General features: G+C 61.2%; 57 protein-coding genes and 1 tRNA gene (1 of these 58 running past the window's edge). 32 read left to right on the forward strand and 26 right to left on the reverse strand.

The features are described 5' to 3' along the window. From LG281_RS14790 to LG281_RS14815, 6 genes are all read left to right on the forward strand, one after another. Positions 1 to 577, forward strand: the 3' portion of a protein-coding gene (locus LG281_RS14790; RefSeq protein ID WP_404401994.1) for a substrate-binding domain-containing protein. It extends 413 nt beyond the left edge of the window; the window shows 577 of its 990 coding nt (coding positions 414-990); its start codon lies off the left edge, out of view; the stop codon is at positions 575 to 577. 198 nt (positions 578 to 775) lie between these two features. After that, positions 776 to 1,723 carry a sugar-binding protein gene (locus LG281_RS14795; protein WP_404401996.1) on the forward strand — a complete coding sequence of 316 codons (948 nt, stop codon included), beginning with the start codon at positions 776 to 778 and terminating at the stop codon, positions 1,721 to 1,723. Between the two features lie 91 nt (positions 1,724 to 1,814). Further along, positions 1,815 to 3,332, forward strand: a complete 1,518-nt coding sequence (locus LG281_RS14800) for a sugar ABC transporter ATP-binding protein (RefSeq protein WP_404401998.1) — start codon at positions 1,815 to 1,817, stop codon at positions 3,330 to 3,332. Positions 3,333 to 3,335: 3 nt separating this feature from the next. After that, complete coding sequence (locus LG281_RS14805; RefSeq protein ID WP_404402000.1) at positions 3,336 to 4,331, forward strand: ABC transporter permease; 996 nt, start codon at positions 3,336 to 3,338, stop codon at positions 4,329 to 4,331. Next, positions 4,331 to 5,071, forward strand: a complete 741-nt coding sequence (locus LG281_RS14810; protein ID WP_404402002.1) for an ATP-binding cassette domain-containing protein — start codon at positions 4,331 to 4,333, stop codon at positions 5,069 to 5,071. Before LG281_RS14805 ends, LG281_RS14810 begins: the two co-directional genes overlap by 1 nt. 19 nt (positions 5,072 to 5,090) lie before the next feature. Beyond that, the gene (locus LG281_RS14815; protein ID WP_404402004.1) at positions 5,091 to 6,092 is read left to right on the forward strand and encodes an ABC transporter permease; all 1,002 of its coding nucleotides are present in this window, start codon (positions 5,091 to 5,093) and stop codon (positions 6,090 to 6,092) included. A 27-nt stretch (positions 6,093 to 6,119) separates the two neighbouring features. Here the strand turns inward: LG281_RS14815 and LG281_RS14820 are convergent, their stop codons facing one another. From LG281_RS14820 to LG281_RS14830, 3 genes are all read right to left on the reverse strand, one after another. After that, the gene (locus tag LG281_RS14820; protein ID WP_404406766.1) at positions 6,120 to 6,467 is read right to left on the reverse strand and encodes a TRAP transporter small permease subunit; all 348 of its coding nucleotides are present in this window, start codon (positions 6,465 to 6,467) and stop codon (positions 6,120 to 6,122) included. Next, positions 6,373 to 6,648, reverse strand: a complete 276-nt coding sequence (locus tag LG281_RS14825; RefSeq protein WP_404402006.1) for a hypothetical protein — start codon at positions 6,646 to 6,648, stop codon at positions 6,373 to 6,375. The genes LG281_RS14820 and LG281_RS14825 overlap by 95 nt, the downstream gene beginning before the upstream one ends. Positions 6,649 to 6,753: 105 nt before the next feature. Continuing rightward, on the reverse strand, positions 6,754 to 6,996 hold the full coding sequence (locus LG281_RS14830; protein WP_404402008.1) for a hypothetical protein: 243 nt from the start codon (positions 6,994 to 6,996) through the stop codon (positions 6,754 to 6,756). 24 nt (positions 6,997 to 7,020) lie between these two features. Between LG281_RS14830 and LG281_RS14835 the strand changes: the two genes are divergently transcribed. Further along, positions 7,021 to 7,359 carry a substrate-binding domain-containing protein gene (locus LG281_RS14835; protein ID WP_404402010.1) on the forward strand — a complete coding sequence of 113 codons (339 nt, stop codon included), beginning with the start codon at positions 7,021 to 7,023 and terminating at the stop codon, positions 7,357 to 7,359. A gap of 16 nt (positions 7,360 to 7,375) precedes the next feature. Here the strand turns inward: LG281_RS14835 and LG281_RS14840 are convergent. The 6 genes from LG281_RS14840 to pcaD all read right to left on the reverse strand — a co-directional run bounded on the left by LG281_RS14840 (position 7,376) and on the right by pcaD (position 12,182). Next, positions 7,376 to 8,130 (reverse strand): IS5 family transposase gene (locus LG281_RS14840; protein WP_404400331.1). Its coding sequence is split into 2 segments (ribosomal slippage): positions 7,376 to 7,797 and positions 7,797 to 8,130, totalling 756 coding nucleotides; the frame shifts between segments, so codons are not numbered across the junction. Positions 8,131 to 8,437: 307 nt separating this feature from the next. Continuing rightward, complete coding sequence (locus LG281_RS14845; protein WP_404402012.1) at positions 8,438 to 9,517, reverse strand: 3-carboxy-cis,cis-muconate cycloisomerase; 1,080 nt, start codon at positions 9,515 to 9,517, stop codon at positions 8,438 to 8,440. Positions 9,518 to 9,609: 92 nt separating this feature from the next. Beyond that, positions 9,610 to 10,221, reverse strand: coding sequence for a protocatechuate 3,4-dioxygenase subunit alpha (gene pcaG / locus LG281_RS14850; protein WP_404402014.1), 612 nt, complete (start codon positions 10,219 to 10,221; stop codon positions 9,610 to 9,612). Continuing rightward, positions 10,221 to 10,973: a protocatechuate 3,4-dioxygenase subunit beta gene (gene pcaH / locus LG281_RS14855; RefSeq protein ID WP_404402016.1), complete on the reverse strand. Its 753-nt coding sequence runs from the start codon at positions 10,971 to 10,973 to the stop codon at positions 10,221 to 10,223. Before pcaH ends, pcaG begins: the two co-directional genes overlap by 1 nt. Further along, positions 10,970 to 11,371: a 4-carboxymuconolactone decarboxylase gene (gene pcaC / locus LG281_RS14860; protein WP_404402018.1), complete on the reverse strand. Its 402-nt coding sequence runs from the start codon at positions 11,369 to 11,371 to the stop codon at positions 10,970 to 10,972. Before pcaC ends, pcaH begins: the two co-directional genes overlap by 4 nt. A gap of 13 nt (positions 11,372 to 11,384) precedes the next feature. Then, positions 11,385 to 12,182 carry a 3-oxoadipate enol-lactonase gene (pcaD, locus tag LG281_RS14865; RefSeq protein ID WP_404402020.1) on the reverse strand — a complete coding sequence of 266 codons (798 nt, stop codon included), beginning with the start codon at positions 12,180 to 12,182 and terminating at the stop codon, positions 11,385 to 11,387. 112 nt (positions 12,183 to 12,294) lie between these two features. On the opposite strand from pcaD, the gene pcaQ reads away from it, so the two are divergent. After that, positions 12,295 to 13,209 carry a pca operon transcription factor PcaQ gene (gene pcaQ / locus LG281_RS14870; RefSeq protein ID WP_404402022.1) on the forward strand — a complete coding sequence of 305 codons (915 nt, stop codon included), beginning with the start codon at positions 12,295 to 12,297 and terminating at the stop codon, positions 13,207 to 13,209. On the opposite strand, the gene LG281_RS14875 is transcribed toward pcaQ, so the two are convergent. Then, entirely contained in the window at positions 13,206 to 14,099 is an 894-nt protein-coding gene (locus tag LG281_RS14875; protein ID WP_404402024.1) for a helix-turn-helix domain-containing protein, read from the reverse strand. The genes pcaQ and LG281_RS14875 overlap by 4 nt on opposite strands. A gap of 52 nt (positions 14,100 to 14,151) precedes the next feature. Here LG281_RS14875 and pobA point away from each other — a divergent pair, with 52 nt between their 5' ends. The 5 genes from pobA (at position 14,152) to LG281_RS14900 (ending at position 19,050) form a co-directional block, all read left to right on the forward strand. Next, positions 14,152 to 15,330, forward strand: coding sequence for a 4-hydroxybenzoate 3-monooxygenase (pobA, locus tag LG281_RS14880; protein WP_404402026.1), 1,179 nt, complete (start codon positions 14,152 to 14,154; stop codon positions 15,328 to 15,330). A gap of 127 nt (positions 15,331 to 15,457) precedes the next feature. Continuing rightward, complete coding sequence (locus tag LG281_RS14885) at positions 15,458 to 16,123, forward strand: NADPH-dependent F420 reductase (protein ID WP_404402028.1); 666 nt, start codon at positions 15,458 to 15,460, stop codon at positions 16,121 to 16,123. Continuing rightward, complete coding sequence (locus LG281_RS14890) at positions 16,120 to 16,818, forward strand: SDR family NAD(P)-dependent oxidoreductase (RefSeq protein ID WP_404402030.1); 699 nt, start codon at positions 16,120 to 16,122, stop codon at positions 16,816 to 16,818. Before LG281_RS14885 ends, LG281_RS14890 begins: the two co-directional genes overlap by 4 nt. A 65-nt stretch (positions 16,819 to 16,883) precedes the next feature. Then, positions 16,884 to 17,813: a 2-hydroxyacid dehydrogenase gene (locus tag LG281_RS14895; protein WP_404402032.1), complete on the forward strand. Its 930-nt coding sequence runs from the start codon at positions 16,884 to 16,886 to the stop codon at positions 17,811 to 17,813. Between the two features lie 232 nt (positions 17,814 to 18,045). Next, positions 18,046 to 19,050, forward strand: coding sequence for an AraC family transcriptional regulator (locus tag LG281_RS14900; protein ID WP_404402034.1), 1,005 nt, complete (start codon positions 18,046 to 18,048; stop codon positions 19,048 to 19,050). A gap of 56 nt (positions 19,051 to 19,106) precedes the next feature. On the opposite strand, the gene LG281_RS14905 is transcribed toward LG281_RS14900, so the two are convergent. From LG281_RS14905 to cydD, 4 genes are all read right to left on the reverse strand, one after another. Then, the gene (locus tag LG281_RS14905; RefSeq protein WP_404402036.1) at positions 19,107 to 20,048 is read right to left on the reverse strand and encodes a hypothetical protein; all 942 of its coding nucleotides are present in this window, start codon (positions 20,046 to 20,048) and stop codon (positions 19,107 to 19,109) included. Between the two features lie 180 nt (positions 20,049 to 20,228). Further along, entirely contained in the window at positions 20,229 to 21,578 is a 1,350-nt protein-coding gene (gene hemN, locus LG281_RS14910; protein WP_404402038.1) for an oxygen-independent coproporphyrinogen III oxidase, read from the reverse strand. A gap of 70 nt (positions 21,579 to 21,648) precedes the next feature. After that, the gene (cydC, locus tag LG281_RS14915) at positions 21,649 to 23,307 is read right to left on the reverse strand and encodes a thiol reductant ABC exporter subunit CydC (RefSeq protein WP_404402040.1); all 1,659 of its coding nucleotides are present in this window, start codon (positions 23,305 to 23,307) and stop codon (positions 21,649 to 21,651) included. After that, positions 23,304 to 25,064, reverse strand: a complete 1,761-nt coding sequence (gene cydD / locus LG281_RS14920) for a thiol reductant ABC exporter subunit CydD (protein WP_404402042.1) — start codon at positions 25,062 to 25,064, stop codon at positions 23,304 to 23,306. The genes cydC and cydD overlap by 4 nt, the downstream gene beginning before the upstream one ends. Positions 25,065 to 25,401: 337 nt before the next feature. Here cydD and LG281_RS14925 point away from each other — a divergent pair, with 337 nt between their 5' ends. The 3 genes from LG281_RS14925 to cydX are packed head-to-tail and all read left to right on the forward strand — an operon-like array spanning position 25,402 to position 28,263. After that, a complete protein-coding gene (locus tag LG281_RS14925; protein ID WP_404402044.1) occupies positions 25,402 to 26,985 on the forward strand; it encodes a cytochrome ubiquinol oxidase subunit I in 1,584 nt (527 codons plus the stop codon). 12 nt (positions 26,986 to 26,997) lie between these two features. Next, a complete protein-coding gene (gene cydB, locus LG281_RS14930) occupies positions 26,998 to 28,146 on the forward strand; it encodes a cytochrome d ubiquinol oxidase subunit II (protein ID WP_404402046.1) in 1,149 nt (382 codons plus the stop codon). A 12-nt stretch (positions 28,147 to 28,158) separates the two neighbouring features. After that, positions 28,159 to 28,263 (forward strand): cytochrome bd-I oxidase subunit CydX, encoded by a 105-nt coding sequence (cydX, locus tag LG281_RS14935; protein WP_404402048.1) that lies wholly within the window; start codon positions 28,159 to 28,161, stop codon positions 28,261 to 28,263. Positions 28,264 to 28,299: 36 nt separating this feature from the next. Here the strand turns inward: cydX and LG281_RS14940 are convergent, their stop codons facing one another. The 6 genes from LG281_RS14940 to LG281_RS14965 form a co-directional block, all read right to left on the reverse strand. Next, positions 28,300 to 28,950 carry a GntR family transcriptional regulator gene (locus tag LG281_RS14940; RefSeq protein ID WP_404406768.1) on the reverse strand — a complete coding sequence of 217 codons (651 nt, stop codon included), beginning with the start codon at positions 28,948 to 28,950 and terminating at the stop codon, positions 28,300 to 28,302. Between the two features lie 125 nt (positions 28,951 to 29,075). Continuing rightward, a complete protein-coding gene (locus LG281_RS14945) occupies positions 29,076 to 30,200 on the reverse strand; it encodes an ABC transporter permease (RefSeq protein WP_404402050.1) in 1,125 nt (374 codons plus the stop codon). A gap of 284 nt (positions 30,201 to 30,484) precedes the next feature. Further along, positions 30,485 to 31,402: an ABC transporter ATP-binding protein gene (locus LG281_RS14950; protein WP_404402052.1), complete on the reverse strand. Its 918-nt coding sequence runs from the start codon at positions 31,400 to 31,402 to the stop codon at positions 30,485 to 30,487. 3 nt (positions 31,403 to 31,405) lie between these two features. Continuing rightward, positions 31,406 to 32,476, reverse strand: a complete 1,071-nt coding sequence (locus tag LG281_RS14955; protein WP_404402054.1) for an HlyD family secretion protein — start codon at positions 32,474 to 32,476, stop codon at positions 31,406 to 31,408. Next, the gene (locus LG281_RS14960) at positions 32,473 to 33,111 is read right to left on the reverse strand and encodes a TetR/AcrR family transcriptional regulator (protein ID WP_404402056.1); all 639 of its coding nucleotides are present in this window, start codon (positions 33,109 to 33,111) and stop codon (positions 32,473 to 32,475) included. The genes LG281_RS14955 and LG281_RS14960 overlap by 4 nt, the downstream gene beginning before the upstream one ends. 603 nt (positions 33,112 to 33,714) lie before the next feature. Beyond that, complete coding sequence (locus tag LG281_RS14965; protein WP_404402058.1) at positions 33,715 to 34,749, reverse strand: aldo/keto reductase; 1,035 nt, start codon at positions 34,747 to 34,749, stop codon at positions 33,715 to 33,717. A 238-nt stretch (positions 34,750 to 34,987) separates the two neighbouring features. Here LG281_RS14965 and LG281_RS14970 point away from each other — a divergent pair. The 5 genes from LG281_RS14970 to LG281_RS14990 all read left to right on the forward strand — a co-directional run bounded on the left by LG281_RS14970 (position 34,988) and on the right by LG281_RS14990 (position 38,951). Beyond that, positions 34,988 to 35,064, forward strand: a tRNA-Met gene (locus LG281_RS14970). A gap of 437 nt (positions 35,065 to 35,501) precedes the next feature. Beyond that, positions 35,502 to 36,404 (forward strand): aldehyde dehydrogenase family protein, encoded by a 903-nt coding sequence (locus LG281_RS14975; RefSeq protein WP_404402060.1) that lies wholly within the window; start codon positions 35,502 to 35,504, stop codon positions 36,402 to 36,404. Between the two features lie 31 nt (positions 36,405 to 36,435). Continuing rightward, positions 36,436 to 37,713 carry a glycerate kinase gene (locus LG281_RS14980; protein WP_404406770.1) on the forward strand — a complete coding sequence of 426 codons (1,278 nt, stop codon included), beginning with the start codon at positions 36,436 to 36,438 and terminating at the stop codon, positions 37,711 to 37,713. 566 nt (positions 37,714 to 38,279) lie between these two features. Beyond that, a complete protein-coding gene (locus LG281_RS14985; protein WP_404402062.1) occupies positions 38,280 to 38,639 on the forward strand; it encodes an IclR family transcriptional regulator C-terminal domain-containing protein in 360 nt (119 codons plus the stop codon). A gap of 51 nt (positions 38,640 to 38,690) precedes the next feature. Continuing rightward, the gene (locus tag LG281_RS14990; RefSeq protein ID WP_404402064.1) at positions 38,691 to 38,951 is read left to right on the forward strand and encodes a hypothetical protein; all 261 of its coding nucleotides are present in this window, start codon (positions 38,691 to 38,693) and stop codon (positions 38,949 to 38,951) included. On the opposite strand, the gene LG281_RS14995 is transcribed toward LG281_RS14990, so the two are convergent. Further along, a complete protein-coding gene (locus LG281_RS14995) occupies positions 38,942 to 39,535 on the reverse strand; it encodes a TetR/AcrR family transcriptional regulator (RefSeq protein ID WP_404402066.1) in 594 nt (197 codons plus the stop codon). The two genes, LG281_RS14990 and LG281_RS14995, sit on opposite strands and share 10 nt — an antisense overlap. Positions 39,536 to 39,607: 72 nt before the next feature. On the opposite strand from LG281_RS14995, the gene LG281_RS15000 reads away from it, so the two are divergent. From LG281_RS15000 to LG281_RS15010, 3 genes are all read left to right on the forward strand, one after another. Further along, complete coding sequence (locus LG281_RS15000; protein ID WP_404402068.1) at positions 39,608 to 40,015, forward strand: nuclear transport factor 2 family protein; 408 nt, start codon at positions 39,608 to 39,610, stop codon at positions 40,013 to 40,015. Positions 40,016 to 40,250: 235 nt separating this feature from the next. Next, positions 40,251 to 40,550, forward strand: a complete 300-nt coding sequence (locus LG281_RS15005; RefSeq protein ID WP_404402070.1) for a hypothetical protein — start codon at positions 40,251 to 40,253, stop codon at positions 40,548 to 40,550. 18 nt (positions 40,551 to 40,568) lie between these two features. Then, positions 40,569 to 40,862, forward strand: a complete 294-nt coding sequence (locus LG281_RS15010) for a hypothetical protein (RefSeq protein ID WP_404402072.1) — start codon at positions 40,569 to 40,571, stop codon at positions 40,860 to 40,862. A 142-nt stretch (positions 40,863 to 41,004) separates the two neighbouring features. On the opposite strand, the gene LG281_RS15015 is transcribed toward LG281_RS15010, so the two are convergent. Then, positions 41,005 to 41,913 (reverse strand): FCD domain-containing protein, encoded by a 909-nt coding sequence (locus tag LG281_RS15015; protein WP_404402074.1) that lies wholly within the window; start codon positions 41,911 to 41,913, stop codon positions 41,005 to 41,007. A 231-nt stretch (positions 41,914 to 42,144) separates the two neighbouring features. Between LG281_RS15015 and LG281_RS15020 the strand changes: the two genes are divergently transcribed. From LG281_RS15020 to LG281_RS15050, 7 genes are all read left to right on the forward strand, one after another. Beyond that, positions 42,145 to 43,167: an ABC transporter permease gene (locus tag LG281_RS15020; RefSeq protein WP_404406772.1), complete on the forward strand. Its 1,023-nt coding sequence runs from the start codon at positions 42,145 to 42,147 to the stop codon at positions 43,165 to 43,167. 41 nt (positions 43,168 to 43,208) lie between these two features. Continuing rightward, a complete protein-coding gene (locus LG281_RS15025) occupies positions 43,209 to 44,156 on the forward strand; it encodes an ABC transporter substrate-binding protein (RefSeq protein ID WP_404402076.1) in 948 nt (315 codons plus the stop codon). Positions 44,157 to 44,224: 68 nt separating this feature from the next. After that, positions 44,225 to 45,010, forward strand: coding sequence for an ATP-binding cassette domain-containing protein (locus tag LG281_RS15030; RefSeq protein ID WP_404402078.1), 786 nt, complete (start codon positions 44,225 to 44,227; stop codon positions 45,008 to 45,010). A 25-nt stretch (positions 45,011 to 45,035) separates the two neighbouring features. Beyond that, entirely contained in the window at positions 45,036 to 46,043 is a 1,008-nt protein-coding gene (locus tag LG281_RS15035; protein ID WP_404402080.1) for a zinc-binding alcohol dehydrogenase family protein, read from the forward strand. After that, on the forward strand, positions 46,040 to 47,170 hold the full coding sequence (locus tag LG281_RS15040) for a mannitol dehydrogenase family protein (RefSeq protein WP_404402082.1): 1,131 nt from the start codon (positions 46,040 to 46,042) through the stop codon (positions 47,168 to 47,170). Before LG281_RS15035 ends, LG281_RS15040 begins: the two co-directional genes overlap by 4 nt. Before the next feature lie 147 nt (positions 47,171 to 47,317). Further along, complete coding sequence (locus tag LG281_RS15045) at positions 47,318 to 48,316, forward strand: aldo/keto reductase (protein ID WP_404402084.1); 999 nt, start codon at positions 47,318 to 47,320, stop codon at positions 48,314 to 48,316. 11 nt (positions 48,317 to 48,327) lie between these two features. Further along, positions 48,328 to 49,866, forward strand: a complete 1,539-nt coding sequence (locus tag LG281_RS15050; RefSeq protein WP_404402086.1) for a UxaA family hydrolase — start codon at positions 48,328 to 48,330, stop codon at positions 49,864 to 49,866. 130 nt (positions 49,867 to 49,996) lie between these two features. On the opposite strand, the gene LG281_RS15055 is transcribed toward LG281_RS15050, so the two are convergent. The 3 genes from LG281_RS15055 to LG281_RS15065 all read right to left on the reverse strand — a co-directional run bounded on the left by LG281_RS15055 (position 49,997) and on the right by LG281_RS15065 (position 52,676). Beyond that, the gene (locus tag LG281_RS15055) at positions 49,997 to 50,908 is read right to left on the reverse strand and encodes a sugar ABC transporter substrate-binding protein (protein WP_404402088.1); all 912 of its coding nucleotides are present in this window, start codon (positions 50,906 to 50,908) and stop codon (positions 49,997 to 49,999) included. A gap of 74 nt (positions 50,909 to 50,982) precedes the next feature. Continuing rightward, the gene (locus tag LG281_RS15060; RefSeq protein ID WP_404402090.1) at positions 50,983 to 51,744 is read right to left on the reverse strand and encodes an ATP-binding cassette domain-containing protein; all 762 of its coding nucleotides are present in this window, start codon (positions 51,742 to 51,744) and stop codon (positions 50,983 to 50,985) included. Beyond that, on the reverse strand, positions 51,744 to 52,676 hold the full coding sequence (locus LG281_RS15065; protein ID WP_404406773.1) for an ABC transporter permease: 933 nt from the start codon (positions 52,674 to 52,676) through the stop codon (positions 51,744 to 51,746). The genes LG281_RS15060 and LG281_RS15065 overlap by 1 nt, the downstream gene beginning before the upstream one ends. A gap of 250 nt (positions 52,677 to 52,926) precedes the next feature. Here LG281_RS15065 and LG281_RS15070 point away from each other — a divergent pair, with 250 nt between their 5' ends. Continuing rightward, positions 52,927 to 53,850 carry a GntR family transcriptional regulator gene (locus LG281_RS15070; RefSeq protein ID WP_404402092.1) on the forward strand — a complete coding sequence of 308 codons (924 nt, stop codon included), beginning with the start codon at positions 52,927 to 52,929 and terminating at the stop codon, positions 53,848 to 53,850. 243 nt (positions 53,851 to 54,093) lie between these two features. Here the strand turns inward: LG281_RS15070 and LG281_RS15075 are convergent, their stop codons facing one another. Further along, positions 54,094 to 54,891 carry an NAD-dependent epimerase/dehydratase family protein gene (locus LG281_RS15075; RefSeq protein ID WP_404406775.1) on the reverse strand — a complete coding sequence of 266 codons (798 nt, stop codon included), beginning with the start codon at positions 54,889 to 54,891 and terminating at the stop codon, positions 54,094 to 54,096. Between the last annotated feature and the right edge of the window lie 207 nt (positions 54,892 to 55,098).

Genomic DNA, 55,098 nt, shown 5'->3' on the forward strand with positions numbered 1-55,098 from the left:
CATGGGCGTCAAGATGGCCGAGGAGGCGATGAAGCTGAAGCCGGAAGGTGGCACGGTGTGTCTGCAACTCGGCAATGTGGCGGCGGACAACATCAATGCCCGCGCCCAGGGCTTCCGTGACACCATTGCCGGAGAGGATGGTGTCGACCGGCTGACCGGGCAGAACGGCTGGACGGAGATCGAGGGTTGCCCTGTCTTCACGAACGACCAGGCGGACCTCGCCAACCAGCAGATGGCGGATATCTTCACCGCAAATCCGGACCTCGATGCGTTCATTCTTGTCGGTGGCTGGGCGCAGTTCGCACCCCAGGCTTATACGCAGGTCACCGACCAGGTGATGGACAAGCTGGAGTCTCAGGAGTTGATTATCGTTGCCGGCGACACGCTGCCGCCGCAGACCCAGGCTTTCCGCGATGGGCGGAGCCATGTTCAGGTCGGGCAGCGGCCATTTGAGATGGGCCTACGCGCGCCCGACGTCATGATTCAGCTCATCAACGGGGAAGAGGTCGAAGATCCGCTCTATACCGGGTTAGACATTTGCAATCAGGAAGATCCGGGCTTCTGCGCGGACAACTGATCTCCCAGACATGCACAAGAAGGCGCCGGGGGCGGATTTCCGTCCCCGGCGTTTTTGTTTCCTGCCGTGACCTGCCCGATTTCGGAAATCCGCCGGAAGGGTTCTCGAAAGCGCTTGATCATATATCATCATTTATATTATCACTTATAAGTCGAAAGTATGATCGATAATTTTCATTGAACCTTTGGGAGGAGGCAAATGAAACTGGGAACGACACTGACCGCCGCATCGCTCATAGCGGTCTTTGCAGCGGGCGCCGTGGCGCAGGAGAAACCGCAGCTCGCTTTTGTGGTCAACGCGGCATCCGATTTCTGGAAGCTGGCCGAGGCTGGCGTCAACGCCGCGCAAGCCGAACTGCCTGACTATGAGTTGCAGTTCCGCTACCCGGCACAGGGTACGGCGGCGCTGCAGAACGCGTTGATGGACGATCTGGTTGCCGCGGGGACCGATGCGATCATGATCTCATCGGCGGACCCCAAGAATTCGATCGATGCGTTCAATCGCATCGCAAGCCAGGTGCCGTTGTTCACAACCGACAGCGATGCTCCTGCAAGTGATCGGATCGCCTATCTTGGGTCGTCCAACACCGCCGCCGGCATACAGGCGGGCGAGATCGCCGTCGCCGCGATGCCGGATGGCGGCAAGTGCATGGGTTTTGTCGGTTTCCTCGGTGCCGACAATGCCGTGGAGCGCATCGCCGGTTTCCGGCAGGCCGTGGAAGGCACCGGCATCGAACTGGTCGATGTGCGCGGGGACGATGTGGACTTTGCGAGGGCACGGTCCAATGTCGATGACGTTCTTGCCGCAATGCCGGACATCGACTGCATGGTCGGATTCTATTCGTACAATCCGCCCAAGATCTATGAAGCCCTGCAAGCCGCGGGCAAGTTGGGGGAGATCACCGTCATCGCCTTCGATGAAGATCCCATCACGCTCGGCGCGGTGCGTGAAGGCAGCTTTGCGGGTACGGTGGTTCAGGACCCCTATCAGTGGGGGTATCAGGGCATGCACCTGATGGCGGCGTATCTCGAGGGGGACATGTCGGGCGTGCCGGATGATGGCCTGATCATTGTGCCGACGAAAATTATCGACCAGTCCAATGTCGATGCGTTCGAAGCCGAGCTTCAGGAACGTATTGGCGGCTGACCTGTCCGGCAGGGTGAGAGGTGGCCGGACGGGCGCCGGCCACCTCGAAACGTGTCATTATGCGTGTTCGACGGCACGGGGGCCGGATTATATGACTACGGGGCAGCAATTCGACTTGCGGCTGGAGCAGATCACCAAGGTCTATCCAGGCGTCGTCGCCCTCAAAGACGTGTCCTTGACCATCCGCGCTGGTGAAGTGATTGGCCTGATTGGCGAAAACGGTGCGGGCAAATCCACATTGATGAAGATCCTGGGCGGCATCCTCGCTCCGACCGCCGGCGGGATAACGATCGATGGCAAGCACCATGATCGCCTCACGGTTTCGGAGTCTCAGAGCGCGGGCATCGCTTTCGTCCACCAGGAGTTGAACGTCCTCGAAAATCTGGACGTAGCGGCCAACGTTTTTCTGGGGCGGGAGAAAACGCGCGGCAGGCTCAAGCTTGTCGATACGAGGGCGATGCACGAGGCTGTGCTGCCGCTTCTTGTGCGCGTCGGCGCCAGGTTCAAGCCGCAGACACCGGTGGCGACCTTGTCCCTGGCTGAACAGCAATTGCTCGAGATCGCAAAGGCGCTGTCGGCCGATGCGCGGCTGGTCATCATGGACGAGCCGACATCCAGCCTGACTCTTTCCGAGACCAACACGCTTCTCAAGGTCATCGCGGACCTCAAAGCGCAGGGCATAGCGGTAGTATTCGTTTCCCATCGGCTCGCCGAGATCGAGGCGTGCGCCGACCGCGTCGTTGTCCTGAGGGATGGGCGGACCGTTGGTCATCTTTCGCGCGAGGAAGTGAACCACGACGCGATGATCCGGCTGATGATCGGGCGCGACCTCAAATCGCTCTATACGCCTCCGGGCATCGCACTTGGCGATGCAGTCCTCTCGATAAGGAATGTCAAAACGACAGCCAATCCAGCGAGCACGGCAAGCTTCGACGTGCGTCGTGGTGAAATTCTCGGTGTCGCGGGGCTGATCGGGGCGGGGCGTACCGAGTTGGCCCAGGCGATCTTCGGCGTTGGAGGAAAGCTGTCGGGGGAGGTGCATATCGGCGGTATCCCGCTCGAGGCGCGCACGCCCGCCGAAGCGATCGCGGCCGGGCTTTACCTCGTACCCGAGGATCGCAAGCGATCGGGGCTCATCCTCGACTTCGAGATTGTCGAAAATATCACCATGGCCAATCTGTTCGCTTTCGCCAAATGGGGCATGGTTTCCCGGTCGCGCCAGATGGAAGTCGCCGAGGAGCACCGCGGCAGGCTGGCGATCAAGACGCCGGACGTGCGGCGCGTGGCGCAGGAAATGTCGGGCGGCAATCAGCAGAAGGTGGTGTTGGCGAAATGGCTGTCGATGGCCCCGAGGGTCGTCATTTTCGACGAGCCGACGCGCGGCATCGATGTGGGCGCGAAATCCGAGATTTATACGCTCATGCGTGCGCTGGCCGACAACGGGGTCGGCGTGATGATGATTTCAAGCGACATGGAGGAGGTCATTGGCGTGTCCGACAGGATTGTGGTCATGCGGGATGGAGCGATTGCCGGCGAACTGCGGCGCCGTGATTTTTCCGAGCACAACATTCTGACGCTGGCCGTCGGCAAGGTCCTGGAGGAGGCCTGAACGATGCAGAAAAAAGATCTTGGTCTGGCTGTCTTGATCATCGTGGTCGGCGCCGTCGTCTATATGCGCAACCCGTTGTTCCTCTCGCCGATCAATCTGGGCAACACCGCCAATCTGATTGGGCTTTTCGGTCTCTTCGCCATCGGTCAGGGCTTCGTCATTATGACCGGGGGGATCGATCTGTCCGTTGGATCGGTTATCGCTCTTTTGGGTGTGTTGTTCGTGGATATGGTCGGTCGCTTCGGCGTGCCTTGGCCTTTGGCTGCGTCCATCACCATAGGGCTAGGGGCGCTGATGGGGCTGGCGCACGGCGTGCTGATCACGCGCTTCAAGATGCAGCCTTTCGTCGTAACGTTATGTGGCCTGCTCATCTATCGCGGCATAGCCCGCGGCTATACCGGTGAGGCCACCGCCGGGTTTCCGTTCGGCGCCTCTTTCCCGCAACTCGAGTGGCTGACCATCGGGCGTACGTTTGGAGTGCCGCATTCCTTCGTTGCGATGCTCCTGATCGCCGCGCTGATGTGGCTGGTTCTCCATCGATCCGTTTTCGGGCGGCATCTTTATGCGGTGGGCCGGAACGAGGAAGTAGCCCGCTTTTCGGGAATAAAAACGGGAGCCGTCATCACCGCCGCATACGTGATCTGTTCGGTTCTCGCGGCAATCGCCGCGATCTATTTTGCGATGTTCACGAAATCGGTTCAGCCGTCGTCTCACGGCAATTTCTACGAACTCTATGCGATTGCCGCAGCTGTGCTCGGCGGGTTTTCGCTACGGGGCGGAGAGGGGTCGATTATCGGCGTGGTGCTCGGTGTCGTCCTGCTGCAGGAGCTCCAGAACCTGGTAAATCTGCTCGGTATTCCCTCTTCACTGAATTTTGCGGTGATGGGCACGGTTATTCTGCTCGGCGTTCTGGCCGATCAGCAATTTGCAGCCTATCGTACGAAAAAACGCGCCGCACAGGCGCTGGAGCGCTTGCAAGGCGAGGGAGGTGGACGCTGATGAGTGTTCTTGAACTGCGGAACATATCCAAGAATTTCGGTGCCATACAGGCGCTGAGCGACGTCTCGCTGTCCGTCGAGCCCGGAGAGGTCGTCGGGCTCATGGGTGATAATGGCGCCGGAAAGTCGACGCTGGTCAAGGTCATCGCGGGTAATTTCGCCCCCTCCAAAGGCCAGGTCTTCATTTCAGGCAAGAAGGCGGAGTTCCACAAACCAATCGACGCCCAGCGGGCCGGAATCGAGATTGTCTACCAGGACCTTGCGATCTGCAACAATCTTTCGGCGGCGTCCAATGTCTTCCTTGGCCGCGAGCCGACCTGGCAGTTCGGTCCGCTCAAGATCGTCGATTATGGTTTCATGCGAAAACGTGCCGGCGAGCTTTTCGCCCGGCTCAAGTCGGAAACCCGGCCACGCGATATCGTCAAACGGATGTCGGGCGGGCAGCGGCAGGCGGTCGCTATCGCGCGGGCGCTTTTGACGGATGCCAAGATCATCCTCATGGACGAGCCGACGGCCGCGATCTCGGTGCGCCAGGTCGCCGAGGTGCTCAACCTCATCCGCCAGTTGAGCGATCACGGCATCGCGGTGGTTCTGATCAGTCACCGTATGCCTGACGTGTTCGACGTTGCCGACAGGGTCGCGGTGCTCCGGCGCGGCAGGCTGGTCGCCAGCAAGAAGGCTTCCGACTCGTCGCCCGAAGAAGTGACGGGTCTGATCACCGGTGCCATTGAAGCGGCGTGAGGCGCGAGGGGAAACAGGGATGACCAACACCAATCTTGCAGACTTCATCAACCGGTCGGAGCATCGCAGCTTCGTCTCGCGCATCACGGGCCATCAGACGTTCTGGGTATTCCTTGCCGCCCTGCTAGCCTGCCTGGCGCTGAGTGTGTTGACCGATACCTTCGCGACCGAGCGCAATCTCTTCAACGTCACCCGCAACTTCGCCTTCGTGGGGATCGTCGCGTTGGGCATGACGGCGGTGATCGCTTCCGGCGGCATCGATCTGTCCGTCGGCTCGACGGTGGTGATCTCGGCGATGACCGTCGGAGTGGTGATGGCGGAGGGTAACCCGTTCTGGGTTGCGTTCATCGCTGCCATGGGGGCATCGCTTTTGGTGGGAGCCGTCAACGGCGTGCTGATCGCGTATGCGAAAATGCCGCCGTTCGTGGTGACGCTCGGGATGCTGTCGGTCGCGCGCAGCCTCGCGATGGTGCTCTCGAACAACAAGATGATCTACCAGTTCGGCCCGGATCATGATTTGCTTTTGTGGCTGGGTGGCGGTTCAACCTTCGGTCTGCCGCATCCGCTGATCATTCTTATCGTTCTGGCTGTGATCACTGCATTTGCCTTCAGATGGCTGCGCTGGGGCCAGCACTTGTTTGCCATCGGCGGAAATGAGCAGGCGGCGATATTGACGGGTATTCCGGTCAAGGCGATCAAGGTGAGCGTCTATATGTTCTCCGCAGCGATGGCTGGAACAACCGGGGTTCTCGAAGTGGGGTGGCTGGGCGGCGTCACCACCAATCTTGGCCAGGCAATGGAGCTTACGGTCATCGCCGCCGCGGTCATCGGTGGCGCGAACCTGGCGGGCGGAACCGGCACGGCATTCGGCGCCGTCGTTGGGGCGCTTCTCATCGAGGTGATCCGAAACAGCCTGATCCTCTTGGGTATCAGCACGTTCTGGCAGGGCACATTTGTGGGCTCGTTCATCGTGATCGCGGTCGCCTTCGACCGCTTCCGTCAGGCCCGCGGCGGGGATTGATCCAGGCCCTGTGCCCCGAAGGCGGCGCTAGAAAAGCAGCGTCGCCACAACGCGCATGAAAAGCTTGCGCAGGCCGGGTGTTGGTGGATTCCACGCACTGCCTGTGCGTTCGATGCGGAACGAGCCGTCCGGCGCCCAGAGCGAGCGCTGGACCATAAGCCAGGAGGCACAGGCAAAGAACGCTGTCGAGAACAGGTGGATCAATGAAATGATGACGTTGAGCCCCTTACGCACCCGTGCCCGGACGGCGTCGTAAATCAGGACGACGCGAATATGCCGATCAAGAGCGGCGCAATAGACGCCGCCGAATATAAAGGCGATGGCGCACAGAAAGATCGTGGTTTCGTGTGCCCAGAGCGTCGGCGCATTGAGGATATGCGCGCATGATTATTTCGAAAATCAAGACCACCATCGATACCAGAAAGCACGCGGCGAAGACGATTCCCGCCTTGTCGGTCCACTTGCCAAGAATGCCGGCTTCTTCGATCGGGCCGCTGGGCCGCTCGATTGCGGGAACGTCTTCTGGAAGATTGGGATTTTCGTCATGCATTGTCATTGGCACCTCTTGATCCTACCGGCAGGCCGGCCCGCCGGTGGTTACGCCTTGTTATTCAAGCCATCCTTCGTCACGCAGATAGGCGGTTAGCGCTTCATAGACGCGCTACGCGTTCTGCGACTGCTCGGCCACGCTCTCCCCCTCGCGCATGGCGATGGCACGGACCTTGGCGCGCTCCTCTTCGGGCCAGTTGTGGACGGTAACATCGCCGCTTGCCTCGGCTTCGGCGACCGCTGCTTCGTCGGCCTCGGCCAGAGCTGCCACATGGTGTAAAGCGAAGTCACACACCGTCTGTTCGAGCGTGTCTTGAATGTTGGCAGGCAGCGCGCCCCATTCGGTTTTGTTCATCGAAATTTCGGCAAGCGGCATCGAATGGAAGCCCGGATAGACTGGGCGCGACGCCACGCCGATGCGGTCTTTTGCAATAATGACGATATCGCGCCCGGTGAATTGTTCGAAGCACAGCGCCGCAATATCGCGGTGCCATTTGATCTTGGTATATGTGGGTTCAACAACCTCGAATACATGGAGGCAGCAACGCCATCCCCCACCAGTGTGCGTACCCATCGCTTGCGGATGGGCACAACCGCGGTCGAGCTTTTGGCGCACGCTATCGAAGGCAAGCGGCCCGACGAAAGCATTCCGGATCTCGGCTTCGAAGCCGTCGCGCGAGAAAGTACGCGACGACCGCGTCAGCGAAATGTGGGCTAGGCTCAGGACTCGTTAATCAGAGCCAGAAGATGACGGTTGCGGCGATGCAGATGGCTGAAAAGAAGGTGTGAGCGCATCGATCGTAGCGGGTAGCGATGCGCCGCCAGTCCTTGAGCTTGCCGAACATGTTCTCAATTCTATGGCGCTGGCGATAGAGCGCTTTGTCGTAGTCGATCGGCTGCTTGCGGCTTTTGGTCGGCGGAATGCATGGCTCGATGCCCCTGTCAGCGAGAGCTTGGCGGAACCAATTGCTGTCGTAACCCTTGTCGCCAAGCAGGCTGTCGGCGGACGGCAGCACGTCGAGCAAGAGCCTGGCGCCCTTGTGGTCGCTCATCTGGCCTTCGCTCAAAAGCAGTATCAGCGGCCGGCCCTCGGCGTCGCAAACGGCGTGCAGCTTGGAGTTCAGCCCGCCTTTCGTCCGCCCGATACGACGGGGAACATCCCCTTTTTAAGAAGGCTCGCCGCGGTGCGGTGGGCCTTCAGATGCGTGGCGTCGATCATGATGCGCTCGGGTTGCGGCCCTTCGCCGGCCAGCGCTGCAAAGATCCTGTCGAACACGCCCAGCCGGCTCCAGCGAATGAAGCGATTGTAGAGCGTCTTGTGCGGGCCATACCCGCTTGGTGCGTCCTTCCACTGCAGGCCGTTCCTGATCACGTAGATGATGCCGCTAACCACCCGCCGGTCGTCAACCCGCGGAATGCCGTGGGAAAGCGGGAAATACGGTGATATCCGCGCCATCTGGCGCTCGCTCAACAGAAACAAATCACTCATCAGGACCTCCTTCATCGGAGACCCTGAATCACATCTCACATCAAATTAATAGGTCCTGAGCCTAGGCCTGTTAATACTTATAGATAGGAGTTTGATGGGCCACAGTCCGACCAACTTTCGGGAAAAATGCCGCGCCGTAGGCTGCTCCGCCTGCAAGCGGGGTTTTTCGCGACAAGGGGCCGGACTACGACCTGCCTGGAGGGTTCTGTATAAATCGTCCACTCCCGGCGGCTTTTCCCGCGCGCAGAGGATAATCCTGCGCGGCACGAAAAGCCTTGGCATGGAACGATTTATACAAAGTCAAACCCTATCTACAATTGATCACAGGCCCCAGCCCGATCCCCTCAACTGCCCCTAGCAGCCTCTCGGCCAGCAGCAATCCCGCGCCGGTCGTCATCAACATCTGCGGGAATGTGAGCCATTCGAGCGTCCACGCCGCGCCGGACCGTTCCTGCTCATGCACCATCGCCTGTCCCATACCGGAAATAAGTGCCGCGTTGTACCGCGCAAGGCTTACCAGCGCCTCGGCGGCCACGGGATTGGTTTTGTGCGGCATCGCCGACGATCCTCCGCCGCCGGCAAGCACAATCTGCCGGTCGCCGCTCAGCGCCATCAGCGCAACATCCTGCCCTATCTTGCCGATCGTTCCCGAAACGCCGGTGAGCCAGGATGCGCATTCGAATATCCCGTCGCGCTGGCTGTGCCAGGCCTTGCCCGTAGCCGACAATCCCAACTCGGCCGCAATCAACGCGGCCACCTCGCCCGCCTTCTCCCCGAGCCTGGCCCGATCCCCGACCGCACCGCCCAATTGCAGCACCAGTACGCGCGCGCTCACCTCGTAAAGCCGCTCGATATGCCTTTGAAGCGGCAGCCGCCAGTCGGCGAGCCGGTCGGCCACTGAAATCTCAAGCGCATCCTGCATCCGCGTCCGTGCCATCAGCCGGTTCGCCCCGAACCGCCCCTCAAGCACGGCCAGCGCCTCGATCAGCCGCCCCAGTCGGTCCTCGAAAAGCGCAAGGATCGCCTTGAGCCGCACCGCAAGGCTCGTATCGATCACGTCCTGGCTCGTCACACCGAAATGCACGTACTCCCGATACGCCTCGGGCACCGCTGCCCGCAACTGCCGCACCCATTCCACCGTCGTCACACCGTCACGTGCCACCGCAGCGCGAATCTCGCCCCGGTTGGGCACGAACTCCGCACACGCTCCGGCAATCGCCGGCCCTGCCTCGGCGGGGATCAGTCCCGCCACGGCCTCGGCCCGCGCCAGCGCCGCCTCGAACGCCGCCATGGCATCGAGATCGGCCTCCGCGCCAAGGAGTACGGACACCTCATCGTCACCGAGAAGACCGGACAAGAGGGGATGATCGAACGGGGATGCGGTCATGCGAATCTTTATTTTATCGCGCGTCCGAACCGACCCGAAGGGCTGCGCAAGCGAAAAAGTGGTGCCCACTTTTTCTGGACACGCTCGGGGGATCAGACGTCAAAGAACACTGTCTCGTTCTCGCCCTGAAGATAGATGTCGAAGGTCACCGTATCGCCCTCGCGCCGGCCGATCAACGTGCCTTCGCGTCCGAGCGGCCGCGCCATAGCAAGCACGGGATCTTTCGCGTTGGCCTCCTCCTCCTCGGGAAAATACATCCGCGTGTGGAGCCCGATATTGATCCCGCGCGCTACGATCCAGAACGTGATGTGCGGTGCCATCATCTTCCCGCCTGGCCCGGGGACCGGCCCCGGCTTGATCGTCTCAAAGCTATAGACGCCATTCGCATCCGCCGGACACCGCCCGAAGCCGGTAAAGTTCGGATCCACGCCTGCCCGATGCTCTTCGGGGCTGTTGTAAATCCCCGCCGCATCCGCCTGCCAGATCTCAACGACGCAATCGCTGACCGGGTTTCCACCGCCATCGATCACTCGCCCCGTGACGGTGATCCGCTCGCCGCGCACCCCGTCCGAAATCATCGTCTTGCCCAGATCTTCGGCATAGACCCCGGTAATCCCGCAAAAATTCGGCACCTCGCCGATATGGACGTAAGGTCCCGCAGTCTGCGAAGGGCTTTCCTTCAACTGATTGAGCGCCTGAGCCATCAATTTCCCTCCGGACGATTTTCAAAGAAAGTCGAACGCCGGCCCCGCAATACGATGTCGAACTTGTAGGCAAGGCTGTCCATGGGGATGGTATTCGCCCAATCGAGCGCCGCCGTGAGCTGATCGATGGCCCGCGCGTCGGAAATCGTGTTCACGATGGGACATTTGGGAATCATCGGATCTCCCTCGAAATACATCTGTGTGATGAGTCGCTGGGCAAAACCCGACCCGAACAGCGAAAAGTGGATATGCGCGGGCCGCCAGTCATTGACCCCGTTCGGCCAAGGGTATGGCCCGGGCTTGATGGTATGAAAGAAGTAGTAACCTTCCTTGTCGGTGATCGAGCGCCCGAACCCGCCGAAATTGGGATCGAGCGGCGCCAGATAGGTTTCCTTCTTGTGGCGATACCGCCCCCCGGCATTGGCCTGCCAGTATTCCACCAGCACGTCCGGCACGGGCCGCCCCATTTCGTCGAGTACGCGTCCGTGCACCACGATCCGTTCACCGATCGCCGACTCTCCGGCCTTGGCGTAGTTGTGTATGAGATCGTTATCGAGCTCGCCAAGCATGTTGTGCCCGAAAGCCGGTCCGGTCTTTTCCGAAAGCGTACTTTCGAACGCAATCAGCGCCTTTTTCGGTGCCCGTAGCACGGTGGATTTGTACCCTGGCGTATCCGCTGCCGGGTGCCAGTTGCGGTCACGCGCCGGAAATGGCGCCGCCTCCCGAGCTGTGTTGGGCAGGACTTCGTTCATTCCTCGGCTCCCATCTTCTCGTTCAATATATCACGGACGATCCCGATGGCATGGTTCGCCGTCGGCACTCCCGCATAGATCGCCAGATGCAGCATGATTTCTTGCAGATCCGCCTCCGTCGCGCCTGTCCGGCGCGTTGCGCGCACATGCATCGCCATTTCCTCGTAATGCCCGAGAGCACCCAGAAGCGCGATGGTGACGATCGAGCGCTCGCGCTTGCTCCAGGTGTCGCGCGACCACACATGCCCCCAGGCCGCCTCGGTGATGAGCTCCTGGAACGGAGCTTCGAACGGCGTCGTCTTTTCCAACCGCCGGGTGACGTATTCCTCGCCCAGAACCGCCCGCCGCGTCGCCAGCCCCTCCTCGTAGCGCGCCCGCGCGCCGTGTTCCTCGCTCATGTCGCCTCTACTCCTATTGCGAAAATGCCGTTTCCGCCACATCGCGGATAATCGCGCTCACGCGCTCGGGCGCCTCAATGCAGGGGATATGCCCCGCCCCTTCGATCAGATGAAATTTTGCGCCATCGATCGCATCTGCAAACCCACGCACAAGATCCGGCGGCGTCGCGCCATCCTCGCTCCCTGCGATGCAAGCGACCGGAACGGCGATCCTGCCCGCCTCCGCCCGCATATCGAAATCCCGTATCGCCGCACAGGTGCCGGTATAGCCTTCGACCGGCTGGCGCAGCAGCATGTTCCGGTAGCCGGGAAAGTCGCTTGTTTCGCTCTGGCGGAAATCCGCACTAAACCACCGCGCGAGCACCCCGTCGGCCACCGCAGCAAGCCCCCCCGCCTCAATGGCCGCGATCCGCTGACTCCAGAACGCCGCATCGCCGATCCTGGGCGCCGTATTGGAAAAGACGATCCCGGCAACACGCTCCGGCTCCCTGGCATAAACCGCCTGGACCACCTGCCCGCCGACCGAAAGCCCGCAAAATACAGCCTTCCCGATCCCGAGAAAGTCCAAAAGCCCAATCAAATCGGCAGCATGGTCGTCCATCGCAAAGGGGGGCGTACCGAGATCGGAAAGTCCATGCCCGCGCTTGTCGTAAACCAGCACCGCATAGTCGCTTTCGAGCGCCTGGACGACATCGTCCCAGATCCTCAAATCCGTTCCCAGAGAATTGACCATCACGATCAAGGGCTTGTCGGCCAGAAATCCCGACAGCCGGTAGTGGATCATGACGTCGTTTACGCGCGCAAACTGCAAAGCGCATCTCCCATGTGTCTGGCTATAATGTTGGGTGCTCCCGGTATTGTAAAATAAAACATCCAGCCTTAATTATAACCGCAAAGTTATTATTTTAAATGAGACCCGAGCCATGATCGACAGTCGTGTCCGCTTCCGGCACCTGCGCACCTTCATCGAGGCCGCGCGCCAGCGCTCCATCGGCAAGGCTGCCGAAGTGCTCCACGTCACTCAGCCCGCCGTCTCCAAAACCATCCGCGAGCTCGAAGAAATCCTTGGCGTCAAACTCTTCGAAAAAGAGGGCCGGGGCGTCCGCGTCACGCGCTACGGTGAAGTGTTCCTGCACCATGCCGGTGCTTCCATCGCCGCCATCCAGCAGGGCATCGACAGCCTCGACCGCGGCAGTTCCGGCCCGCCGGTCCGCGTCGGCGCGCTGCCCACGGTCTCAGCCCGCATCATGCCCCGCGCCATGGCGCTCTTTCTCAAGGAGAACACCGACAGCCCCATAAAGGTTGTGACCGGTGAAAATATGGTGCTCCTCGACCAGCTCCGCTTGGGTGTCCTCGACCTCGTCATAGGCCGCCTCGCGGCACCCGAGCACATGAGCGGGCTCCATTTCGAGTATCTTTATTCCGAACAGGTCCGCTTCGCCGTCCGCAAGGGCCACCCGCTCCTTGCCGCTCCACGTTTCGATTTCGCCGCCCTGCGCGATTTTACCGTCCTCATGCCGCCCACCGGCTCCGTCATCCGGCCCTTCGTCGACCGTTTCCTGCTCTCCCACGGGCAGGCAACCTTCCCCCGCGCTATCGAAACGGTTTCAGATTCGTTCGGCCGCGCCTTTGTCATGGATTACGACGCCGTCTGGATCATCTCCGAAGGCGTAATCGACCGCGAGCTTTCCGCCGGCCGCCTCGAACTCCTCCCCATCGACACAGCCGATACAAGGGGTGCAGTGGGGCTCACGGCAAGAGAAGACACCCCCACCAACGCTTCGGTGGATATTCTGGCGCGCACGTTGCGGGAAACGATTGCTGAATTGGGGCTTTAGCCGCGTCCCCGGAACGCGGTCGGCGCCATCCCGGCCCGCTGGGCGAAGAACCGGCTGAAATACGCCGGGTCGGGATACCCCAGCAAAATCCCGATCTCCTTGATCGAAAGCGTCGAGAACTGCAGATACCGCTTGGCCTCGAGCACCACCCGCCGTTCGATCACGGCAAGTGCCGAGGCCCCGAACACCCGCCGGCACACCCGGTTCAAATGCGTGGGTGTGATCCCCAGCCTCCGGGCATAAAACGGCACCGCCCGGCTCTCGCGGAAATGCGCGTCCACCAGCGCCTGATAATCCCGAGCCAGTATTTCGGCGCGATCTCCCGTCCCACCAAACCCGGCGCTGTCGAGCCGCCAGATCGCCAGCAAAAGGAGCATCAGCCGCGCCTTGAGTGCCGCGATCTGCCCCGGCGCAACGCGGTCCGCTTCGACGACGAGGTGCCGCACTGCATGATCGATCTCCCCGTCCACGCCGCGCGCCGCGAGATTGGCGACCACGCGCGGCCGCATCACATCTCCGACCATCTCGGGCACGTCGGAAAGCACCGCCCGCACGTCCCGCGCAAAAAGCGTTAGCACCACCCCCTCGACATCGGGGCTGAACCGGTAGGAATGCACGATCAGTGGCGGCACGGTCACGAGCGCCGGCCCAGCCAATTCCCGGCTCTCCGCGTCGATAGAAACCTCTGCAACCCCGCTCGCAAGATAGAGGATCTGAAAGAACTGCTCATGCCGGTGTGGCGCAATGTGAAAGCCGTAGAGTTGCGAGCGCGAGGTGATCGTCTCCCAGTGCAGCCATCCATCGCTGCCGGTGTCGAGCTCTCCATAGAGTGCATATGTCGGGATCGTGTTCATGTTCGGATAATCCAACTGATTGTCCGCCCTGTCCATTGGAAAATCCCTTTCCCGGCGGCATTCTCAGCCGCGATATGGAGGAGAGAATATGCGCACACAGGTTGCGATTATCGGCGCTGGACCGGCAGGGCTTACCCTCGGGCGCTTACTCGAAAAGGCTGGTATCGATGCGGTGATCGTCGAGCGCAAAAGCGCCGACTACGTGCTGTCCCGCATCCGCGCCGGCGTTCTTGAACAGGCTTCGGTCGAACTCCTCTCATCGATCGGCGTCGATACCCGCATGAACGCCGAGGGCATCATCCACGAGGGCGTAGAGCTTTCGTTCGACGGCGATATGCTGCGCATCGATTTCGAAGGCCTGATCGGCCGCCATGTCATGGTTTACGGCCAGACCGAGGTGACCCGCGATCTGATGGATGCCCGCATCCAAACCGGCGGCAAAACCGTCTATGAGGCTGAAGACGTCGAAATCCTCGATTTCGATACCGCCACGCCCAGGGTCCGCTACCGCAAGGACGGCGAAACATACGAAATCGCCTGCGATTTCATCGCCGGATGCGACGGCTTCCACGGCGTCTCCCGCCAATCGGTCCCCGAAGCCGCGCTCAAGATCTACGAGCGTGTCTACCCCTTTGGCTGGCTCGGCGTCCTTGTCGAACAGCCGCCTGTGGCTGAAGAGCTGATCTACGCCCACCACCACCGCGGTTTCGCACTCTGTTCCATGCGCAGCCACACCCGCTCGCGCTACTACGTCCAGGTCGATGCAGCCGAAAAGGTTGAGGACTGGTCCGACGATACATTTTGGGATGAGCTGCGCGCCCGTCTCAACCCTGAGGTGGCCGAAGCTCTCAAGACCGGCCCTTCGATCGAAAAATCCATCGCACCGTTGCGCAGTTTCGTCGCTGAGCCCGTGCGTTTCAATAGCCTCTTCCTTGCTGGCGACGCCGCGCATATCGTGCCCCCCACCGGTGCAAAAGGCCTCAACATGGCCATCCACGACGTCGGTCTTCTCGCTTCGGCGCTCACCGAATACTACGCGGAAAAATCGGAAGCCGGTCTCGACGCCTACTCCGAAAAGCTCCTCGCCAACACTTGGCGCACCGAGCGCTTTTCGTGGTGGATGACCCAGCTCCTCCATACCTTCCCCGAAACCGGCCCCTTCGGCCGCAAGATCCAGCGTGCGGATTTCGACTATCTTAAAGCCTCGATTCATGCCCGCCGGACGCTGGCGGAGAACTATACGGGGTTCAGACCGGAGGCCGGTTAGCGCGCCCGCTGCCCTGACGAAGGCTGGTCATAGGCGAATTTGACCAACCCATTGCAATCGCTCACCTGTGACCCGATGTGTTCCTCTAACGGCGCGTCCCGCGCCGCCCCACCTGGAGGACACAACAATGAAAATCGGCGTTCTGGGAACGGGCATGGTCGGCAATGCACTCGCAACCCGGCTGGCCGGGCTCGGCCATGAGGTGATGATAGCCGCGCGTGAAAAGGGCCATCCCAAAACCATAGCCTGGGCGGAGACGAACGGCGCCAACGCCAGCCACGGGAGCTTCGCCGACGCGGCGAGATTTGGCGAGATGGTCATTATCGCGGTCCCTGGCACAGCGACGCTCGACGCAGCCAACCTGGCAGGCCCCGAGGCCCTCGCTGGCAAGGTCGTTATCGACGTGACCAACCCGTTGGTCCCCGTGCCCGATGGCCTGCCGGTTCTTGATCCCGCACTGAGCAACACAACATCTGTCGGCGAGCAACTTCAAGCCGCCCTGCCGGACGCTAAAGTGGTCAAGGCGCTCAATACCGTCAATTGCGCGGTGATGGCCGACCCCTCGCTGGTGAGCGGGGATCACGACATCTTCATCAGCGGGAACGATGACGGTGCCAAGGCAGAAGTTCGACGCCTGCTCGAATCGTTCGGCTGGCGCAGCATTATCGATCTGGGCGATATCACTGCCGCACGGGGCACCGAGATGGCCATGCCGTTCTGGTTGCGGCTTTGGCACCGGATCGGCACGACGGCCTTCAACTACAAGATCGTCGTAAAGGAACCTACGCCATGACAGATAACCGCATCGCCGTCGTCACCGGAGCCGCGCAGGGCATTGGCCTTGAGACCTGCCGCCAGCTCGCGCATGTCGGCGTCCACGTCGTTCTCACTGCGCGCCGGCAGGAACAGATCGCCGGCGCGCTCGCCACACTGAACCATCCCAATATCGAAGGCCATATGCTCGATCCTTCGGACGACGCATCGGTCGCGGCGTTCTTCCACTGGCTCGACGATACCCACGGCAGGCTCGATATCCTCGTCAACAATGCCGGTCGTCTATACAACGCCGAACGCGACCGCCCCGACGGCCCATCTGCGGATATCATCCTCGAAGCCATCGACAACAATGCCATGAGCGCCTGGCGCATGATCCAGCGCGCATTGCCCATAATGAGCGCCAACGGCTACGGCCGCATCGTCAACGTCTCCTCGGGCATGGGCGCGCTGACCGACATGGGGGGCGGTTCGATCCCCTACCGCGTCTCCAAGACTGCGCTCAACGCCATAACCCGCGTCGCTTTCAATCGTGCCAATGGCGACATCAAGGTCAACGCCGTCTGCCCCGGCTGGGTCCGCACCGAGCTTGGAGGGCACAGCGCCACGCGCAGCGTGGAACAGGGCGCCGAAGGCATTGTCTGGGCCGCAACGCTACCCGCCGACGGGCCCTCGGGAGGCTTCTTCCGAGATGGCAAATCGCTTGCCTGGTGAGTTTCCTCGGCGCGAAAACCCTGCGATAAGGGCCTGTCGGGCATAGACGAAATGGAGGAAAGATCATGAGCGGCAAGATCGCGATCCTGCTGGCGGCAAACGTTGCCCAGCGGCACGTTGACGACCTCAACGCGGCATTCGACGTTCATGTCCTGCCCGAGGATGCGGATGAAGCCGACGCGCTGCTCGACAAGATCGGCGCCGAGATCCGTGGCATCGCAGTGCTCAAGACACCGATCACCCGGGAGCTCATCGACCGGTTGCCCAATCTCGAACTCATATCGAGCTACAGCGCGGGTATCGAAAATATCGACACCGATTATGCCCACGAACGCGGTATCCCGATTGCGAACACGTCGCACATCCTCGCCGACGAGGTGGCTAACCTGACCCTCGCGCTGGCGTTGAACGTCACCCGCAACATGATGAATGGGCACCTGCACGTCCGGGACGGACGCTGGCCGGAGGGTGACATGCCGCTCACCCATTCGCTCGGCGCAATGACCGTGGGGATCGTCGGGCTTGGTCATATCGGCGCGGCGGTCGCAAAGCGCCTCGACTGCATCGGGGCAAAGACCGCCTATTCGGGACCACGGCCCAAGCCTGTCGATTATCCCTATCACGCGAGCGTTCGTGACCTCGCTGCCGCATCCGACATGCTGGTCGTGACCTGCCCGCTTATGCCCGAGACGGTACACTTGATCGATGCCGATGTGCTCGATGCACTGGGCCCGGACGGCTATGTGGTCAACGTCGCACGCGGCCCCATCATCGACGAGAAGGCACTGATCGCCGCTTTGGCGAGAAACCGCATCGCTGGTGCTGCGCTCGACGTTTTCGAAACCGAGCCCCATGTCCCCGAAGCGCTCCGAACCGACCCGCGCGTTGTCCTCGCGCCGCATATCGGATCGGCGACGGTCGAAACGCGGCAGGCCATGGGCGATGCGATGGTCGATGCACTCGCCAACCGGTTCGGCGTCACCATCCGGCGTTAGGGCCTCTTAACCCCTATCTACAATTGATGATGGGCCCTGGGGTCTAGCAGAAAGTCATAGAAGGTTCGGGGCATATCGACGACCCGGACAGATGCGATTAAACGCAAGGCGACCAGCCAGCCTCAGAGTGTCGGTGGTGCATATTAACATCAATGCGAAATAAGAAGAGCTTCCATTCCCGAGCAGTGCTTGACATGTGTCAGTATTATCGGCTGACAGATGTCCGTATCAGATGGCACCGAAATTGGGGACGCAATTGGGTCGCGGTCGTCTACAGAACTACCCTACCCACGAATTCCAGACCGAGGATGAGTGGAGCGCATTTTTCAGTCGTGACATGGCACCTACGCGTGTGCGGTTACCTTCGGGCCAGCCGGTATCGTGGGCTTTGCGTGTCGCCAGTGTGCAAGATTTGCGCGTTGCTTACGGCGTTCACGCATCGGATATCGAAATCGATCAGATTGGTTCGGGCGAGGGGCTGCACATCCACGTTCCGCTGTCGGGACAGGCGGCGTTGACGGTTGGCGACACGACGGTCATGACCTCTAGGGAACAGGCGATCTTGTTCGACTTCGGGAGGCCGCACCGATTGCAGATGTGGAGAGCGACGGGCTACGAGGCTCTCGCGCTGAATATTCCCACCTATATGCTCGATGAGGAGTTCATGGCGATCAGCGGGTACGCTCCCTGCGGTCCGATCGAATTCGAGCCGACCCTCAACCTTGTCTCCGCCCCCGGCAGGACATTGGTGAGCGTGACGAATGCGCTGGCCACAGGACTGGAGAACGGTTTGTTATTGGACGCGCCGATCGCGATCAAGTCGCTGTCCCAGGCACTTTTGCGCCTGCTCATTCAAGCGGGACCGCATCAGTTCTTTGAAAGCCTCCAGAGGTCGCCTTCGCCGGCCGCGCCCCGCCATGTCAAACGCGCGATCGATTTCATGCATGCCAACATTGCCGAGCCTTTGACCTCAGCCCAGATCGCCGAGGACGCCGGAGTCAGCGTCCGCGCGCTCGAGGTGGGTTTCCGGACGTTCAAGGATACCACGCCGATGGCATATTTGCGCAGCATTCGGCTTGACGCCGCGCGCGACGAACTCGCGATGCCGGACAATTCCTCGAGCATCGCGGAAATTGCGTATCGATGGGGCTTCACGCATCTGGGGCGCTTTTCGGCGGTCTATCGCGAGGCATATGGCGAGCTGCCCTCCGAAACCGCGGCCCGGTGCAGGGGCTGAAACGTCAGAGTCCAACCGCCGGATTCTCGGTTGGGTTCTCCCCCTGGCAGCAGGCCCTATGACACCTGTGCGTTCGCGTGGTCCCGTTCACGCCACCAGAGTTGGCGGGCGATGCTGTCGTCGCGTGTGCGGAAGCGGCAGGTGTCGCAGTAGCGGGGTGCGCAGGCGGGTTCGGGGAATGTGTCTTTGTAGTCGCGCTGGCTGGGAAGCAGATCGGCTTCGGAGACGTTCGCGTAGGGCTCGGTATAGGCGAGGCAGCAGCCGGATTTGTGGACCGCACAGGCAGCGCCGAAACTGGTCTTCAGTTTTTCGATGTACGGTTGGCGCTTCCACGGCAGGCCGGGAAGGGCGCAGAGGGCGCGGAGTGTCTCAAGGCGGTCTTCGGTGATCGCGATGTGCTCCTGATAGGCAAGTGCGCTGGCGATGCCGTCTGCGACTTCGGGCCAGAGACTTTTGGGCCTGGCGCGCGAGAGCGTGCCGAGCGTCTCGATAAGTGGGGTCATGGTGGCGATGGCGGCGTCCATGACGCGGGTCAGCCGTTCCTGACGCGAGGGGACGATTTCGACATTCTTCTGCGCGGCCCACGGGTGATCCGGCGCGACGACGGCTTTGACGGGGCCGGCCAGCTCGAACCGGTCGGGCCAGCCGCCGGGGTGGAGATACCACTGCGCCGCCTCGGGCGTGATGAGGAACCCTGCATCCGCACCGATGAGGCTATAGGCCAGCGCACCCGTGGCGCGCCCGGGGAACCACGCGGCCATATAGGTTGCCGCGGCGGGGGGCGGGGCACGGTTTTCGACGAGCCGGGCGTGGAAGGTGCGCAGGATCGCCGCGTCGTCGGCAAGCAGGTCGGGCAGCGTCACGAGCGTGTGCTTTGTCTCGGGTGGCGCCTGGAAATGATAGGGGAAGAGACCTGAGAAATGGGTCTGCGCCCAGGCGTGCGGGTCCGGGGCGTCGAGGATGAGGGCGGTTTGCGCGTGCGGTTGGGGGGCGGCCATGGAGCGGTGATGCGGCGCGTTCGGAGATTACATGAGAGGGGCACTCATATTTACGCGATCATATCGACAGATGCAATGACTGCTGGAGTGGGATGCGAAAAGGCCTGTCCCGAATCCGATCCGGGATGGGAACCGGTTTTTGCAAGTGAGACCCGAAGGTCCGCGCCAGCGAAGTCCGGGCTAGACAGCGGTGGAATGCCGAGCGGCGCCCTCGTTGAGATATTCATCGAAAACCGCCGCGAAGTGGCGCACGAAGCGCTTGCCGCGCGGGGTGACGACGTAGTGGCCGCCGGCGGCCTCGAACAGGCCGTCCTTGTGTGTGGCGAGGAAGGCGTCGGCGCGGTTGAAGACGCTTGAGGCCGCGGGACCGAACTTTTTTGTGAGGTCCGCGCGCGAGACGGCGAAATCGCACATGATGCGTTCGATGACGTAGGCGTTCATCCTGTCGGTATCGGTGAGTTCGATGCCGCGCGCGGTCGCGAAGGCACCGGAGGTCACGGCGCGGGCATAGTCGGCGGTGGGGACTTGGTTCTGGACAATTCCCTGGGGAAACTGGCCGATGGAGGATGCGCCGAGGCCCACGAGGATGTCGGCGGCGTCGGTCGTGTAGCCCTGGAAGTTGCGTCTGAGCGTGCCGGTGCGCGCGGCGATGGCGAGGCTGTCTCGTGGCTGCGCGAAATGGTCCATGCCGACCGCTTCAAGGCCGCCGGACAAAAGCGTCTGAGCGGCGAGCTGGGCCTGGTCGAAGCGTCCCCTGGCGTCGGGCAGTGCCTTTTCGTCGATCATCTTCTGGTGCGTTTTCATCCAGGGCACGTGTGCATAGCCGAAGAGCGCGACGCGGTCGGGGGCGAGGGACAGCACTTGCTTTGCGGTTCCGAGGACCGAGCGTGCAGTCTGGTGGGGCAGGCCGTAGAGCATGTCGAGATTGACCGATGCAACGCCCCGCGCCCGCAGGCCGTCGATGACCTCGCGGGTCTGCTCGAAGGTTTGGATGCGGTTGATGGCCATTTGCACACGGGGGTCGAAATCCTGCACGCCGAGGCTGGCTCGGGTCATGCCGATGGCCGAAAGCGCGTCGAGCCGGCTTTCATCCATGTCGTTTGGATCGATTTCGACGCTGATTTCGGCGTCGCCGGCGAAGGTGAAGCCGGCGCGCAGATGCGCGTCGAGACGCAGCATGTCGTCCGGGCGAAGCATGGTGGGCGAGCCACCGCCGAAATGGACCGCGCTTATCGTGGTGTTCGCGAGTCGTGCCGCGACGAGGTCGATTTCGGCGAAGAGCGCTTCGAGATAGCTGGCAATCGGGGCGTACTGGCGGACCTGTTTGGTGTGGCAGCCGCAGAACCAGCATAGACGGTCGCAATAGGGGATATGCAGATAGAGTGAGACGCGGGTTGCCGTATCGTTGTTGGCGTCAAGCCATCGGCCGTAGGTGTCCGGGCCGATGCCGTCATGGAAATGCGGTGCGGTGGGATAGCTCGTGTAGCGCGGTACCGGCTTGGCATACGCGGCAACGATGGCGTCCTGCATCGGCGGAATCGTCCCTGTGAGATCGTGTGCACCGTTTCTCACGAGCGATGAAGCGGGACTTTGATCGAGATCAAACAGTCGCTTCGAGCTTGCCGTGCGCGAGGGTGAGCGTGCGCAGGGCGAGCTCGGGTGGCAGGGCGGCATGGGTCACAAGAATGACCGTGCGGTTCGCGAGAGCCTGGGGCAAATCGTTGAGGAAGGCCAGTTCGGTTTCTCGGTCGAGGCCGGCGGTGGGCTCGTCAAGCGCGACGATTGCCGCGGGAGCGAGAAGCGTGCGGGCAAGGCAGAGGCGGCGGAGCTGGCCCGTCGACAGCGTTGTTCCGGTTTCGCCGATCACGGTGTCGAGTCCTCTGGGGAGCGCGCGGATCGTATCGTCGAGTCTCGCAGTTTTGAGCGCGGCGAAGAGCTCGGCGTCGGTCGCCTCGGGGCGGGCGAGCGAGAGGTTGTTGCGGACCGTATCGAAGAAGACGGGGCTATCCTGGCTCAGAAGGGCAACACGCGCGTGGAGGTCGGCGAGGCCGACGTCGCGGATATCCGCGCCGGCGATGGCGATGCGGCCGTGTTGCGGGTCGCGGAGCCGCAGGAGCAGGGCAAGAAGCGTGGATTTGCCCGCGCCGCTCGGGCCACCGATGGCGATGTGCTCTCCCGGGGCGATGGTGAGGTCTATGCCATCGAGGACGGTTTCGCCGTCCGGATAGGCGAAGCTAACGCCTTCGAACGCAATGCCGGTGCCTTCGGGAAGCGCGACGGGGCGCAAGGGCTCCCGAATGGCGGAGGGCAGGGTTGCGATGGCGTGGAGGCGTTCGGCGGATGCGGAAGCCTCGCCGAGTTTGCCGACAGAGCGAATGATGGCGTTGGTGGCCTCGAAGCTGCCCATGACGCCGAAAACGAGCCCCGCGAGGATTGGACCCGAGAGGGTTCCGGCTTGGAACGCGGAGAGGCCGAAATAGAGCGTGGCGAGGAAAGCGAGGCCGGTGAGCGCAGTGACGGCAGCGGCGGCGAGCGATGTCGCGAAGGCCTGGCGGCGGCGCAGGCGGCTCAGGGTTTCGCCTGCTTCGGCGAAGCGGATGGCGGTGTGGTCCTTGCGGCCGAAAAGAACGATATCGTCTTGCCCCGCGATGGCGTCGAGAACGTGTGCGCGCAGGCTTGCTGCGGCTTCAACGAGCGCGGCGCCGGTTCCGCGCGTCACGCCGATGAGCAGGGCCGGCAGGGCAATGGCTGCGGCAAGGAGGCTGGAGAGGTAGATCCAGCCAGCCTCCGGGAGCAGTGCAAAGAGGATCGCCGTCATCGCGCCGCCGAGAACGAGCGCGGCAATCAGCGGACCGATGGCGAGGAGGACGATTTCGTCGAGCGCGTCGACGTCGGCGGTGAGTCGCGAGACGAGGTCGCCATGGCGCAGCGAGCGGTCCGGCAGGGGCAAGCGCGGGAAGAGGGCGCCGAAAAGCCATTGTCGGATCGTGGAGAGGAGTTTGAGGGTTGCGTTGTGGCCGACGAGCTTTTCGAAATAACGCGCGAGGATGCGGATGAAGGAGAGCCCACGCACGGTGGCGGACGGCGCGAAGAGGTTGAACGAGACGGCGCCGGCGAGCGCGGTGGCGGTGAGGAACCAGCCGGAGACGCCAAGCAGGGCGGTTCCCGCAACGAGAGTGACGAGGGCGAGCAGCAACGCGAGCGCGAAGCGCTTCACGTGGGGGCGCAGGAGCGGGGCGAAGAAGAAGAGGGATCTCATGCACCCTCCCTGCCGTCGTGTCTTGCCGAACCGTTTGGGGCGGTTCGCTTGACCGCGGTCGGCAGCAGTTTTCCGCCAGCCAGCGTCATCACTTTGTCCGCGCGGCTGGCGATGGCTCGGGCGTGAGTGAGAACGATCAGGGTGCGGCCTCGAGCGAAGGCGAAGATTTCGTCGAGCACACGGGCTTCGGTTTCTGCGTCGAGGTGAGCGGTGGGTTCATCGAGGATGACAAGGCCAGGGTCGGTCAGGAACAGGCGGGCAAGCGCAATGCGCTGGATCTGACCACCCGAGAGGCCTTCGCCGCCCTCGCCTACGCGCGTGTCGAGACCGCCGGGCAACGCGTCGGTGAATTCAGCGACGCAGGCCCGTTCGGCTGCGAGGCGGATCGCGGCGGACGGCGCGTCAGGGGCGGCGAAGGCGATGTTCTCGGCGATAGTCCCGAAAAAGATGCGTGGTTTTTGGGTGATGAAGACGACGCGTTTACGCAGCGCGGATTCATCGATCGCTGCAAGCGGTGTGCCGTCGAGCGTTATCGTGCCCTCATGGTCGAGCAGGCGCGTGATTGCGCGGGCGAGGGTGGATTTGCCGATGCCGCTCGGGCCCATAATGGCGAGGTGGGCGCCGGCAGCAAGCGAGAGATCGAGCCCTTCGAGGATCGGGCGACCGGTCTCGGTTTTTATCGTGAGCGTCCCGATGTCGAGCGCTATAGGGCCGGCTGCGAGGGATGTGGGGTCTTCGGCGGCGCGTATTGCTGGCGTTTCGATCTGCGCGATCTGTGTTTCGATCTCGGCGAGTGCGGATCTGGCGGCGGCGCGGTCGTGGTAGTGGGCGGCGAGCTGGCGCAGGGGATTGTAGACTTCGGGGGCCATAATGAGAGCGAACAGGCCGCCGGTCAGTGTCAGTTCGGGGTGTATGGGGATGAAACCCAAAAAGGTGAGGCCTACGTAAAGCGCAACGCCCGCCACGCCAAGGGCTGCGAAGAATTCGAGAATGGCGGAAGACAAGAAGGCGATGCGCAGAACTGCATTGGTGCGTTGGCGGAGCGCTTCGCTGGCGTCGTAGACGGCGGCGATGGCGGCATCCGACTGCCCGAAGAGCTTAAGTGTCAAAAGACCGCGCAGGCGGTCGGCGAAATGGGCGGAGAGTTCGGCAAGGGCCTTGGCCTGCCTGTCAGTCGCCGCCTGCGCGCCCCACCCCGCGAGCGCCATAAACAGGGGGATCAGCGGTGCCGTGACGAGAAACAGGAGACCGGCGACCCAATCGACGGGAAAAACGACCACGGCGAAGGCGACGGGCAGGATGGCCGCGCTCACCATGGCAGGAAGATAGCGCGCGAAAAAGGGTTCGAGCGTTTCGGTCTGGTCAACGAGTGCTGCGGTGACAGCGCCTGACGCCGGGGCAAGGCCCATTGCGCGGCGACGGTCCAGGATTTGGCCAAAGAGCTCACGGCGGAGCGAAAGTTTGATCTTTTCCGCGCCAAGCTGACCGGCTTGCTCACCCGCAACGCCGAGAATGGCGCGCAAGGCGATGAGACCGGCAATGCCGAGAATCATTGGCCAGAGGGTGGAAAGCTGCATTCCCTTTTGGATCGCTTGGCCCAGCACGTTGGCGAGGAGTGCGGCCTGGAGCACCAAAAGGGTGCCGGAGATCAGCGGTATGACGATGGCGAGGGTTATTTGCGCCCCACCCCTGGCGCGCAGTTCCGTCAGCCGACGCAGTTGTGAGCGTTCGCCTTTATTGTACTGAACCTCCGGCATAGGGGTCCTTTTTCTGGATGCCCCTCCGCCCGAAGGAGAGAGGGGGAGGCAGAGGGGCAAGCTGCTTGGACGCTAGTGCAGCCTGATATCGAATAGCGGACTATTTGGGGCCGTTCTTTGACCTGGATCAAGTCCCCCGTGGCACCATGCCGCGCGACACCTGCACGTCTTCCGGGTGTGACGACTCTGGTTCTAAGATGGCGGAGTAACCGCGGTGGCGCGCGCGTCTCCGGCATCCTATCGTGTTGATTCAAATCAATGCTCTTGCCCGAAGGCGCGTTTACCACCCCGGTTTGGCGGGCCATAATGCCCGCCATAGATACAGGGGCAAGTTCTCATGATCGATCAACTCGTCGTAGATCTGTCGCGCCTGCAATTTGCAGCTACGGCTCTCTACCACTTCCTGTTCGTCCCCCTCACACTCGGTCTTTCCTTCATGATGGCCATCATGGAGAGCACCTATGTGATGTCGGGGCGAGAAATCTGGCGCAAGATGACGCTCTTCTGGGGCACGCTTTTCGGCATCAACTTTGCCATGGGCGTGGCGACCGGCATCGTCATGGAATTCCAGTTCGGTATGAACTGGTCATACTACAGTCACTACGTGGGCGACGTTTTTGGCGCGCCGCTCGCAATAGAGGGGCTGATGGCCTTCTTCCTCGAGGCCACATTCATCGGGCTCTTCTTTTTCGGCTGGAACCGCCTGTCCAAGGTCGGGCACCTCATCATCACCTGGCTCGTCGCGCTGGGAGCCAACTTTTCCGCGCTTTGGATCCTGATCGCCAATGGCTGGATGCAGTATCCGGTCGGCGCGGTGTTCAACCCCGATACCATGCGGATGGAGATCACTGACTTCATGGCGGTGATGTTCAACCCCGTGGCGCAGGCGAAATTCGTGCATACCGTAAGCGCCGGCTATGTCACCGGCGCGGTATTCGTTTTCGGCATCTCGGCGCTCTTTGCGCTACAAGGCAAGCATCTCGAACTGGCCAAGCGCTCCATGGTGGTCGCAGCGAGCTTCGGCCTGGCCTCGGCGCTTTCGGTTGTGGTGCTGGGTGACGAGAGCGGCTATGTCGCGACCGAGCATCAGAAAATGAAGATCGCGGCCATCGAGGCGATGTACGAGACCGAGCCTGCACCGGCGGGGCTGAGCCTTGTGTCGTTCCCGACGGGCAATGACGAGACGTTCTCGATCAAGATTCCGTGGGTGCTGGGTATCATCACGACGCGTTCGTTCGATACCGAACTGCCGGGGATCGAGGAGCTCGTTTCGCGCGCGGAGGATCGTATCCGCGAGGGGATCGGCGCATATACGGCGCTCGCGGCGCTGCAGGAGAAACCCGACGACGTGGAGGCACGCCGGACTATCGTGGAAAGCTGGGACACGCTCGGCTATGCGCTCCTGCTCAAGCGGTATCGCGACGATATCGAAAACGCGACGGACGCGCAGATCGCCATGGCGGCGCAGGATACCGTGCCCGATGTCTGGCCGCTCTTTTGGACTTTCCGGCTGATGGTCGGCATCGGCTTCTTCTTCATCGCATTCTTCGGCTTCGCCTTCTGGAAGGCATCGCGGGGGACGCTTTTGAAGCATAGATGGTTCCTCATTGCGGGGGTCGCGGTGCTGCCGCTGCCCTGGCTCGCGGCGGAGGCCGGGTGGGTGATCGCCGAATACGGACGACAGCCCTGGGCCATCGAGGGCGTGCTGCCGACCTTCTACGCGGCATCAGGCCTCACTGTGACCGACCTCGTTCTGAGCCTCACCTTCTATGTGACGCTCTACACCGTGCTCGCGATCATTATGGTCATCCTGATGATCAAGGCGATCAAGGCTGGACCCAAGGACTATGGCGCGCTTCTGACCGGAGAACCCGAGAGAAACGGGAACGGCCGGGACACGCGCCTGGCGCCCGCAGAATAAGGAGCAAGGACAATGGACTTCATTCCCATAGACTATGAGAGCCTGCGCCTCATCTGGTGGGCGTTGCTCGGCGTGCTCCTGATCGGCTTTGCCATTATGGGCGGCATGGATCTGGGGATCGGCACGCTCCTGCCTGCCGTCGCCCGGACCGACGAGGAGCGGCGCGTCCTCATCAATCTGATGGGCCCGACCTGGGAAGGCAATCAGGTGTGGCTCATCCTCGGGGGCGGTGCGATCTTCGCGGCGTTCCCACCGCTCTATGCGGTCTCATTCTCGGGATTCTACCTTGCGATGATCGTCATCCTTCTCGCGCTGATCCTCAGGCCCGTGGGCTTCAAGTTTCGCGGCAAGATCGCGGATCATCGCTGGCGGGCGGTGTGGGACTGGTCGCTCTTTATCGGCGGCTTTGTGCCCGCGCTCATCCTCGGGGTTGCAGTGGGGAACGCGCTGTTGGGGGCACCGTTCGACCTCGATAGAACCTTGCGGCCTTCCTATCTGGGCAATTTCTTCGGCCTCCTGATGCCGTTCGCGCTTGTTGCTGGGCTTGTCAGCCTTGCGATGGTCGTGACGCTGGGGGCGTCCGTCATCGCCAAGCGGACCAATGGCGATATCGCCGAGCGCGCCGCGCGGTACGGGCAGTGGTCGGGCATTGCCGCAATCGTCCTCTTTGCGCTTGCCGGGGTCTGGGTCGCCTTCGGGCTGGAGGGGTACGTTATCACCTCACAGGTGGTGACCGATGCCGGATCGAATCCGCTCGCCAAGGAGGTGACGCGGCAGACCGGAGTGTGGCTCGCCAATTACAGCGTGCATCCCTGGACCATAGCGGCGCCGGTTCTCGGCTTTGCCGGGATGGCGTTGGCGGTGATCGGGCTACGGCTGGGGCGCGACGTCGTCGCGATCCTCGCTTCGGCCATCGGGATTGCCGGGATCGTGGCGACGGCAGGGCTCTCGATGTTCCCGTTCCTGTTGCCGTCCTCCTACAACCCGGATGCGAGCCTTACGGTTTGGGATGCGTCCTCGAGCCATCTGACGCTGTTCATCATGCTCGTCGCCACGGTGTTCTTCATGCCGATCATCATCGCCTACACGAGTTGGGTCTATAAGGTGATGAGCGGGCCCGTCAGCGGCGAGAGCCTTTCGAAAAACCCCAACGCCTACTGAGGAGATCGGCCGATGTGGTATATGTCTTGGATATTGGGCGTGGGGCTGGCATGCAGCTTCGCCATTCTGAACGCCTTATGGTTCGAATTGCGCGAGGACAAACGCGAGAAGCGTTGAGCAAACGCGGCGCCGGACCCCTCCGGCGCCGTTTTCCTATGCGAGGGGACGCGACGTCATATGCGTCGTGTCGGCGGACCGTTGCACCATGCCGGGGTGCCGGTCGAAGACCGCAAGATGCTCCCGCATGGCGGTTTCGGCAGCCGATGCGTCGCCGCGCAGGATAGCCGTGACGATGGCGTCGTGTTCTTCGTAGGATTGCGCCAGCCGCTCAGGGTGTGCAAACAGCGCGCGCCGGAAGGGCGCGAGCCGGGCGCGCGTGAGCATCGCCATTTCCGTAAGATAGCCGTTATGCGCACCTTCGCAGATGCGGTCGTGGAAGCGCGCGTTATAGGCTTCATAGGCCGCGACGGCGCCCAAACGCACATGGACCGCGGAGGCGAGGTGAGCCTCCTCGAGCCGGGCGCGCTCGGTGACGGTCATGCGCTCGGCAGACAAGCGGGCGCAGGTGGCCTCGAGCTCTCCCATGGCTTCGAACATGGAGAGGAGCCGGTCGTCCTCGAGGCTCGCGACGACGGCGCCGCGATTGGGCCGGCGTTCGACCAGCCCCATGGCGGCGAGTTGACTCAGCGCCTCGCGGACAGGCGTGCGCGAAACCTCAAACCGCGCGGCAAGCCCGTGCTCGTCGAGGCGGGTACCGGGCGACCACTCGCCGTTGACGATTGCCTCGGCGATTGCACGGACCATTTCGTCTACCGTTGTGCCCTTGCGGGCGGAAACCTCAGCGGTCAAGGCGTCTCCTTTAACACCGGCGCATAATTAGGGTCCAGACCCTAACCAACGGCTATGCCGTGGCGCGCAATTAATCAAGTTTAATCGAGCGTGGTGCGGTAGCGGCTCATCGCCGCGGCGGTGACGACGACCACGAAGATCGCAAGCGCGAGAAGGCTCGGCCAGGCCTCCGCTATCCCCACGCCCTTCAAAAGCGAGCCGCGCACGACGCGCAGGAAGTGGGTCACCGGAATCGCGGTGCCGAGCACCTGCGCCCATTCGGGCATGCCCCGGAAGGGGAACATGAAGCCCGAGAGCAGGATCGAGGGCAGGATGTAAAAGACGGACATCTGCATGGCCTGGAGCTGGCTTTTCGCGACGGTGGAAAAGAGGAACCCCAGCGCCAGCGAGCCTATGATGAACATCAGGACCCCAAGCGTCAGCGCATCCCAGCCGCCCGAGAGTGGAACGCCGAAAATCAGCCGGGCCAGAATGAGGATGATGACCGTCTGGATGGCGCCAATCCCCACATAGGGCGCGAGCTTGCCGATCATCACCTCGATGGGTTCGACCGGGGTCGAGAGCAGGGTTTCCATCGTCCCGCGCTCGCGCTCGCGGGTCAAAGCCAGCGCGGTCATCATGACGAGGGTCATGGTGAGGACGATACCTAACAGACCTGGCACGATATTGTACGCGGTGATCGCCTCGGGGTTGTAGCGCCGGTGGATGACCATTTCGAAGGGCGGAACCGCCGGGGCGCGGGCGGTCGGGCCGGAGAGATCATGCGCGAGCGCTTGAGCGGGCAGGTTGGAGAGGGCCGCCAGCGCGCTGCCGACGGTTGTGGGGTCCGACGCGTCCGCTTCGACAAGGATTTGCGGATTGTCGTCCCGCACGACGCGGCGGGAGAAATCGGCCGGGATGGTGATAGCGAATTGGGCCGTGCCGGTTTCTATCGCCTCGTCGATGTCCGCAGGGCCGCTGGCTTCCTCGGTGAAGGTGAAATAGCCCGTGTTGCGGATCGCGGCAGCGACCGAGCGCGAATAGGCAGAATTGTCGAGGTCGAGCAGGACGGCGGGCAAGTCGCGCGGATCGGTATTGATCGCGAAGCCGAAGAGCAGCAATTGCATGATCGGTACGCCGAGGATCATGGCGTAGGTCAGCCGGTCCCGCGTCAATTGGATGAACTCCTTGATCATGATCGCGGTGATGCGCGTGCTGGCCTGCATTTCTCACACTCCTTGTACCCTGCGTCGGATTTTGGCGAGTCGCATACGGGTGCGGAGCGAAAAAGCGTATTGTCCATACGGGTTTTCGCTCCGTGCCCGGAGGCGGCCGCCAAAATCCGACCCGGAGGGCCGCTTGAAAATGGCGACAGGGGGCGTCAGAGAGCTTGCACGATGTCCCGCATCGCACTGCGCTCTCTTCCTGCCCTGATCGCCATTTTGAAGCGGCGCAGGGCACAAGGAGTGTGAGACCCGAAGGGCCGTGCCAACGAAATGCAGGCCACAGATCATCGGAAATTGTCCTCCGAGCGGTTCATCAAATGGATGAATACGTCCTCGATGGTCGGGCGATCCGGGTGCCAGGTGTAGGGCGCTTTCTCGAACGGCGCGATCGCGGTCTTGAGCGCGTCGGCGTCCGGTCCGCTCACATGGATCGACGAGCCGAAGGGCGCGACCATCTCGACGCCGGGCTTGCCCGTCAACTCGGGCACCAGCCTGTCGGCGCCCGCGCCTTCGCCGACATAGGTCGAAAGTCCCGAATGCTCGACGAGTTCGTCCACCGTGCCGCGCGCGATCAGTTCGCCATAGGCGATATAGGCGATGTCGTGGCAGCGCTCGGCCTCGTCCATATAATGGGTCGAGACCATGACGGTCAGGCCCTCCGCGGCGAGAGCATGGATTTCGTCCCAGAACTCGCGGCGGGCCTTGGGATCGACGCCTGCGGTGGGTTCGTCAAGGAGCAACAGGCGCGGTTCGTGCAGCGTCGCGGCGGCCAGCGCGAGGCGCTGTTTCCAGCCGCCCGAAAGCGCACCGGCAACCTGCCGGCGGCGCGCTTCGAGGCCGAGCTTGACCAGCGCCTCGGTGACGCGCTTGCGGCGGTCGCTCATGCCATAGACGCGTGCGACGAACATCAAATTCTCCTCGATGGTCATGTCCTCATAGAGCGAGAATTTCTGCGTCATATAGCCGGTCAGACGTTTGATCCGGCGCGAATCCCTGACGATATCGAGCCCGAAACAGGATCCTTCGCCGCTATCTGGCGTCAAAAGCCCGCACAACATGCGCATGGTCGTGGTCTTGCCCGAGCCATTGGGACCGAGAAAGCCGGTGACCTTGCCCTCGGCGACGGTCAGCGAGACGTCCCGGACCACGTGCTTGTCGCCGAAGCTCTTGTTGAGGTCCTTGACCACGATGGCGTCGGCCATGGCTCACTGCTCCTCGGGCGCACTGGGTTCGGGAGGGATCAAACTCTCAAGCCAGGACAGCGGGTCCCAATGGCTATCGGCGTGCTCCTGCCGTTCTATGGTTTGTCCCAGCGCCAGAACGTCTACGGGCTGGCCCGGCGCAAGGCCGGAGGGGTGTTCGGGCGCTGCTTCGACCGCGAAGACCAGCTTGCCACGGCTATCGCGGCTGTAGATCACCGGCGGGGTGAATTCGGGCTCGGCGCTGACGGATGTGATGGTGGCCGTCATCGGTTCCCGGCAGCCGTCGCAGGTGAAGGTCACCTCGGTACCCGGAGCGTAGAGCGGCAGGGTGGGCTCGGGCACGAAGAACCGGATATGAACGGCATTGTCGGGTAAAAGCGCGATGACGGGCTGGTTTGCCGAGACCCATTCGCCGGTCTGGAAATAGACGTCGTCGATGCGGCCGGCGGCAGGGGCCTCTGGACGCAACTGCGCGCGCCGGGCCTCGACTTCCGCGCGTGCGGCTTGGGCCTGCGTCACGTTCGCTTCGGCGGCGGCGATCTGGCCCCGGCGGGCACCGAGCTGGGCGGCTTCGAGTTCCCGGCTGATCTGCGCAAGTGCCGCGTTGGCTGTATCGGCGGCGGCCTGCGCCTGATCGAGCCGGGCCTGTGCCATCGTTCCGCGTTCGACGAGTTCGCGCACGCGCTGGAGTTCGGTCTGGGCTTCGTCATACGTGGCTTGTGCGCCGTCGCGGCGGGCGGACAGTACGGCGAGTTCGGCGGGACGCTGGCCCTCCCGTGCATCGTCGAGCTGGGCTTGCGCGGCATCGACGGCAGCCTGGGCTTGAGCGGCCTGGGCGTCGATGATGCTCTCATCGAGCGCAAAAAGCGCATCGCCCGCATCCACCCTGTCTCCCGCGGCAACCGCAAGGTCGCGGAGCGGACCGGAGATGGGTGCGGCGAGGTAGAGCATGTTGCCTTCGATATAGCCATTGAGGACCACCGGCTCGGCGGGCCGGGTGACATACCAGTATCCGAAATAGGCGAGCCCACCGAGGACGAGAACGGCGATGACGGGGCGGAGCACGTGTCTCATGGCCGGATCTCCGGATCGAGGAGAACGCCGCGCAGGATGGTATCGACGTGCTGACGGGTGAGGCTCTCGATGTCGAAGGGTTCGGCGCCCACCGGCACCATGGTCGTGTTCCAGATAAACGACATGAAGATCGGGCCAACGAACTGGATGGCGTAATTTCGTGGGTCACCGGGACGGATTTCGCCGCGTGCCTGCGCATCTGCGATGGTCTGGGTGACCAGTCCCACGACGGGGTTGACCATGACCTCGTACCAGGATCGGGCGATATTGGGAAAATTCTGGCTTTCCCCGATCACCATCTTGACGATGGCGGCGACGGGCACGGAACGCATGATCTGCGCAAGAACCGGCGGGAGCATGGGCAAGAGCACCCCGATGCGGCCCTCTGCCTGCGCAATGACGGCGCGAACCCTTTCAATATTGGGTGCAAAGGACTGGCTGACGACGGCCTCGAACAGGGCTTCCTTGTTCTCGAAATAGAGATAGAGCGTGCCCTTGGAGACCCCCGCCCGCGCGGCGATGTCATCGAGCCGGGCAGCCGCGTAACCGCGACGCGCGAACACTTCGAGCGCGGCTTCGACGATTTCGTCGGGCCGGGCTTCCTTGCGGCGCTTGAATTTGGGGGGATTAGACATTGTACTCTTTTAATTACTGACTGGTCAGTTATTTATAGGTGATATTGATGAGATTGTCCAGATGAATGAAGCATGGCGCGAATTGCGCCGGAGAGAGCTTAGGGGCGGGATATTCGGCTTTAAGCCAAAGCACTTGCCGCAATCTTATCCCCGCCCTCAAAACCTCTGCCATACTTCCTCTCACGGCCGCACCAAGGGCGAGGATGCATACGAGCTTCCGGTGAGGGCAGAGCTGGAGAGACGGGAAGCGTGGGGCCGGGCCGAGGTCTCATTTGGTCCCGCGGCGCTCCGGGTGTGTCCGCCAGGCCGGTTCGGGTCCGATGGAGGTCGCTCCAGCGGAGGCCCAAAGGGTGCTCACTCGCGCCAAGGCGACACGACCCCGGGACGCCCGGTCAGTTCAGCGCGCCATACCCTCGAAAGAGGGAGGGGATCGTCCCCGGCGGGGTACCCATAAGCCGAAAATCCCGGATGTATGCGGCGAGGCGTGCCTCGCATTTATATATCTACACAGTATGAGGCCACGTCTCGCCGCATACCGCCTGCCTTCGCAAAACCCGAAGCCGGAGGGCTGTCGGACGAACAGGCGTGTCTATAAGAAGCGCGTCAGACCGTCCTTGGGTAAAGCCGGTGAATTTTCTCGATTCCCTCAAGAACCGCGTCTGAGAGCGTCAGATCCGCTGCGCCGATATCGGTGTCAAGCTGCGCCATCGTCGTCGCACCGATGATGACAGAGGTCATGAACGGTTTGGTCAGGCAGTAGGCGAGCGCCATCTGAGAGGGATCGAGGCTGTGCTCTCGTGCAAGCTCGACATAGGCGCGGATTGCCGGTTCGGAATACGCGCTATAGCGCCAGACATCGCCAATGTCGCCCCGGCTGCCCTTGGGGACTTGGCCGTCGAGGTATTTACCGCTCAAAACGCCGCCCCCGAGCGGGGAGTAGGCGAGGAGCGCGATCTCTTCGAAGTAAGCGATTTCGGCCAGATCGAGATCGAAATGCCGGCGCAGGAGATTATATTCGTTCTGAATCGAGGCGATGCGAGACAGGCCGTTGGCCTCGGCCAGACGCAGGAATTCCATCAGACCCCAGCTCGTTTCGTTCGAGACGCCGACGGCGCGGATCTTGCCGGCCTTGACTTGGGCGTCCAGCGCTTCGAGCGTCTCAAGCATGTTCTCGCGAACGCCTTCGCGGCCCTGACAGAAGGGGTCAAAGCCCCATGAACGGTTGAAATTATAGTGCCGGCGATTGGGCCAATGGAGCTGGTAGACGTCAATATAATCGGTCTTGAGGCGTTTAAGATTGGCCTCGAGCGCGGCGACGACTTCCTTGCCGTCGATCGGGCGTCCGCCACGGATCCATTGATTGCCGGGACCGGTGATTTTGCTGGCGATCACGACATCGGCGCGCCGGCCGGATTTTTGCAGCCAGTTGCCGATAAATTCCTCGGTCCGGCCCTGGGTTTCGGCGCGTGGTGGCGTGGAATAGAGTTCGGCGGTGTCGAGGAAATTGACGCCTCTTTCAAGCGCGTAATCGATCTGCGCGTGGGCTTCGGCTTCGGTATTCTGCTCTCCCCAGGTCATCGTGCCTAGGCAGATGCGACTCACGGAAATGCCGGTGCGGCCAAGCTCGCGAAATTCCATAACGAAGCCTCTTGAGTATTTTTTGCCCGGAGCAGGGCGAGGGGAGGGCCGTTGCGGCCAGAACCAGACTTACAACCTGAACCGGCCCAGCGCAATCGCTCCATTGCACCGCCAGGTTTCAATGGCTGTCAAAAAAATGTCGTCAAAGGGCTTCAAGGGGGTTCCCAAATCGCATTTGCACCCCTATATAGGCGGCGTCTGAGCGGCACACAGAGCTGCAATTCAACGACAGATTTGGCGCGGGGTGGAGCAGCCCGGTAGCTCGTCAGGCTCATAACCTGAAGGTCGCAGGTTCAAATCCTGCCCCCGCAACCATCGATAAAAGCACCCGTTCATCCTCTGGATGAGCGGGCTTTTTTGTGCCCGAGGCCAGGCTGAGAATTCCCGCCAGGTCGCCCTCCAGCCAGAGGTCGACTTTGCCGGCCGCGCCAGGTGAGACGACGATCTGGCCGATCAACGCGTGGATGTCGTCACTGGCCTCGAGGCGAGTCTGCTCAAACCCTCGGAACATCAGGATTTCGAGTCTGAGTCCTTTCTGCCTCCAAACAAGACACCGCATGGTGCTGCCTTGCCGCCAACCGCGCCAAAGCGCGCACGATACTCCGTAGTTTGTTGGTGGTGTGGTGTTCAAGGTCGGGCCTCGTGCGCTTCGAATTGTTTTCGGCGGATGCTCCTTTGCGTGTTATCCGCCCTTCAAAGCAGTGACCGATGTCCGCAAACCAAGCGAACTGACGTCGACAACGACGCTGCGCATGGCCGAGATTTTGTCCGATGCCGGCATGCCGGCTGGTGTGTTCAATGTCGTCACGGGCATGGGCCCCGAGGTCGGCCAGGCGATCACCGAGCATGACGATATCGACATGCTGTCGTTCACCGGCTCGGTCGATGTTGGCCGCAGGGCGCTGATCGCATCTGCCGGAAACTTCAAAAAGCTCGGGCTGGAGCTGGGCGGCAAGAACCCGCAGGTGGTTTTCGCCGATGCCGATCTCGCAGATGCCGCCGATGGTGTTGTGTTCGGCCTCTGCTTCAATGCGGGCCAATGCTGTGTATCGGGCAGCAGGCTGGTCGTCGAAAAGTCGATTGCGAGAGAATTCGCGGCGCTGGTCGCAGACAAGCTGAAACGTGTCCGGATGGGCGATGTGTTCGATCCCCAAACACAGCTCGGTGCTATCGTTTCACCGCAGCATTTCGAGAAAATTCTTGGTTACATCGAAAGCGGGAAGCAGGATGGAGCCAATGTCGCCTGTGGCGGCGGTGCAGCTGAGACCGAGCATGGACGCTTCGTGCTACCGACGCTTCTGACTGACGTCGAACGGACGATGGCGGTGGCTCGTGACGAAATTTTCGGCCCCGTTTTGGCCATGCAGACTTTCGAGACGTTCGAAGAGGCCATCGAAATCTCCAATGACAGCATCTTCGGTCTTGCCGCAAGCATTTGGACGAAGGATCTCGACAAGGCCATTCGCGCCATGCGCCGCGTTGAGGCGGGCCGCACCTGGGTGAATACGACAATCGCCGGCGGGCCGGAGCTTCCGATCGGTGGCTTCAAGCAATCGGGCAATGGACGGGAGACAGGCGTCTACGGCGTGGAAGAATATACTGAGGTCAAATCGGTCCACATCGCCCTCGGCAAGCGCGACCACTGGGTCAAATAGCACTGCCGTGATGAACGCACAGTCCTGCACCATGACGTCCGAGCAAGCCGACGCGCTCTTGCGCCAACTGTTCGATGCGGCGGTCGCCGCCGCGCAGCCGCAACGCGTGATCGGCACGTTTCTTCCCGAGCCTGTCGGCGGCCGCACCGTCGTCGTTGGCGCCGGGAAGGGTTCAGCGGCAATGGCGCGGGCTTTCGAGGCAGCCTGGCACCATGCAGGGCGGGGCAAACTCGAAGGTGTGGTCGTCACCCAATATGGCTATGGCGAACCATGCCGGGATATCCAGACCATCGAAGCCGGACATCCGGTCCCCGATGATAACAGCCTTTTGGCGGCGCAACGCATCCTCGCGCTTGCGCAAGAGTTGGGGCCGCACGATCAACTCGTCGCGCTGATTTCGGGCGGCGGTTCTGCGCTGCTGTGTCTGCCGGCCGGCGGGTTGGATCTGGCCGATAAGCAGACGCTCAACGACACGCTGTTGAAGTCCGGCGCATCGATTGCCGAGATGAATTGCGTACGCAAGCACTTTTCGGCCATTAAAGGTGGCCGTCTCGCGGCCGCGGCTCATCCTGCGCGGGTGCGCACGCTGGTCCTGTCGGACATCCCCGGTGATATCCTGCATCTCGTGGCCTCCGGGCCGACTATCGCCGACGAGACTGATAGCAATCAGGCAAGGCAAATCGTCACACGCTACCGCATGGCTTTGCCCGATGGACTGATGCGATGGCTGGACAACCCGGATTGCTCGGCGCCGATGCCTGACGATCCTCGCCTTGGCACGGCGCAGTGCCATGTGATCGGCAGCGCGCAGGTTTCGCTGGAGGCCGCCGCGGCGCAGGCTCGCCGAAGTGGTTACGATGTTCACATCCTGTCGGATCGCGTCGAGGGCGAGGCTCGCGACGCGGGCCGCGTGCATGCGGCGCTCGCGCTTCAGATCAAAGATCGCGGCCAGCCTTTCACCGCGCCCTGTCTGCTGCTGTCCGGCGGCGAGACCACGGTAACCGTGCGAGCCAAGGGAAAGGGCGGGCGAAACAGCGAATTCCTGCTTGGTTTTGCGCTCGATATCGCCGGGCGCGACGGCATTTACGCGCTCGCAGCCGACACCGATGGCCGCGACGGTACCGAAGACAATGCCGGTGCGCTCTGCGACGGGACAACGGCCGATCGCATTCGCGCCGCAGGCGCCGACCCCAAATCGCTGCTGGCCGGCAATGATGCCTGGAGCGCATTCGATGCCGCCCAGAGCCTACTGGTTACGGGGCCCACGCGAACCAATGTCAATGATTTCCGCGCCATTTTGATTTCCTGACGCGGAGCAAAAAACGGCTCCGCGGATGGAGCCATTCTACGGGAAGTGATCACGAAGACTGTATTGGTGACGGGTGTATCGCGTGGATTGGGACGCGTTATTGCCGAAACGCTGGCGAAAGACGGGGCAGCGTTTCCTGGATGATGTGGAGCCGGCGGTTCGGCAACTGGAGCAGACGCGCCGTTCGGTTTGCGCTGCCGGTCGCGCGGAAGCGGGGACCGTCAGGATCGGCGTCCTGACCTCAATCGCAGGGTTTCTCCGAAAGTTGCTTGTCGCTTATCGCCGGGAATATCCGAAGGTGTCGACAATGACCCACGCCAGGGTGACTACCAAGTGACGGCATTGGTCGACTCATTGAGTTCCGGGTATCACAAGGCCCCGCTGGTCGTTGAAGCGGGACGGGCTTGGGCGGTGCATAGACGCGCGCGCATCAATGGCCTATCGCGATTGCCATTTTTGATACCGATGCTGTGGTGGGTCGGTTTTCCACCGTTCCCGATAGCGCGATGTCCCCCTTTCACAAGACGGTCAACATGCGGCTGGGGCTCTTTTACCGGGGATTGGGCTTGGCCTATCTTGCGTTTGCACCGGACGAACAGATCGAATTGACCATCGAAATGCTTTCGCACAGCCCCGACAATGAAAATGGGTTGGCGCGCGATCCATATAGACTTTGGAAGTTGATCGAGCGCGTTCGGAAGCAGGGCTTTGCTGAGCGTGCGGCGCACGTTGAACCCAGTAATTCCAATACGCTAGCTGTGCCGGTATTCAACGAGCAGGGGCGTGTCGCTGCTAGTTTAGGGATGACCTATTTTACCTCAGCGTTTCGCAGCCGGACAGAGGCAGTGGACCGTTATCTTGCGGGTTTGCAGAATTCATCGCGCGAGATCACTTCAGAACTGGGCCGCTTATCCCTCCAGTCTTAATCGTTTCCGCAACGGAGTTTTCGGTGTTGTGGAGAAATTGGGCAACCTCGGATGGCTTCGCCGCTGCGCGCGACTCAGGTGCCGCCGCTCCGCCATCACCTGCCGACGGCCTCCGAACCGGCGAATTCCAGAAAAACCCATAGCATCCAGCCCGTGGCTCAGGGGTTCGGTCTTCCCGGACTTTCGGGCGCCTATCGGCAGCTGAAACCCTTCGGGGAAGCGGACAGTCAGCTTTTGATCAACGGAGTTTTGGAAGCAGACGTGCACTCAAAGACACAGACCGTCAGCTTTGTGCTCTTTTCCTACAAGTGACTATTTCGGTCGGAGTCTTGAGGGTCAAGGCTTACAGAATTCCAAGCGTTCTCCACCAGCATTTCGATGGCTGCGCCGTGATCGGACATGTGTCCGCATTTTCTGAGATAGTCATAGGCCGGTCCCACGATGAGAGCGGAGGCGACGGGCCACTCCATATCCCGCACCTGTCCTTGTGCAGCCCAATCTCGATAGACCTTGGCCGCAGCGTCATGCGTCTGTGTTATCTCATCGAGGATAGGCCGCAATTCGGGATCTGAATGGGCTCGGATACGCAACTCTTCGAAAAACAGGAACAGGTCTCGGTTCGCCGTGGCCCATTCCAAGAGCGCGCGCACCGTTGTTGTTACCATTTCCTTCGGCGTGCGAGATTGGCGCTGGGCTTCGGCTCGCGTCATCCACAAGGCGTTCGCATCTGTCCAAAGAGCGACCGCTAGGCCCGGCTTCCCGGAAAAGAAATGATAGATGCTGCCGGTGGTGGCGCCGCTGGCCTTGCGAATATCGGCGATCGTGGTGCCGATGTATCCCTTTTCGACAAAGATTGGCAAAGCGGCATCCAGAATATCTTGACGGCGATTAGCCATGGTGGGTCCTTGACGATGTTAGAACGATGTTCTAGTGATCAGATTAGAACAACGTTCTAGTAGGATGATAAGATGCAATCAATACACCAAAAGACCAACGTAACGGCGGCCTTGAGCTTTGTGCGTGCCGTTGAAGCCATGGATGGCGGCAAGATGGAAGGGTTTTTTGCCCCGGACGTTGAGCAGATCGAAATGCCAAATGCGTTCAAACCGGCCGGCCAGGTCCGCGACCTGAGCGCGCTCAAGGCGGATATTGACAAGTCCAAGGGGATTATCGAGCAACAGAAATACGACATTCTCAACACCGTCGCGCACGGAGATATCGTCGTTCTGGAAATGGTTTGGCATGGAACCGTCGTAACGGACCTTCCGCCCTTGCGGGCAGGGCAGAAACTTCGGGCACAATGCGTGGCCGTTTTCGAATTCCGCGAAGGGAAGGTCATAAAACTTCGCAACTACGATTGCTTCGACGCCCTCTGACAGTGCGACGATCCAAGGCGCTCCAAAGTGCAGGAAACGGAACGCAACATGCAAGACGACGGGGACAATCAGGCGGACAATATGCTGGTGGCACGGCGGAACGATGCCGTGCCGTCCTCGGTTTTTGACGCGCGTAAATTGCCGTTGAAATAGGCCTTGGCAGTCTGGCACGAGGCCAGGAACCACTCATGATATTCGCCTTCACGACGTGCCAGAACAGCGACTGCGCACGCGTATGCAGGCCTGGTATCTTGGCGAAGCGTTTTTCGGAGCCCTTGAGACCGTGTCCCAGGAATTCAAGCGATCACGTTACCATGTCGGGCTTGGTGGTGGCGATTGTTATTCCGTGAACTTCATCAAGGACGGCATGTTTTATTGCCCTGAACTGGATCGGCGGGCACGACCGGGTGATATGATCATGCGTGACGAGGCCGAACCCCTGACCTTTCATGCCTGGGCACAGGTGCCCGGCGCCACCTGTCACACACTTGGCTTTATCATACCACGCCGTTTGGTGGACGCGTTACTCGCATAGCCGGGCTGATCCGGTGCAATGGTCTTTGATGGTCGTCAGCCTCTGGTCGCAATCCTGCGTCAGTATCTGTATGCGATGGAGCGCAAGCTGCCCAGGATGACGCGCCTTCAGGGGCAAGCGATCATTAGCCCCACTGTGGATCTGCTCGCAACAGCGATGAATGGCGCACCCCTGGCAGCCACCGAATACACGCTCAACAACGCTTTGGCGCAGCGGATCCAACGCCATATTGATGCTCATGTAAAAGACCCGGTATTGTCGGCCGCGACAATCGCCGCAAATTTCCGGATCTCGGTGCGCAAGCTCTACTAGCTTTTCGAACCGATGGGCGGTGTTCATTCGACGATCCAGAAAAAGCGCCTCGAACGTATCCACGCAGAGCTGGTCGATCCCGCTCAACCCGGGTTTATTGGGCTGAGAGCGCATGCTATGCCGCCAAATCTAGGCGCACCTGTCAGATCGCAGGCGGCCTGGTAGTCCCTATTGACGCCAGGAGGGTTTTGCGCGCCGTTGCCAAATGAGAAGAGGCGGCACGCTGGGCTTTTATCCAGTCGCGGGTACGGAGAGCATCGATATAGTTCAGATGTTCCCCAATTGCTACTGCATTCCGCTGCTTCTCAGAACGCTTGTTCCATTGATAGTGGTAGTGGAAAATCATCGAAATAAGGGACTGAAACTCGCGCGCAAACCGGTTGCTCTGGACGCTGTTAATTGTCGTGTGAAGGCGGTCGTCGAGCGCCGAGAAGTCCCGATACCGTGTATCTATCGCGTCAACCAAAGCCCAGTGATCCTGTTCGATCGTATCGAGTTGCGCCCAGACCGGGTGGTCGCCGGGCATCTCTATCAGCCTACGGACCGACTCAAGCTCAATCATTTCCCGGAATTCGGACAACTCAATCGCATACTCGGGGGTGAACCCGCGAAGAATCCATCCCCCTGAAGGTCGTCGTTCGATGATGCCGAAGCGCGAAAAATGCGTGAGGAAGTCCTGCAATGCGTGGGGCGTGGTTTCGAATTGGCGGGCCAGAAGCGAGACGTTAAGGCGCGTGTCGGGGGCCACGTCGGTCCGCAGTATCCATTCGAAAAACTTGCCCTCGAGACGTTCCGTAAGGTTTTCAATTTCCCTTTCGGAAAATCTGTCTTCCTCGCGAGGGAGGCGCTGCAACCGTTTGCGGCGTCCGCGCCATGAAATGATCCGTGTCTTGCTCAATCGCTCCAGAATGGCCCGGACAATCGTCCGGCTGACCCCCAGTTCACGTGCCAAAATGGTCTCCGAGGGGAGCTCGTAGCCCACTTTTTCCCTCCCCAGAGCATCTACCAACTGATTGAAAGCCGCTTTGAAGCGATCATTTGAGCGCGCCATGAAAGATACCATTCTCAACTCAACCATCTGTATTATAAGACGATATTTTCGTTTTGTATATTAATTATTAAAAACAGTTGACCGCCCGACTGTCCCCGTGCGTTGATTGCCGCGTCGGCCAGCCGGTCGCAAAAAAACAAGGGCTGACGGACGCATGAAGCGGCGCGCCCGGCCACTGGTGTGGCTTCGTCTTTTTGGGAGGATCGCTCGATGAAGGTTTCTTCAAGCGAAATGCGTGTTGGACGATTTTCGCTGGCAGGTGGAGCGTCCGGCCTGCCCGTCAAGGCGGAAATGCTGCATCGCATCTCGGCCTTGGCGACTCTTCTTGGGCTGATCGTTGCCTTCGCGTTTCTCAATAGCGCGTTCCTTAGCGTCAACAACGCAATGACCGTTCTGCTTCAGACCTCGGTTATCGGTTTGCTCGGCATCGGGCTGACGGTCGTGATCCTGACCGGCGGCATCGATCTGAGCGTGGGCTCGGTTCTTGCCCTTTCGGGAACGGCGGCGGGTCTGCTGGTCAAGGCCGGTCTCCCGGTTCCGATCGGCATGGGTGGCGGCTTGATCGTGGGCACGCTATGCGGGCTCTTCAACGGCTTCGTTGTCACCCGTCTGCGGATTGCCCCTTTTATTGCGACGCTGGGCATGATGATGATCGCCCGCGGCGTTGCCCTGCAACTTACGGGAGCCTCGCCTGTCTCCCAACTCGGCGCCGATTTCGGTTGGCTGGGCAACGGTGCCTTGTTTCGCATTATCGAAACCCAGGCCAACGGCCTGCCGCGTATGGTATTCCCAGGGGTGCCGTTCCCGGCTCTCCTTCTGCTCGCGATGGCTGTCCTCGTCGCTTACATACTCAAGCGGCGTCAGTTTGGGCGCCATGTGTACGCCGTTGGCTCCAATGAAGAAGCAGCGCGGCTTTCGGGCGTAAACGTCGAGCAGACCAAGCTGACCGCGTATTCCCTTTCGGGCTTCCTTGCGGGGCTCGCGGGTATTGTCTTGATGTCGCGTCTCGTCACCGCTCAACCCAACGAGGGCGTCATGTACGAACTCGATGCGATCGCCGCCGCGGTGATCGGGGGCGCCTCGCTGATGGGCGGGGTCGGCTCGATTTCGGGCACCATGATCGGTGCTTTCATCATCGGAATTTTGCGCAACGGGCTCAACATGGCGGGCGTCTCCGCCTTCATCCAGCAGATCGTCATCGGCTGCGTGGTTATCGGAGCCGTCTATGTTGACCAGTTGCGCAATCGGCGCTGAGACGCGCCCACTTCACCTTGGACTTTTATCAGGAGGAAACAATGAAGTCCGTATTTCGTAGCCTGGCGCTCGCTGGTGCCATTTCCCTTTCATTTACGCCTGTGGCAGCCGTGGCCCAGGAGATCGCGGTCATCGTAAAGACCACGAGCTCAAACTTCTGGCAGAACGTCAATCGCGGCGCGCAGGCGGGCATTGACGGCCTCGACGGCTACACCATGACGTTTGACGGCCCCGCATCGGAATCCGACATCGCGGCACAGGTCAATATGGTGGAAAATGCCATCAACCGCGGCGTTGCCGGTATCGTCCTCGCCCCGTCCGACCCCGAGGCACTGGTTCCGGCGGTCCAACGCGCTTATGAAAGCGGCATTCCGGTCGTGATCATCGACTCTGCACTCGCTCAAGGCGCGGAAGACTATTACCAGGCCTTCCTTTCGACCGACAACAACGCTGCCGGCCAGCTGATGGCCCAGACCATGATCAATGCCGTCGGCCCTGAAGGCCAGATCGCGATCATGTCGTATGTGCCGGGCGTCGGATCCGAGATCGGCCGTGTCGGTGGCTTTACGGACTATATCGAAGCCAACTCCGACATCGAAATCGTCAATACGCTCTATTCGCAGTCCCAGATGGCGACCGCCCTCAACCAGACGACTGATGTTCTTTCGGCTTACCCCGAGCTCGACGGGATCTTTGGCGCCAACGAGCCAACTGCTGTCGGCATGGGCCGCGCCATCGTTCAGGCCGGCCGCCAAGGCTCGCTCGTCGCGCTCGGCTTTGACGGCAACGAAGACCTTCAGCAGTTCGTCCGCGATGGCGTGCTCGAGGCAATCGCCGTGCAGGGTTCGTTCCAGATGGGCGAAATGGGCGTCCAGACCATCGCCAGCCTTCTGGCCGGCGAAGAGGTCGAGGAGTTCATCAATACCGGCGTCGTTCTCGTGACCAAGGACAACATCGACTCCGCGGAAGCCCAAAACGTTCTCTACTAGACCAAGGCTTCGGAGGGCGGGCCTGCCGCCCGCCCTCCGTTCTCTCTTCCGACCGAGAAGGCACGAATATGAGCACTTCCAATTCCAGCGCGACGCCCCTCGTTGAAATGCGCGACATCTGCAAGCATTTCGGTGGCGTGCAAGCGGTCCGGAATGTGTCCGTAAATCTCTATCCTGGCGAAGTCGTCGGTATTCTCGGGCATAACGGCGCGGGCAAATCATGCCTCATGCGCATGCTTTCAGGCGCAATGATCCCCTCTTCGGGCGAAATCTACCTCGATGGCGAAAAGATCGAAATCGCCAGCCCCACCGCGGCCCGTCAGCATGGTATCGAGACGATCTATCAGAACCTGGCCCTCGCCAATCATCTGGACGCACCTGCCAATCTCTTCCTGGGGCGCGAACTCAAGACGCGCTTCGGCAATCTCGACGACAAACGGATGTACGAGGAAGCCAGGGATGTCCTTCAGCGCCTTAACCCCAATTTCAAGAATTTGGCCGACCCGGTGGTCAGGATGTCCGGGGGGCAGAGGCAGGTCATCGCGATTGCACGCGCCATCCACTTCAATGTCCGTGCGCTGATTATGGACGAGCCGACCGCGGCACTTGGCCCTTCGGAAACCGAAATGGTCGCCGAACTCGTACAAAAACTTCGCGATGAAGGCATCGGGATATTTCTTGTCAGCCATGATATGCAGGACGTTTTCCGGCTCTGTGACCGCATCATGGTCATGAACAACGGGCGCAATGTCGGCTCGTACAGGATTTCCGACGTAACACAAGACGATATCCTCAGTCTCATCATCAAGGGTGCGCTGCCTGAAGGCTGGAGCCCGCGCGGGGCGGCAGCCTGAACATCACCGGTTAGGACTTAGCGACATGAAAGCCTTGGTTTGCGAGCAGCCTGGAACGTTCCGTTTCGAGGAACGTGACGCCCCCGTCAGTCCGGGTGCCGACTGGGTGCCGGTCGATATCAGTCACGTCGGCATCTGCGGCACCGACTACCACATCTTCGAAGGCAAGCACCCCTATCTGCGGTATCCGCGCGTTATGGGCCATGAGTTGAGTGGGTATGTCGCTGAGGACGCGGGGGCCTTCGCAAAGGGCGACCTCGTCATCGTCAACCCCTATATCGCGTGCGGAACCTGCCGGGCGTGCCGTCGCGGTAAGCCCAATTGCTGCTACTCTATAGGCGTCCTCGGGGTGCACCGGGACGGTGGTATGTGTGAGCGTATTTATGTGCCCCGGGACAACCTTTACCCCGCCGCCGGCCTCGAACCTTTTGAGGCTGCAATGGTCGAATTTCTAGCGATCGGCGCACATGCGGTACGGCGCTCGGAGATCGCGGCCGGCGACCGCGTTCTGATCGTAGGGGTCGGCCCGATCGGCCTCGGGACAGCCCTTTTCGCCCGCCTGCTTGGCGCGGAAGTGCATTTGCTCGACGCCAACAGGACGCGGTTGGAGATGATTGCCGGCAAGTTCGGGTTCGACAGCACGATGACCATCAACGACGGCAAGGACGCGATCCTGGCGCATACCCAAGGTGACGGCTTCGATGCTGTGTTCGATGCGACCGGCAATGTCGCGGCCATCGAGGCTGGATTCGACTATGTCGCCCACGGTGGTACCTATGTCCTTGTGAGCGTCGTCACGGACACCGTCAGCTTCGCCGATCCCGAGTTCCACAAACGGGAAATGAAACTTGTTGGGAGCCGCAACGCGACGCGAGAGGATTTCGAGACGGTCGTCGCGGCGCTGAAATCGGGAGAGATTGATACCAGCGCCGTACGCACACACGCGATGCCACTCGATGAGCTACCCGAGCAGTTCGGCGAATTGCTCCACAACCGCGACACGGTCATAAAGGCCATCGTGGAGGTGGCATGAGTGCGTCGATTGTCCAGTTCGGGACAAGCCGGTTCCTTCAGGCACACGCTGATCTCATACTCTCTGAAGCCAGGCGTTCGGGGCAGGATGTGGGAACGGTCACGATTGTGGAAACCACAGGCTCCGCCGCCAGCCGCGCCCGCATCGCCGCGTTTGACAGGGGTGAGCCTTTCCCCATTCGCATCCGCGGACTTGAGAACGGGACAATCCGTGACGAGACTCGCATGGTCGATGGCATCGTCGCAGGGCTTTCCGCCCGTACCGACGCTAGAGCTTTGCGCACCGCGTTTGTCGAAGCCGGCTATGTCTTGAGCAATACCGGCGACAAGGGATTTGCGCTACCGCAATCCCCCGATCCCACGCTGGAGAATTGGTCGAGCTTTCCCGAACTCCTGACAGCGCTGCTCCATGAGCGCTGGAGCGCGACCGGCGCACCAGTTGTCATCATGCCTTGCGAGTTGATTTCGAGAAACGGAGACACACTGCGCAGCATCATTCTAGAGCTTGCCGCAATGCGGCAAGACGCAGCCGCTTTCTCCGATTGGATCAAAGCGCGGTGCGTGTTCGTGAACGCCCTCGTCGACCGCATTGTGTCCGAACCTCTCGCCCCCGTTGGCGCAGTGGCCGAACCCTACGCGCTTTGGGCTCTCGAGGCTCAACCCGGTTTCGTGCCGCCGTGCACACACGATCAAATCCAGGTCGTATCCGATCTGGGGTCGATCGAACGCAAGAAGCTCTTCATGCTCAATCTCGGCCACACACTCCTGGCTCAACGCTGGCGTGATTACGGAGGGGCACCCGATCTCACGGTTCGGGAGTCTATTGCCGACCCGCATACGATCGAATGGCTCGACGCCATATTAAGCGGCGAAATCGTGCCGGCTTTTCCTGCCGCCGATGACGCAGAGGCATATTGGCGCCAGTGCAAGGAGCGTTTCGCCAATCCTTTCCTGGACCACCGGTTAGCCGACATCGCAACCAACCACGAAGCCAAGATCGAGCGCCGTGCGAAGGGTTTTCTCGATTGGGCCGAAACGCAAATTCCGGGGCAGTCGGCTTTCCCCCGGTTGCGGGCCGCTTTTGGTGACTTTTTGCGTACGGCAGGAGAACGCCGCAATGCGGTTTGAGGCACGGTTTTCGCACTATGCTCGGTGCGCCGCGTTTAAGGATGCGCGCAAAGGGGTCGAGGCAGGTTGGGCGCAAAACCTGTTGCCCGATGAGGCTGTGTGCACCCTGGCAAGCACCTTCCAGGCATTTTACGGGACCGCATGGTCATGACCCGACGTTTCAATCTCCCCCGGTTCGGCTTCGGTGCATCCGGTCTCGGCAATCTCACACGCACGGTCAGCGATGTCGAAGCGCACGAGACGCTACAGACCGCCTGGGACGGTGGGCTGCGCTACTACGACACTTCGCCGCTCTATGGCTTTGGGCTGAGCGAGCTTCGCGTAGGGACCTTCCTGCGCGGCAAGCCCCGAGACGAGTATGTCCTTTCCACGAAAGTCGGACGCTATCTCGTGCCCCCACGCGGCCGGACCTACGATCATGGCATGTGGAGTGCGCCGCTCGATCTGATGCCGGTACTGGACTATTCCTACGATGCAACCATGCGCGCCCTCGAGCAGTCCCACTCCAGACTGGGCCTGGCCGATATCGACATCGTCTATATCCACGACATCGACCGGCGTAATCTCGGAGCCGATTTTGACCGCCACTTCCGCATTGCCCTCCAAGGCGCCTACCGCGCCTTGGACGAACTGCGAAGCCAGGGCGTCGTCAAGGCCATCGGCATCGGGGTAAACGAATCCGAGGTCGCCGCGGATTTCATGGCCGAGACCGACCTTGACCTCGTCATGCTGGCAGGCCGCTACACCTTAATCGAGCAGCCGGCAATTGCCGACTGTTTTCCCATGGCCCATAAGAAAGGCGTTGGCATCGTCAATGTCGGCGTCTTTAACTCCGGCGTGCTTGCCAAGGGCGTATCGAGTGCGACATACGACTATGGTGCAGTGCCCCGGGACGTGGTCGAAAAAGTGCAGGCCATCGAAAATATCTGCAACCGGTTCGACGTCGACATGCCGGCCGCAGCCGCCCAGTTCTCTCTAGGTCACCCGGTCGTTGCAGCCGTCGTTTTCGGCATGACGCGCCCCGAAAGCGTGACACGCACCCTGAGTTATCTCGACACGCCAATTCCAGTGGACTTCTGGCAGGCTTTGGTCGAGGAAGGCATCTTGGCCGGAGACGTGCCTCTGCCCGCGCCCGCACTAGACTGATCGGAACTAAGATGCATACGCAGACCTTTCCCGCGATTGTGCTCAATGCCACCGACAACGTAGCCGTCGCCATCGACAATCTCGCTTCCAACATCGATGTCGCAAGCGGCGTGGCGACGCGCCAGCGCGTCTCCAAGGGACACAAGGTTGCCATAGCGCCCATCGCCGAAGGTGACGCGGTCCGCAAGTTCGGTCAAATCATTGGTTTCGCCACCAGCGCAATCGCCCCGGGGGAATGGGTGCACGAGCACAATTGCGGCATGGGAGCAGAGGACGGCGCATTCGCGCGCGACTATGATTTCGGCGCTGCCGTCCAGCCGGTTGACTTCGTTCCAGCTGCCGATCGCGCAACCTTCGAGGGTTTTCGTCGCCCAAACGGCAAGGTTGGCACACGCAACTATATCGGCATCCTCACCTCCGTGAACTGTTCAGCCACCGTCGCGCGTTATATCGCCGAAGCCGTCAACCGTTCGGGCATTCTCGACGACTATCCGTCGATCGACGGCGTCGTCTCCTTCGTTCACGGTACTGGCTGCGGCATGTCGGGAAAGGGTGAAGGCTTCGACATTCTCGCGCGTACCCAATGGGGTTACGCGGCCAATCCCAATCTTTCGGCGGTATTGATGGTGGGGCTGGGCTGCGAAGTCTTCCAGATCGGCCGCATGAAACAGATGTATGGCATTGCCGAAGACGATACCTTCCAGACCATGACCATCCAGGGCGAAGGCGGGACGCGCAAGGCTATCGAGCAAGGTGTCGAACGCGTCAAGGCGATGTTGCCCATCGCCGCCCGGGCGCAAAGGGAAACTATCCCCGCATCGGAGCTCATCCTCGCGCTGCAATGTGGTGGCTCGGATGGCTATTCTGGCATCACCGCAAACCCGGCGCTTGGTGTTGCGGTCGATATGCTGGTGCGCCAGGGCGGCACCGCCATCCTCTCGGAAACTTCGGAGATATACGGCGCCGAACACCTTCTGACCCGCCGGGCCGCAGGCCGGGGCGTCGGCGAAAAGCTCATTGAGCGCATTCGCTGGTGGGAGGATTACTGCGCCCGCAACGGTGGCGAGATGAACAACAACCCCTCCCCGGGCAACAAGGCCGGCGGGCTCACCACCATCCTGGAAAAATCCCTCGGCGCCGCGGCAAAGGCCGGTACGACACCGCTCAACGCAGTCTACGAATACGCCGAGCCGGTGCGCGAGCGCGGCTTCGTTTTCATGGACACTCCGGGCTTTGATCCGGTCTCGGCAACCGGCCAGGTCGCAGGCGGAGCCAACGTTCTATGCTTTACGACCGGTCGCGGCTCGGCATTTGGATGCAAGCCGGTTCCCTCGATCAAGCTCGCGACCAATTCCGATCTCTATGCGCGCATGACTGACGACATGGACATTAATTGCGGCGATGTCCTCGAAGGCGTGACGCTTGAAGCCAAGGGCGCCGAGATTTTTGCCCATATCCTGGATGTTGCTTCAGGCCGGAAAACCAAATCCGAACTCCTCGGCTATGGCGACAGCGAATTCGCGCCCTGGCAAGTTGGTGCCGTGATGTAGCGGACCGGACGTTGCGCTGGCCCAGACGGCTTGGCGCAAAAGCGTCCACGTCGCCCGCAATCGCCACTGATGTCTTGCCGTACAACGCCATGGGTTCGGAGCCGGGAGTGCCCGGCTCCGAATGGTTTTGCTAGAATTCATCCATATTGTCCGGGGTGACGAGAGCCGCACCCGAATCGATCAGGGACTCGACCTCACCACCGCGAAGAGCCGCGGCAAGCGCCTCAACGCCATATTTTGCCATATTGAACGGGAACTGCGCCACGGTGGCGTCTTCCAGACCCGCCGCGAGCGCCTCGGCTTCGCCGCAGCAGAAGTCGAAGCCGACCAGCACGATGTCGTCTCCGGAAATCCCGGCGTTCTCGATCGCACGGGCAGCGCCGGCGGCTGGAGGACCGCATGCCGCATAGATCGCCTTCAACTCGGGATTGGCGGTAAGCAGATCTTCGGCAACGCTGATGCCGAGTTCCTCGGTGCAGTTGGTCGCACCGCGGCCGACGATATCCACATTGACCCCCGTCAGGCCTTCGAGCATGCCGTTCACACGGTCGTCGAGAGCAGGAACGCCCGGGACACCCTCAAGAATGCCGAGCGTATCCCCATCGCTAAGGACGCCGGCCAGATATTCTCCGGCGATGACGCCGGCGGCGTAGTTGTCGGTGGTCGCCAGCGCCGTCCGGCCATCCCAATCCGGGATATCGTTGTCCATCAGAACAATTTTCACGCCGTTTTCGATGGCGCGGTCGAGCGTGGACGCAACGGTGGGATCGACCGGGGTTATGGCGATGCCATCGACTCCCTGCACGACCATGGACTCGATGAGCCGGATCTGGCCCTCGATGTCGGTCGCGGATTCGCCAACGCCGAAGACGAGTGCGATGTTGCCGTCTTCTTCAGCGGCTTCCCGGGCGCCGTCTTCCATGGTTGCAAAGAACGGGACCGGGAATTTGGTGATAAATCCGATGGTAACGTCCTGGGCCAGCGCCGGTCCGGTGGTCACCGCAGTGACGAACAACCCTGCGAGCAGCAGTTTCAGGTTCATAACTTTCCTCCCTTCAACGTCGTCTCGGTGGTGAGAACGACTGGTCATCGCCCGCCCCTGGCAGGCGATTGCGGTCAACCCTCGGCGCCTACGATCATCGCAACCATATGCTGCTGATTATCGCGCCGGGGTTTGAGCTGGCCAACCTTGCGTCCCTGACGGAGGACAACCGCCCGATCGGCGAGCTCGATGACATGTTCCATGTTGTGGGTGATCAAAATCACCGCGTTGCCCTCAGCCTTGAGCTGCACAATGAGGTCGAGCACCTTGCGCGACTCCCGCAATCCCAGCGCTGCGGTTGGCTCGTCCAGGATGACGACCTTGCGCGCGAACACGGTGGCGCGTGCCACGGCGATCGCCTGGCGCTGGCCTCCCGACATCAGCGCGACGGTTGCATCCTTGCGCGGTAACCGCACCCGGAGCCGTTCGATGACCTCTTCTGCCTGCCGCTCCATTGCCCTGGAATCGAGAACTCTAAGACCCAGGGGCAGCCATTTCGGGAATCCGATCTCGCGGCCGCAGAAGAAGTTCTGCGCCGGTGTCAGATTGTCGAACAGGGCCAGGTCCTGATAGACGGTCTCGATCCCGGCCTGCCGTGCGGCGGCAGCCGAATGCAGTGCCACATGCTCGCCATCAATGAGGATTTCACCTTCGTCCAGGGCATGAATGCCGCTGATGCATTTGATCAGCGTGGATTTACCCGCCCCGTTGTCGCTGAGAAGAGCCAGCACTTCGCCTTGATAGGCCTCGAGGCTGACATCTTGCAGGGCATTGACGGCGCCGAAGCGCTTGTGCGCCCGGATAACGGTTAGAACGGGGGCGGCCGGCTCGGTCATCACGCTTTCCTCGCCTGCAGGGCGCGGACGCGGCCTTCGAGATGGTTTCTGAGGACATCGGCCTCGACGGCGAGGACGATGATCGCGCCAATAGCGATCATCTGAAAAAAGACGTTCACGTTCATCAGGTTGAGGGCATTGCGGATCACACCGATCATCACTGCCCCCACCAGCGCATGGCCAATATGGCCACGCCCGCCGAGGAAGCTCGCCCCGCCGATGATCACCGCCGCGATGGTGTCGAGCTCGAGAAGATTCCCGTAAAGCGGCGAACTCGCCTCGGTCCGCCCGGCCAGAACCACGGCACCAATACCGGCGCAGATGCCGGAGATCACATACGCCGAAACCAGGACCCAATTGATGGGAATGCCCATCTGCACGGACGCTTCGGGCTTGCCGCCCACCGCGTAGAGCCATCGGCCCCAGACCATGAACCGGGCTATGAAGAACACCACGATCACCACACCGGCGACCACAAAGAACGAGTTGGGAACCCCGAGGAAGGAGCTGCTGCCGAGCGCACCGATAGCCTCCGGCATGCCGCGCATGGTGGTGTGACCGATGGAGAACTGCAGCGCTAGGCCCCGGCAGATGCTCAGCGTAGCCAGCGTGATGATGAACGGATGCGGCAACCGCCCCAACACGTAGACCAGGCCATTGACGGCGCCGACAAGTGCGCCGGAAAGCACCATGACCACAATGACCAGCGTGGCCGAATCCACGACCCGGTACAAAAGGCCGCCCATCACCGTCGCCAGCGCAAGGTTCGCGCCCACCGACAGGTCGATACCGCGTGTCAGGATGACGATATGCTGCCCCACTGCCACAATGGCGATCACAGCCGTTTGCGCCAGGATGTTGCTGAGGTTGATAGGCTTGAGAAAATTGGGGGTGAACAGGCCAACGACGATGATTAACGCTACCAGGATCAGCACCGGTCCGACACTGAGCAGGCGCAACCCGATCGAGAGAGTCGACGCGCCCGCAAACCCGGGCCCCGCGCCGCGGTCGACGGTATTATCGGACGGTTCACTCGTACGAATGCGTGTTGACACCGTTTCCTCATCCCGCTCTGTAGGGTTATAGCGAGTAATAATATTTTTGTTCTTTATCGATAAAACACCACTAATATTACTTCGTCAATGGCGTTTTATCTGGTAATGAACCGTTCGTGGAGGCGCCATGAAGACCGATGCCGTTTTCAAGAGGGCATTTAATGACGCACTGGAGTTGATGGGCACTCTTGGACCGGGAGAACCGATTCCGTCCGAGACCGCGTTGAGCGGGCGGCTGGGGGTGAGCCGGACAACGGTCCGCAAGGTATTGATGGAGCTCGCACAAAAGGGTGTGGTCGCTACTTACGAACACGATCGCGCGTATGCCGTCACGGGCAAGAGAGTGGAGCCGTATCCCGAAGCCGAGACCATTCCCCAATCCGAGCAGGTCGAAACGCAGTTCATGGAATGGATGCTGCGCGACGACACGCGTCCGGGCACACTGATCAATGAGCGCGAACTGGCGCGGGAGTTCGGGGTCGCAACCGGTGCGATCCGGGAGTTTCTCAACCGGTTTCAACACTACGGACTGATCGAGAAACGTCCAAATGCCGGGTGGTTATTCAAAGGATTTACAACGGCCTTCGCCCTGGAACTGTTCGAAATCCGGGAGATGTTCGAGCTGCGTTCGGCGCGGGCCCTGGGCGCTTTGCCCGCCGCCGCGCCGGAATGGAACACGCTAAAGGCTCTACGGGAGGAGCACGAGGCGCTGCTCGCCGACATCGATCGACGCTTTCACGACTTTTCCGATCTGGACAACAGATTCCATCGTTTCATCAATGCGACTGCTCCAAACCGGTTTGTCGACGACTTCTACGGCATCATCAGCTTGATTTTCCACTACCACTATCAATGGAACAAACGCGACGAGAAAACGCGCAACGCGGTAGCCATCCGTGAGCACATTACCTATATCGACGCCCTGGAAAGCCGAAACCCGTCACTGATCGAGCTGGCCTGCAGAGCCCACCTGGCCTCAGCCAAGCAAACCCTCTTACGGTCAACGATGAGAGCAGATCAGGTTTCGACGGCCTCATCCAACCTGCGGTAACGCGTTTTGTCGCCCCTTGCGACCCGGAAGCCAGGAGCGCCGCCGTGAAGACCCATACTATCGTACCTGCGGTTTAGTGCTTTGCCTCTAATCCCGCATTTACGGAAATTGGCACGACCTGACCTGCTGTCGGTTTCATGGACACCGGGATAAGGTGCTTTTGACAAAGCCGGAGTTTGCGAATGCAGGGAAGAAAATTCAGTCGCAAGTTCGAGCTTGCGCTAGCAATGCCGCAAAAGCATGTCAGTCGTCCTCGTAGATCGGATCGGTTACGTGATTGCCGCCCTGATAGAGCGCAATTGGATCGGTTGCGTCCGGGCGCGGCACAGTAGCCTCGACTTCCGCCCGGAACGCCTCCGCGCTGTCATTTGGTACCCATCCAAGCCAAGCCACGTGCGAATTATCCCACCAGCTGGCCGCATTGTTCGACACCCCCCAAATGATCGGACATCCCAACCGCGATACCGCGAACACGCGCTCGGTTAGCGAAGCGAAATCATCATAGCTCAGCCATGTAGCAAGTTGACGGTAATTGCGCGGCTTGTCGAAACAGGATCCGACCCGGACGATGGCTGTTTCTTGCCCGAACCGGTCATAATACATCTGCGCGAGCGCCTCGCCGAAACATTTAGATACGGCATAGAGCCCGTCTGGCCGGGCCGCCGCCTTGGCATCGAGACGCTGGTCCTGGCGATAAAATCCGACCGTATGGTTGGAACTGGCAAAGAGGATTCGCGGCATCCCGTTTGCGCGCGCAGCCTCGTAGAGATTGTAGAGCCCCACAATATTGCCGTCGACGATGTTAGAGAACTTGTCTGCGGCCGCGACACCTGCCAGGTGCACAATCCCGTCGCACCCTTCGACCGCGCTGAACACTGCATCCCGGTCAGCGAGGTCGCACAGGGCGAACTCTTCCCCCTCGCGTCCGACTGCCATTGGGCTGCGGTGCGAGATTCGAATGATATCCGCCATATGGGCAAGTTTTGAGCGCATTACCGTGCCCATGCCGCCTGCGGCGCCCGTGATCAACAATCGTTTCATGAGGGTTCCTTTCGGTAATGGCAGGCGCAGGTCCGCTACGCCGCCGGAGTTGGCGTTTGCGGTGAACATAAAGATAAGATAGGATACGTCAATCTGTCTGACTACTTTTGAGATGTGCGATGTATCTGTTTGACAGTTCAAGACAGGGCATGTGTCAGACACTACCGGAAAACGAGGGAATCGGGGCTAACGCGTCGACGCGAAAAG

Origin of the sequence: Pelagibacterium halotolerans, from assembly GCF_044811015.1 — a bacterium.
Classification (GTDB): domain Bacteria; phylum Pseudomonadota; class Alphaproteobacteria; order Rhizobiales; family Devosiaceae; genus Pelagibacterium; species Pelagibacterium halotolerans_A.

Excerpts from the sequence above, each read along its gene's own strand:
- LG281_RS15035 (WP_404402080.1), top strand. The coding sequence starts at position 45,036 with ATGAAAGCCTTGGTTTGCGAGCAGCCTGGAACGTTCCGTTTCGAGGAA.
- LG281_RS14925 (WP_404402044.1), top strand. The coding sequence starts at position 25,402 with ATGATCGATCAACTCGTCGTAGATCTGTCGCGCCTGCAATTTGCAGCT.
- LG281_RS14965 (WP_404402058.1), bottom strand. The coding sequence starts at position 34,749 with ATGGAATTTCGCGAGCTTGGCCGCACCGGCATTTCCGTGAGTCGCATC.
- LG281_RS14815 (WP_404402004.1), top strand. The coding sequence starts at position 5,091 with ATGACCAACACCAATCTTGCAGACTTCATCAACCGGTCGGAGCATCGC.
- pcaQ (WP_404402022.1), top strand. The coding sequence starts at position 12,295 with ATGATCGACAGTCGTGTCCGCTTCCGGCACCTGCGCACCTTCATCGAG.
- LG281_RS14795 (WP_404401996.1), top strand. The coding sequence starts at position 776 with ATGAAACTGGGAACGACACTGACCGCCGCATCGCTCATAGCGGTCTTT.
- LG281_RS14810 (WP_404402002.1), top strand. The coding sequence starts at position 4,331 with ATGAGTGTTCTTGAACTGCGGAACATATCCAAGAATTTCGGTGCCATA.
- LG281_RS14980 (WP_404406770.1), top strand. The coding sequence starts at position 36,436 with ATGACGTCCGAGCAAGCCGACGCGCTCTTGCGCCAACTGTTCGATGCG.
- LG281_RS14875 (WP_404402024.1), bottom strand. The coding sequence starts at position 14,099 with ATGGACAGGGCGGACAATCAGTTGGATTATCCGAACATGAACACGATC.
- LG281_RS15055 (WP_404402088.1), bottom strand. The coding sequence starts at position 50,908 with ATGAACCTGAAACTGCTGCTCGCAGGGTTGTTCGTCACTGCGGTGACC.
- cydC (WP_404402040.1), bottom strand. The coding sequence starts at position 23,307 with ATGAGATCCCTCTTCTTCTTCGCCCCGCTCCTGCGCCCCCACGTGAAG.
- LG281_RS14945 (WP_404402050.1), bottom strand. The coding sequence starts at position 30,200 with ATGCAGGCCAGCACGCGCATCACCGCGATCATGATCAAGGAGTTCATC.
- pcaC (WP_404402018.1), bottom strand. The coding sequence starts at position 11,371 with ATGAGCGAGGAACACGGCGCGCGGGCGCGCTACGAGGAGGGGCTGGCG.
- LG281_RS14995 (WP_404402066.1), bottom strand. The coding sequence starts at position 39,535 with ATGGCTAATCGCCGTCAAGATATTCTGGATGCCGCTTTGCCAATCTTT.
- LG281_RS15070 (WP_404402092.1), top strand. The coding sequence starts at position 52,927 with ATGAAGACCGATGCCGTTTTCAAGAGGGCATTTAATGACGCACTGGAG.
- LG281_RS15060 (WP_404402090.1), bottom strand. The coding sequence starts at position 51,744 with ATGACCGAGCCGGCCGCCCCCGTTCTAACCGTTATCCGGGCGCACAAG.
- hemN (WP_404402038.1), bottom strand. The coding sequence starts at position 21,578 with ATGCAGGACGCCATCGTTGCCGCGTATGCCAAGCCGGTACCGCGCTAC.
- LG281_RS14960 (WP_404402056.1), bottom strand. The coding sequence starts at position 33,111 with ATGTCTAATCCCCCCAAATTCAAGCGCCGCAAGGAAGCCCGGCCCGAC.
- cydB (WP_404402046.1), top strand. The coding sequence starts at position 26,998 with ATGGACTTCATTCCCATAGACTATGAGAGCCTGCGCCTCATCTGGTGG.
- LG281_RS15020 (WP_404406772.1), top strand. The coding sequence starts at position 42,145 with ATGCGTGTTGGACGATTTTCGCTGGCAGGTGGAGCGTCCGGCCTGCCC.
- pcaH (WP_404402016.1), bottom strand. The coding sequence starts at position 10,973 with ATGAACGAAGTCCTGCCCAACACAGCTCGGGAGGCGGCGCCATTTCCG.
- LG281_RS14990 (WP_404402064.1), top strand. The coding sequence starts at position 38,691 with ATGGCTTCGCCGCTGCGCGCGACTCAGGTGCCGCCGCTCCGCCATCAC.
- cydD (WP_404402042.1), bottom strand. The coding sequence starts at position 25,064 with ATGCCGGAGGTTCAGTACAATAAAGGCGAACGCTCACAACTGCGTCGG.
- LG281_RS14800 (WP_404401998.1), top strand. The coding sequence starts at position 1,815 with ATGACTACGGGGCAGCAATTCGACTTGCGGCTGGAGCAGATCACCAAG.
- LG281_RS14950 (WP_404402052.1), bottom strand. The coding sequence starts at position 31,402 with ATGGCCGACGCCATCGTGGTCAAGGACCTCAACAAGAGCTTCGGCGAC.
- LG281_RS14905 (WP_404402036.1), bottom strand. The coding sequence starts at position 20,048 with ATGGCCGCCCCCCAACCGCACGCGCAAACCGCCCTCATCCTCGACGCC.
- LG281_RS14975 (WP_404402060.1), top strand. The coding sequence starts at position 35,502 with ATGGCCGAGATTTTGTCCGATGCCGGCATGCCGGCTGGTGTGTTCAAT.
- LG281_RS15000 (WP_404402068.1), top strand. The coding sequence starts at position 39,608 with ATGCAATCAATACACCAAAAGACCAACGTAACGGCGGCCTTGAGCTTT.
- pcaG (WP_404402014.1), bottom strand. The coding sequence starts at position 10,221 with ATGGCTCAGGCGCTCAATCAGTTGAAGGAAAGCCCTTCGCAGACTGCG.
- LG281_RS14900 (WP_404402034.1), top strand. The coding sequence starts at position 18,046 with ATGGCACCGAAATTGGGGACGCAATTGGGTCGCGGTCGTCTACAGAAC.
- LG281_RS15015 (WP_404402074.1), bottom strand. The coding sequence starts at position 41,913 with ATGGCGCGCTCAAATGATCGCTTCAAAGCGGCTTTCAATCAGTTGGTA.
- LG281_RS14825 (WP_404402006.1), bottom strand. The coding sequence starts at position 6,648 with ATGACAATGCATGACGAAAATCCCAATCTTCCAGAAGACGTTCCCGCA.
- LG281_RS14895 (WP_404402032.1), top strand. The coding sequence starts at position 16,884 with ATGAGCGGCAAGATCGCGATCCTGCTGGCGGCAAACGTTGCCCAGCGG.
- cydX (WP_404402048.1), top strand. The coding sequence starts at position 28,159 with ATGTGGTATATGTCTTGGATATTGGGCGTGGGGCTGGCATGCAGCTTC.
- LG281_RS14885 (WP_404402028.1), top strand. The coding sequence starts at position 15,458 with ATGAAAATCGGCGTTCTGGGAACGGGCATGGTCGGCAATGCACTCGCA.
- LG281_RS14805 (WP_404402000.1), top strand. The coding sequence starts at position 3,336 with ATGCAGAAAAAAGATCTTGGTCTGGCTGTCTTGATCATCGTGGTCGGC.
- LG281_RS14940 (WP_404406768.1), bottom strand. The coding sequence starts at position 28,950 with ATGGTCCGTGCAATCGCCGAGGCAATCGTCAACGGCGAGTGGTCGCCC.
- LG281_RS15005 (WP_404402070.1), top strand. The coding sequence starts at position 40,251 with ATGCAGGCCTGGTATCTTGGCGAAGCGTTTTTCGGAGCCCTTGAGACC.
- LG281_RS14890 (WP_404402030.1), top strand. The coding sequence starts at position 16,120 with ATGACAGATAACCGCATCGCCGTCGTCACCGGAGCCGCGCAGGGCATT.
- LG281_RS14955 (WP_404402054.1), bottom strand. The coding sequence starts at position 32,476 with ATGAGACACGTGCTCCGCCCCGTCATCGCCGTTCTCGTCCTCGGTGGG.
- LG281_RS14845 (WP_404402012.1), bottom strand. The coding sequence starts at position 9,517 with ATGACCGCATCCCCGTTCGATCATCCCCTCTTGTCCGGTCTTCTCGGT.
- LG281_RS15050 (WP_404402086.1), top strand. The coding sequence starts at position 48,328 with ATGCATACGCAGACCTTTCCCGCGATTGTGCTCAATGCCACCGACAAC.
- LG281_RS15045 (WP_404402084.1), top strand. The coding sequence starts at position 47,318 with ATGACCCGACGTTTCAATCTCCCCCGGTTCGGCTTCGGTGCATCCGGT.
- LG281_RS14835 (WP_404402010.1), top strand. The coding sequence starts at position 7,021 with ATGGAAGCCCGGATAGACTGGGCGCGACGCCACGCCGATGCGGTCTTT.
- LG281_RS15010 (WP_404402072.1), top strand. The coding sequence starts at position 40,569 with ATGGTCTTTGATGGTCGTCAGCCTCTGGTCGCAATCCTGCGTCAGTAT.
- pobA (WP_404402026.1), top strand. The coding sequence starts at position 14,152 with ATGCGCACACAGGTTGCGATTATCGGCGCTGGACCGGCAGGGCTTACC.
- LG281_RS15075 (WP_404406775.1), bottom strand. The coding sequence starts at position 54,891 with ATGAAACGATTGTTGATCACGGGCGCCGCAGGCGGCATGGGCACGGTA.
- LG281_RS15030 (WP_404402078.1), top strand. The coding sequence starts at position 44,225 with ATGAGCACTTCCAATTCCAGCGCGACGCCCCTCGTTGAAATGCGCGAC.
- LG281_RS14830 (WP_404402008.1), bottom strand. The coding sequence starts at position 6,996 with ATGAACAAAACCGAATGGGGCGCGCTGCCTGCCAACATTCAAGACACG.
- LG281_RS15025 (WP_404402076.1), top strand. The coding sequence starts at position 43,209 with ATGAAGTCCGTATTTCGTAGCCTGGCGCTCGCTGGTGCCATTTCCCTT.
- LG281_RS15040 (WP_404402082.1), top strand. The coding sequence starts at position 46,040 with ATGAGTGCGTCGATTGTCCAGTTCGGGACAAGCCGGTTCCTTCAGGCA.